50 protein-coding genes (2 of these 50 running past the window's edge) are annotated in these 56640 nt (G+C 62.7%); 27 read left to right on the top strand and 23 right to left on the bottom strand.

Annotated features, from left to right (window positions below; genetic code table 11):
- A protein-coding gene (locus tag ACSQ3L_RS00780; RefSeq protein ID WP_436158201.1) for a phosphotransferase crosses the window boundary here: on the bottom strand, window positions 1–415 show its 5' end (the start). The gene continues 488 nt to the left of window position 1, outside the view; 415 of the gene's 903 nt are visible here — the first part of the coding sequence; the start codon lies at window positions 413–415; its stop codon lies beyond the left edge, outside the window.
- A 102-nt stretch (window positions 416–517) separates the two neighbouring features.
- Here ACSQ3L_RS00780 and ACSQ3L_RS00775 point away from each other — a divergent pair, with 102 nt between their 5' ends.
- Entirely contained in the window at window positions 518–1150 is a 633-nt protein-coding gene (locus ACSQ3L_RS00775; protein WP_436158200.1) for a class I SAM-dependent DNA methyltransferase, read from the top strand.
- A 1-nt stretch (window position 1151) separates the two neighbouring features.
- On the opposite strand, the gene ACSQ3L_RS00770 is transcribed toward ACSQ3L_RS00775, so the two are convergent.
- Both ACSQ3L_RS00770 and ACSQ3L_RS00765 read right to left on the bottom strand, forming a co-directional pair.
- On the bottom strand, window positions 1152–3605 hold the full coding sequence (locus tag ACSQ3L_RS00770) for a GcvT family protein (RefSeq protein ID WP_436158199.1): 2454 nt from the start codon (window positions 3603–3605) through the stop codon (window positions 1152–1154).
- Window positions 3602–4489: a phosphotransferase gene (locus ACSQ3L_RS00765; RefSeq protein ID WP_436158198.1), complete on the bottom strand. Its 888-nt coding sequence runs from the start codon at window positions 4487–4489 to the stop codon at window positions 3602–3604. The genes ACSQ3L_RS00770 and ACSQ3L_RS00765 overlap by 4 nt, the downstream gene beginning before the upstream one ends.
- 403 nt (window positions 4490–4892) lie before the next feature.
- On the opposite strand from ACSQ3L_RS00765, the gene ACSQ3L_RS00760 reads away from it, so the two are divergent.
- The 8 genes from ACSQ3L_RS00760 to ACSQ3L_RS00725 all read left to right on the top strand — a co-directional run bounded on the left by ACSQ3L_RS00760 (window position 4893) and on the right by ACSQ3L_RS00725 (window position 13686).
- Entirely contained in the window at window positions 4893–5669 is a 777-nt protein-coding gene (locus tag ACSQ3L_RS00760) for a DeoR/GlpR family DNA-binding transcription regulator (RefSeq protein ID WP_436158197.1), read from the top strand.
- A gap of 302 nt (window positions 5670–5971) precedes the next feature.
- The gene (locus ACSQ3L_RS00755; RefSeq protein ID WP_436158196.1) at window positions 5972–6628 is read left to right on the top strand and encodes a DedA family protein; all 657 of its coding nucleotides are present in this window, start codon (window positions 5972–5974) and stop codon (window positions 6626–6628) included.
- A gap of 75 nt (window positions 6629–6703) precedes the next feature.
- A complete protein-coding gene (locus ACSQ3L_RS00750) occupies window positions 6704–7615 on the top strand; it encodes a LysR substrate-binding domain-containing protein (protein ID WP_436158195.1) in 912 nt (303 codons plus the stop codon).
- A gap of 220 nt (window positions 7616–7835) precedes the next feature.
- On the top strand, window positions 7836–8990 hold the full coding sequence (locus tag ACSQ3L_RS00745; RefSeq protein WP_436158194.1) for an ABC transporter substrate-binding protein: 1155 nt from the start codon (window positions 7836–7838) through the stop codon (window positions 8988–8990).
- 171 nt (window positions 8991–9161) lie between these two features.
- A complete protein-coding gene (locus ACSQ3L_RS00740; RefSeq protein ID WP_436158193.1) occupies window positions 9162–10160 on the top strand; it encodes an ABC transporter ATP-binding protein in 999 nt (332 codons plus the stop codon).
- Between the two features lie 223 nt (window positions 10161–10383).
- Window positions 10384–11349, top strand: coding sequence for an ABC transporter permease (locus tag ACSQ3L_RS00735; protein WP_436158192.1), 966 nt, complete (start codon window positions 10384–10386; stop codon window positions 11347–11349).
- On the top strand, window positions 11339–12154 hold the full coding sequence (locus ACSQ3L_RS00730) for an ABC transporter permease (protein ID WP_436158191.1): 816 nt from the start codon (window positions 11339–11341) through the stop codon (window positions 12152–12154). Before ACSQ3L_RS00735 ends, ACSQ3L_RS00730 begins: the two co-directional genes overlap by 11 nt.
- A gap of 104 nt (window positions 12155–12258) precedes the next feature.
- Window positions 12259–13686 (top strand): gamma-aminobutyraldehyde dehydrogenase, encoded by a 1428-nt coding sequence (locus tag ACSQ3L_RS00725; protein ID WP_436158190.1) that lies wholly within the window; start codon window positions 12259–12261, stop codon window positions 13684–13686.
- 189 nt (window positions 13687–13875) lie between these two features.
- Here ACSQ3L_RS00725 and ACSQ3L_RS00720 read toward each other — a convergent pair whose 3' ends face one another.
- The 8 genes from ACSQ3L_RS00720 to ACSQ3L_RS00685 form a co-directional block, all read right to left on the bottom strand.
- Window positions 13876–14190, bottom strand: coding sequence for a hypothetical protein (locus ACSQ3L_RS00720; RefSeq protein ID WP_436158189.1), 315 nt, complete (start codon window positions 14188–14190; stop codon window positions 13876–13878).
- A 55-nt stretch (window positions 14191–14245) separates the two neighbouring features.
- Window positions 14246–14461 (bottom strand): hypothetical protein, encoded by a 216-nt coding sequence (locus tag ACSQ3L_RS00715; RefSeq protein WP_436158188.1) that lies wholly within the window; start codon window positions 14459–14461, stop codon window positions 14246–14248.
- 112 nt (window positions 14462–14573) lie between these two features.
- The gene (locus ACSQ3L_RS00710) at window positions 14574–14885 is read right to left on the bottom strand and encodes a formate dehydrogenase subunit delta (protein WP_436158187.1); all 312 of its coding nucleotides are present in this window, start codon (window positions 14883–14885) and stop codon (window positions 14574–14576) included.
- Entirely contained in the window at window positions 14875–15705 is an 831-nt protein-coding gene (gene fdhD / locus ACSQ3L_RS00705; protein WP_436158186.1) for a formate dehydrogenase accessory sulfurtransferase FdhD, read from the bottom strand. The genes ACSQ3L_RS00710 and fdhD overlap by 11 nt, the downstream gene beginning before the upstream one ends.
- Window positions 15706–15887: 182 nt before the next feature.
- Window positions 15888–18800 (bottom strand): formate dehydrogenase subunit alpha, encoded by a 2913-nt coding sequence (gene fdhF, locus ACSQ3L_RS00700; RefSeq protein ID WP_436158185.1) that lies wholly within the window; start codon window positions 18798–18800, stop codon window positions 15888–15890.
- Window positions 18801–18810: 10 nt separating this feature from the next.
- Complete coding sequence (locus ACSQ3L_RS00695) at window positions 18811–20367, bottom strand: formate dehydrogenase beta subunit (protein WP_436158184.1); 1557 nt, start codon at window positions 20365–20367, stop codon at window positions 18811–18813.
- Entirely contained in the window at window positions 20364–20843 is a 480-nt protein-coding gene (locus ACSQ3L_RS00690) for a formate dehydrogenase subunit gamma (protein ID WP_436158183.1), read from the bottom strand. The genes ACSQ3L_RS00695 and ACSQ3L_RS00690 overlap by 4 nt, the downstream gene beginning before the upstream one ends.
- A gap of 182 nt (window positions 20844–21025) precedes the next feature.
- The gene (locus ACSQ3L_RS00685; RefSeq protein ID WP_436158182.1) at window positions 21026–21940 is read right to left on the bottom strand and encodes a LysR family transcriptional regulator; all 915 of its coding nucleotides are present in this window, start codon (window positions 21938–21940) and stop codon (window positions 21026–21028) included.
- Window positions 21941–22193: 253 nt separating this feature from the next.
- Between ACSQ3L_RS00685 and ACSQ3L_RS00680 the strand changes: the two genes are divergently transcribed.
- The 5 genes from ACSQ3L_RS00680 to ACSQ3L_RS00660 all read left to right on the top strand — a co-directional run bounded on the left by ACSQ3L_RS00680 (window position 22194) and on the right by ACSQ3L_RS00660 (window position 27625).
- Window positions 22194–22361, top strand: coding sequence for a hypothetical protein (locus tag ACSQ3L_RS00680; RefSeq protein WP_436158181.1), 168 nt, complete (start codon window positions 22194–22196; stop codon window positions 22359–22361).
- 287 nt (window positions 22362–22648) lie between these two features.
- Entirely contained in the window at window positions 22649–23617 is a 969-nt protein-coding gene (locus ACSQ3L_RS00675; RefSeq protein WP_436163353.1) for a glycosyltransferase family 2 protein, read from the top strand.
- Entirely contained in the window at window positions 23614–25833 is a 2220-nt protein-coding gene (locus tag ACSQ3L_RS00670; protein WP_436158180.1) for a GtrA family protein, read from the top strand. The genes ACSQ3L_RS00675 and ACSQ3L_RS00670 overlap by 4 nt, the downstream gene beginning before the upstream one ends.
- A gap of 142 nt (window positions 25834–25975) precedes the next feature.
- Window positions 25976–26617, top strand: a complete 642-nt coding sequence (locus ACSQ3L_RS00665; protein ID WP_436158179.1) for a DUF47 family protein — start codon at window positions 25976–25978, stop codon at window positions 26615–26617.
- Between the two features lie 3 nt (window positions 26618–26620).
- The gene (locus ACSQ3L_RS00660) at window positions 26621–27625 is read left to right on the top strand and encodes an anion permease (RefSeq protein ID WP_436163352.1); all 1005 of its coding nucleotides are present in this window, start codon (window positions 26621–26623) and stop codon (window positions 27623–27625) included.
- A 10-nt stretch (window positions 27626–27635) separates the two neighbouring features.
- On the opposite strand, the gene ACSQ3L_RS00655 is transcribed toward ACSQ3L_RS00660, so the two are convergent.
- Window positions 27636–28013, bottom strand: coding sequence for a VOC family protein (locus ACSQ3L_RS00655; RefSeq protein WP_436158178.1), 378 nt, complete (start codon window positions 28011–28013; stop codon window positions 27636–27638).
- 249 nt (window positions 28014–28262) lie between these two features.
- On the opposite strand from ACSQ3L_RS00655, the gene ACSQ3L_RS00650 reads away from it, so the two are divergent.
- Window positions 28263–29435 (top strand): Mrp/NBP35 family ATP-binding protein, encoded by a 1173-nt coding sequence (locus tag ACSQ3L_RS00650; protein WP_436158177.1) that lies wholly within the window; start codon window positions 28263–28265, stop codon window positions 29433–29435.
- Between the two features lie 286 nt (window positions 29436–29721).
- On the opposite strand, the gene ACSQ3L_RS00645 is transcribed toward ACSQ3L_RS00650, so the two are convergent.
- A complete protein-coding gene (locus ACSQ3L_RS00645) occupies window positions 29722–30171 on the bottom strand; it encodes an SRPBCC family protein (protein ID WP_436158176.1) in 450 nt (149 codons plus the stop codon).
- Window positions 30172–30317: 146 nt separating this feature from the next.
- Here ACSQ3L_RS00645 and ACSQ3L_RS00640 point away from each other — a divergent pair, with 146 nt between their 5' ends.
- The 4 genes from ACSQ3L_RS00640 (at window position 30318) to ACSQ3L_RS00625 (ending at window position 35117) form a co-directional block, all read left to right on the top strand.
- Complete coding sequence (locus ACSQ3L_RS00640) at window positions 30318–32123, top strand: IlvD/Edd family dehydratase (RefSeq protein WP_436158175.1); 1806 nt, start codon at window positions 30318–30320, stop codon at window positions 32121–32123.
- Between the two features lie 300 nt (window positions 32124–32423).
- Window positions 32424–33242 carry a chromate resistance protein ChrB domain-containing protein gene (locus ACSQ3L_RS00635; protein WP_436158174.1) on the top strand — a complete coding sequence of 273 codons (819 nt, stop codon included), beginning with the start codon at window positions 32424–32426 and terminating at the stop codon, window positions 33240–33242.
- The gene (gene chrA, locus ACSQ3L_RS00630; protein WP_436158173.1) at window positions 33239–34630 is read left to right on the top strand and encodes a chromate efflux transporter; all 1392 of its coding nucleotides are present in this window, start codon (window positions 33239–33241) and stop codon (window positions 34628–34630) included. The genes ACSQ3L_RS00635 and chrA overlap by 4 nt, the downstream gene beginning before the upstream one ends.
- An 88-nt stretch (window positions 34631–34718) precedes the next feature.
- On the top strand, window positions 34719–35117 hold the full coding sequence (locus tag ACSQ3L_RS00625) for a hypothetical protein (RefSeq protein ID WP_436158172.1): 399 nt from the start codon (window positions 34719–34721) through the stop codon (window positions 35115–35117).
- 46 nt (window positions 35118–35163) lie between these two features.
- Here ACSQ3L_RS00625 and ACSQ3L_RS00620 read toward each other — a convergent pair whose 3' ends face one another.
- The 3 genes from ACSQ3L_RS00620 to ACSQ3L_RS00610 all read right to left on the bottom strand — a co-directional run bounded on the left by ACSQ3L_RS00620 (window position 35164) and on the right by ACSQ3L_RS00610 (window position 39782).
- A complete protein-coding gene (locus tag ACSQ3L_RS00620; protein ID WP_436158171.1) occupies window positions 35164–36393 on the bottom strand; it encodes an aromatic ring-hydroxylating oxygenase subunit alpha in 1230 nt (409 codons plus the stop codon).
- Between the two features lie 115 nt (window positions 36394–36508).
- Entirely contained in the window at window positions 36509–38098 is a 1590-nt protein-coding gene (locus ACSQ3L_RS00615) for a trimethylamine methyltransferase family protein (protein ID WP_436158170.1), read from the bottom strand.
- A gap of 190 nt (window positions 38099–38288) precedes the next feature.
- Window positions 38289–39782 (bottom strand): PLP-dependent aminotransferase family protein, encoded by a 1494-nt coding sequence (locus ACSQ3L_RS00610; protein ID WP_436158169.1) that lies wholly within the window; start codon window positions 39780–39782, stop codon window positions 38289–38291.
- Between the two features lie 316 nt (window positions 39783–40098).
- Between ACSQ3L_RS00610 and pgi the strand changes: the two genes are divergently transcribed.
- Entirely contained in the window at window positions 40099–41748 is a 1650-nt protein-coding gene (gene pgi / locus ACSQ3L_RS00605; protein WP_436158168.1) for a glucose-6-phosphate isomerase, read from the top strand.
- A 5-nt stretch (window positions 41749–41753) separates the two neighbouring features.
- Entirely contained in the window at window positions 41754–42476 is a 723-nt protein-coding gene (locus ACSQ3L_RS00600; protein ID WP_436158167.1) for an HAD family hydrolase, read from the top strand.
- Window positions 42477–42955: 479 nt separating this feature from the next.
- On the opposite strand, the gene ACSQ3L_RS00595 is transcribed toward ACSQ3L_RS00600, so the two are convergent.
- Complete coding sequence (locus tag ACSQ3L_RS00595; RefSeq protein ID WP_436158166.1) at window positions 42956–43675, bottom strand: class I SAM-dependent methyltransferase; 720 nt, start codon at window positions 43673–43675, stop codon at window positions 42956–42958.
- Window positions 43672–45666, bottom strand: coding sequence for a long-chain fatty acid--CoA ligase (locus tag ACSQ3L_RS00590; protein WP_436158165.1), 1995 nt, complete (start codon window positions 45664–45666; stop codon window positions 43672–43674). Before ACSQ3L_RS00590 ends, ACSQ3L_RS00595 begins: the two co-directional genes overlap by 4 nt.
- A 455-nt stretch (window positions 45667–46121) precedes the next feature.
- Between ACSQ3L_RS00590 and ACSQ3L_RS00585 the strand changes: the two genes are divergently transcribed.
- The 5 genes from ACSQ3L_RS00585 (at window position 46122) to ACSQ3L_RS00565 (ending at window position 51396) form a co-directional block, all read left to right on the top strand.
- Window positions 46122–47714, top strand: a complete 1593-nt coding sequence (locus ACSQ3L_RS00585) for an ABC transporter substrate-binding protein (protein WP_436158164.1) — start codon at window positions 46122–46124, stop codon at window positions 47712–47714.
- A gap of 50 nt (window positions 47715–47764) precedes the next feature.
- Window positions 47765–48772 (top strand): ABC transporter permease subunit, encoded by a 1008-nt coding sequence (locus tag ACSQ3L_RS00580; RefSeq protein WP_436158163.1) that lies wholly within the window; start codon window positions 47765–47767, stop codon window positions 48770–48772.
- Window positions 48773–48842: 70 nt separating this feature from the next.
- Window positions 48843–49697, top strand: coding sequence for an ABC transporter permease subunit (locus tag ACSQ3L_RS00575; protein WP_244482870.1), 855 nt, complete (start codon window positions 48843–48845; stop codon window positions 49695–49697).
- 2 nt (window positions 49698–49699) lie between these two features.
- Window positions 49700–50569: an ABC transporter ATP-binding protein gene (locus ACSQ3L_RS00570; RefSeq protein WP_436163351.1), complete on the top strand. Its 870-nt coding sequence runs from the start codon at window positions 49700–49702 to the stop codon at window positions 50567–50569.
- Window positions 50566–51396, top strand: coding sequence for a dipeptide ABC transporter ATP-binding protein (locus ACSQ3L_RS00565; RefSeq protein ID WP_436158162.1), 831 nt, complete (start codon window positions 50566–50568; stop codon window positions 51394–51396). The genes ACSQ3L_RS00570 and ACSQ3L_RS00565 overlap by 4 nt, the downstream gene beginning before the upstream one ends.
- A 156-nt stretch (window positions 51397–51552) precedes the next feature.
- Here the strand turns inward: ACSQ3L_RS00565 and ACSQ3L_RS00560 are convergent, their stop codons facing one another.
- The 5 genes from ACSQ3L_RS00560 to ACSQ3L_RS00540 form a co-directional block, all read right to left on the bottom strand.
- Entirely contained in the window at window positions 51553–52827 is a 1275-nt protein-coding gene (locus tag ACSQ3L_RS00560; RefSeq protein WP_436158161.1) for a cysteine desulfurase-like protein, read from the bottom strand.
- A gap of 47 nt (window positions 52828–52874) precedes the next feature.
- Complete coding sequence (locus tag ACSQ3L_RS00555; RefSeq protein ID WP_436158160.1) at window positions 52875–53549, bottom strand: amino acid ABC transporter permease; 675 nt, start codon at window positions 53547–53549, stop codon at window positions 52875–52877.
- A gap of 151 nt (window positions 53550–53700) precedes the next feature.
- Window positions 53701–54498, bottom strand: coding sequence for an ABC transporter substrate-binding protein (locus ACSQ3L_RS00550; protein ID WP_436158159.1), 798 nt, complete (start codon window positions 54496–54498; stop codon window positions 53701–53703).
- A gap of 66 nt (window positions 54499–54564) precedes the next feature.
- Complete coding sequence (locus tag ACSQ3L_RS00545; protein WP_436158158.1) at window positions 54565–54714, bottom strand: hypothetical protein; 150 nt, start codon at window positions 54712–54714, stop codon at window positions 54565–54567.
- A gap of 190 nt (window positions 54715–54904) precedes the next feature.
- On the bottom strand, window positions 54905–55666 hold the full coding sequence (locus tag ACSQ3L_RS00540) for an HpcH/HpaI aldolase family protein (RefSeq protein WP_436158157.1): 762 nt from the start codon (window positions 55664–55666) through the stop codon (window positions 54905–54907).
- A gap of 122 nt (window positions 55667–55788) precedes the next feature.
- Between ACSQ3L_RS00540 and ACSQ3L_RS00535 the strand changes: the two genes are divergently transcribed.
- Window positions 55789–56640: the 5' portion of an LLM class flavin-dependent oxidoreductase gene (locus ACSQ3L_RS00535; RefSeq protein ID WP_436158156.1), read on the top strand. Its footprint extends 240 nt past the window's final position; 852 of the gene's 1092 nt are visible here — the first part of the coding sequence; its start codon is at window positions 55789–55791; the stop codon falls past the right edge of the window.

The following is a 56640-nucleotide window of genomic DNA, read 5'->3' as shown; positions in this document are numbered from 1 at the left end:
CCTTGAGATAGTCGTCGATCATCGCGAACAATTCGAAGCGGAAAGGAAACACCGCGCCTGAATTGTGCAACTTGCGGAAGGCTTCGCCGGCTCGGGCCGGGCTGCCCGGCCGTGTCCGGAATTTTTCCGGCGACATCGTCTCGGCGCCGGCGATGAAGCGCGTCACCATCACCCCGATACCCGGATCGACATGCAGCACCTCGGGACTGACCCCGGCCTTTGCCGCTTCGCGCGCGGCCACCGCTTCGTTGGCGCGGTCGATGTACTCCTCGGTGCCCTTGCCGGGAATGCGCAGGCAGAAGTCGCCGGCCTTGAAGACGAGGTTGGTGAGGCCGCCGAGCCGTTCCAGCGGCCCGGTGTAGCCGGCCAGCATGGGAATGGCGTCCAATGCAGCACGCGCCTCGTCCGTCACCATGCCTGCGCCCCCACGCTGTTATTTGTCACGGCAACGGTTCCACAATTTTCGCGCTTTGGCTATCATCCTTGAAAGGCTCTAGGATTGGCGGACAGGATAAAAGTGGTGGACAGCAAACATCAAGGCGCGCTTGGCGCTGCCTACGCGGCGAAGCGGCCGGAGGAAGTCGCGGCACTCTATGACAGCTGGTCGCAGACCTATGACGCCGACATGTCGGCGGCCGGATATCGCCATCCAACGATCTGCCTTGCGCTGCTGGCCCGCCATCTGCCGCGTGGTGCCGCACCGCTGCTCGATGCCGGGGCGGGCACTGGGCTCATCGGCGAATGGCTTGATATTGCCGGTTATCCGCAAGTCGAGGCGCTCGATATTTCACAAGGCATGCTGGACCAGGCGGCCCGCAAGGGCGTCTATTCGGCGCTGCATTGCCTGGCCCTCGGCGGTCATCTGCCCTTTGCCGATGATGCCTATGCCGGGGTGATCTCGGCCGGCGTCTTCACATCGGGCCATGTCGGCGTCGAGGGATTGGACGAGCTGATCCGCATCTGTCGGCCGGGCGGGGTGATCGTGCTGACGGTCAAGAACACGCTGTGGGATGCCGGTTTTGCCGCGCGCATCGCCGAGCTTGAGGCGCAAGGCGTCGTCATCCGCGTCGAGGAAACGCGCCCTTATGTCTCGATGCCGGGCGAGGCCGACACCGTGCCCAGCCGCGGTCTCGCTTTGCGGGTGATCTGATCTACGCTTTGACTCTGGCGCCTGCCGGGTCGTACATCGGCTCCAGATGGATTTTCGCTGGTGTCCTCTCCATCGCGACCACCAGTTCATAGTCGCCCGAGGCGAGGAGATCGTCGCTCACCCCATCGGCGTTGCGCACATAGCCATAGCCGATATTCTTGCCCAGCGTGTAGCCGTAGCCGCCGCTAGTGAGATAACCGACGGGCTCGCCATTGCGCAGGATCGTCTCGCGGCCGAGCAGAACGATCTCGCAATCATCGACTGTGAAGCCGGCAAAGCGTTTCTTCTGCGCTGTGCCGCTGGTCTTCTCGATCGCGCGCCGTCCGAGGAAATCCGTGTTCTTGCGCAGCTTGACCGCCCAGCCGAGCCCGGCCTCCTGCGGCGTGTCGTTGGGGGTAATGTCGGAGCCCCAGGCGCGATAGCCTTTTTCCAGCCGCAGCGATTCCAGCGCCCGATAGCCGACCGGGCGAATGTCATGCTCCTTGCCCGCCGCCATCAGCGCGTCGAAGACTTCGCCAGTGGCCGCGATCGGCACATGCAGTTCCCAGCCGAGTTCGCCGACATAGGTGACCCGCAGCGCCCGAACCGTGTGGCCGGCGATGGCAATCTCGCGCACATGGCCGAACGGAAAGCCGGCATTCGACACGTCCGCATCCGTCACGCCGGCCAGCACATCGCGCGCGCGCGGCCCCATGAGCGACAGCGTGCCGAAATCCTCGGTGACATCGACAAGCCTGGTATCGAGTCCTTCGCCGACATGGTCGCTGATCCATGAAAAATCATGTGTGCGGAAGCCGGTGCCGGTAACGATGTAGAACTTCTCCTCACCCAGCCGCGCCACGGTGAGATCCGCCTCGATGCCGCCGCGCGTGTTGAGAAGCTGGGTGTAGGTCAGCCGGCCGACCGCCTTGCTGACGTCGTTGGCGCAGATCCAGTCCAGCGCCTTCAGCGCATCCGGCCCGGTCAGCTCGTATTTGGCGAAAGACGATTGATCGAAGATGCCGACATGCTCGCGCACATGCCGGTGTTCGTCGCCGACCGCCGCGAACCAGTTCTGCCGCCCCATCGAATAGATGTCCCGTGGTTCGACCCCCTCGGGCGCGAACCAGTTCGGCCGCTCCCAGCCGAGCTTCGAGCCGAACACGGCGCGCTGCTGTTTCAGCCTCTCGTAGAGCGGCGAGACGATGCGAGGCCGCCCGCTGGCATACTCTTCGTGCGGAAAGCCGATCGTATAGTGCTTGCCGTAGGCCTCCAGCGTGCGGTCGCAGACCCATTGCCGGTCGCTATGCAAATTGGAAAAGCGCCTGATGTCGACCACCCACAGGTCGAGCGGCGCTTCGCCGTCGACCACCCACTGCGCCAGCACCCAGCCGGCGCCGCCGCCCGAGGCGATACCGAAGGCGTTGAAGCCGGCGCCGACGAACATGTTGGCGCATTCGGGCGCCGTGCCGAGGATGAAATTGCCGTCCGGCGTAAAGCTCTCCGGCCCGTTGATCATCTGCTTGACGCCGACGGTTTCGAGCGCCGGCACGCGTGCTATCGCCTGCATCATGTGCTGCTCGAAATGGTCGTAGTCGTCGTCGAACAGCCGGAACTCCCAGTCGTCAGGCACATCGCCCCCGGGAAGATGGGTCGTCCAGGCCTGTGGGTTCGGTTCGTAGCCGCCCATCACCAACCCGCCGACCTCTTCCTTGAAATAGGTGCGCCGGTCCGGGTCGCGGATGGTCGGCGCGTCGGTCGCCAGCCCGTCGACCTTCTCTGTGATGATGTACTGGTGCTTCACCGGCTGCAGCGGCACATTGATACCGGCCATGGCCCCGACCTGCCGCGCCCACTGCCCGGCGCAGTTGACCACCTTGTCGCAAGCGATGTCGCCCTTGCTGGTCTTCACCGCCGTGATGCGGCCGTCCTTCATCTCGAAGCCGGTGACGCGCACATCCTCGAACAGTCTGGCGCCATGCATGCGCGCGCCCTTGGCCAATGACTGCGTGATGTCGGAGGGGCTCGCCTGGCCGTCGGTCGGCAGCCAGGAGGCGCCGACGAGGTCGCCGGTCTCCAGCAGCGGCCACATCGCCTTGACCTCCGCCGGCGACAGCAACTGCATGTCCATGCCGAAGCTTTTCGCCGTCGTCGCCAGCCTTTTGTACTCTGTCCAGCGGTCGGCATTGGTGGCGAGCCTGAGGCAGCCGGTCATCTTCCAGCCGGTGGCAAGGCCGGTCTCGGCCTCCAGCCCCTTGTAGAGGTCGACGGAGTATTTCAGCACGCGGGTGATCGAAGCCGACGAGCGCAGCTGGCCGACAAGGCCGGCGGCATGCCAGGTCGAGCCCGAGGTCAGCTTGCCTTGTTCGAGCAGAACGACATCGGCCTTGTGGTCGCGTGCCAGATGATAGGCCGTCGAACAGCCGATGATGCCGCCGCCGATGACGACGATGGCGGCCTGGCTAGGCAATGTCATGATTTCTGTATCCCGTATTTTGTCCGGTAGTTTTCCAGCGCAGCGTCGAGCCGCGTCAGGTTTTCTTCGGTGTAGGCGACGTAGTCGATGCCGGGCGCGTCGAGATAGAGTTCGGACACCATGCTCCACATCGCCTCGCGCAGCAGCGAGGCGCATTGCATGGCCGCGTGCGAGCGGCGGATCGCATCGTCCGGCTCCTTCATGAAATAGGCGGTCAGGAAGGCGAAGGATTCCTCGTCGCTCATGCCGGCGTTGGAGGCGACGCCGGCAAGGTCGAACATCGCCGTGTTGAAGCCGGCATATTCGAAGTCGATCAGCCACAGCCTGTTGCCGTCGTCGAGAATGTTAGCCGGCAATAGATCATTGTGGCCAAAGACGATAGGCAGCAGTTTCTGCGCGCGCTCCAGCTCGTCGGCCAGCGTCAGCAGGCGCGGCAAGTCGTTGCGCTTGCGGCTGCCGCCCTCTTCAAGCGTGCGCGCATAGTCGCGAATGACATGGAACACCCAGAACATGAAGCCGGCGCCGGAGACGTGACTGGGCATCTCCCGATGGAAGGCGCGCATCAGGGCCGCGACGCGGCCGAGATTGGCGCGCACGTCCTCGGCGAGATAGGTCTTGGCGCCAAGGAACTCCGTCACCAGGATGCCCGGTTCGGCATGGAGGACGGCTGGCGCAAAACCGGCGGCATGCGCCGCCCGCGCGGTCATCACCTCGCGCTCGCGAAAGACATGGTGGAACGGATAGTCCTTGCCGAAGCGCACGACATGCCTTCCGGCGGCGTCCTTGACCACATAGTTGGCGTTGCTGAGACCACCCGGCAGCGGCGCAATCTCGATGCCGCCGGTCCAGCAGGGCAGGGCGCGGATGCGATCCTCGGCGGTCATGGAATCATCCCTGGTTTGCTGGACTTCGACAAGGCGCCATGAATAACGCGATGACAGCGGGGAGAACGCAAAAAATCTCGTCGGTGCGGGATGCCAGGATCGGTATCCCGCACCGCACCGACGAGCCCCTTGGCCAGGTTTTGGATCCCCGGCATCCGCCCCCGCGGATCTGAAAATTCCTTGCACCAGACACGGTCAAAACTGCCTGGTCAGTGAGTTGCGGCTCTGCGCTCCTAATGGCTGCTCCAACCCTGTCACGCTTTGGATTTCACGCCAGGGTTGCCCGGTTGTCAACAAAAAGCTGTGACTTTTTTTGGGTATTTTGCCCGAAAACACGGGTAATTCCTTTAAAAGCGTGTGAATTACCTTAGAATCGGTCAAAGCGTTATCTCCGGGGAGCCAGATGGCCCAGTCTAAACGACACGGCGAGATCCTGCGGCTAGTGCAGGAAGAGGGGACCGTCACCATCGCCAGTCTGGCCGACCGGCTCGGCGTGTCGCTCGAGACCGTGCGCCGCGACGTCAAGCCGCTCACCGGCGATGGTTCCGTCCTCAAGATGCATGGCGCGATCGGCCTGCCGTCGATGATCGGCGAAGCGCCGTTCGAACGGCGCATGCGTGAGAATGCCGACGCCAAGCGCGTCATTGCCCGCATGGTCGCCGCCACCATACGCGACGGTGAATCGATCATGCTCGACACCGGCACGACGACCTCGTTCCTTGCCCGTGAACTGCTCGGCCACCGGCGCCTGACGGTCGTCACCAACTCGTCGGATATCGCCCGCACGCTGGCAACCATCAACGGCAACAAAGTCTATATGGCCGGCGGCGAGCTGCGCAGCGATTCCGGCGCTGCCTTCGGCGCCTCGGCCATCGACTTCGTCAGCCGCTTCTCGGTCAGCCACGCCATCATCTCCACCGGCGCCATCGATGCGGTGATGGGTGTCATGGACTATGATCTGGAAGAGGCCGAGTTTGCCCGCATGGTGCTGTCGCGCGGCCAGCGTTCTCTCGTCATCACCGATCACTCGAAGTTCGGCCGCCTTGGTCTGGTCCAGGTCTGCGGCTTCGACAGTTTCTCCGAACTCGCCACCGACCGCTCGCCGCCGCACGACATCGCCGCCGCTCTTGCCCAGGCTGGTGCACGGCTCAGCATCGCCGGCGAGGAAGCCGGGTTCTGAACCAAACACGAGCGGCCGGGCGCAGGCGCCCGCGAAGGTGCCACCCGTACGATATGTGGCGGATGTCGAATACGCTTCGTCCTCGCCGAGGCGTAATGTCCACGCAATCCATTCGCGGCAAACAGAACCAGTCGGTGCGCGATTCGCCTCGCATGCCGGCGTCAAGGCGTCGGACCCGACATATGCAACAGATTTCGGGTCCGACGCTGACAGCAGCAAGTGCCGCGCCGCCCGATCGAAGCCTTGGATCCAGGATGAGGTTGCCTGCAAATGATGCTTTGCTTTTTCTCAAGGGATGAACCGTGGCGCCGTTCGGGGTTGGCCTCATCATGGCGTTTCGCGTGACAGGCCCGCTGGCGACAATCCTCGGCTTCGGTCTGTTGGGCGTCTTCTGCCTTGCCTTCACCGAAAAGATCCTGCCAATCCCGCCCTCGCACGTGCTGCTGCTGTTCCTCGGCATGACCGCGGTACCGAATGCTACGGCATTGCTGATCCTGCTCCTGGTGACGACGCTTGCCGCCACCTCCGGCTGTCTTGTCTGGTATACGGTGGGCCGGCGGATTGGACCTGATCGTGCCGACAGGCTGATCGAACGTTTCGGCAGATATGTCTGCCTGCGCCACGCGACCTATCACAAGCTCGGCCAGGCCTATCGTCGCCATCACGTCCGGGTGTCGCTGCTGGCGCAGTTCATCCCGACGGTGCGCAATTACCTGCCGATTGCGGCCGGCGCGCTCTGTCTTCCTGCCTTGCCTTTCGCCGCGGCGACACTGGTCGGCGCCACGCTCTGGAACACCGGCTTTCTGGTCACCGGCTATCTGATGCGTGGCAGCGGCCGGGACTCGTTCACGGTGGGTTTGCACATCATTGTCATCGTCGTGGCTCTGGAGGCTGCATTCATGCTTGCGCTGCGCTATGGCCCCGCATGCTGGCGGCGCATCAAGCTGCTGTTCGGCTGAGCGCCGGTTCTGCGGTCATGGGATAAGCTCTGCGGCCGGCTTTCCTTCGCTTCCGCGCCGGTGTTTAGTTCGGCTATGGCCTTCACCATCCGCCAGTTGCAGTTCTTCATCGCCGTGGCCGAGCAAGGCACGGTGTCGGGCGCGGCGCAAAATCTCTCCATTTCGCAATCGTCGGTCACCGAGGCGATCAAGGAACTTGAAAGCGATCTCGGCGTCGAACTGTTCGAACGCCATCCGCGCGGGTTGAACATCACCCATAAGGGCCACCAGTTCCTCCGCCATGCGACGAAAATCCTTGCCGACGTTTCCGATGCACGCCGCTCTTTCTCCGGCGAACAGGCGGTGGTGGGTGGCCGGCTGCAACTCGGCGTCACCTCGCTGGTCGCCGGCTATGTGCTGTCGGATCTGCTTGCCCGTTACCGCCGCGCCTATCCCGGCGTCGAGGTCTCGGCCATCGAGGACAATGGCGACTACCTCGAACATCTCTTGATCGGCGGCAAGCTCGACATTGCCGTCATGGTCACCTCCAATCTGCGCGATCGCACCGCGTTGCAGTCGGAAATCCTCGAAGTCTCGGCCTACCGGCTGTGGCTGCCGCTCGGCCATCCGCTCGTCGGCGCCGACATCATCAGCATTGGCGACATTGCCTCCGAAACGCTGATCATGCTGACCGTCGACGAGATCGAGGAAAACACCGGCAAGCTGCTGACGGCAATCGGCGCCAGGCCGCATGTCGCCTTCCGCACCCGTTCCGTGGAGGCCGTGCGCAGTCTGGTCGCCACCGGCGCCGGCGTGGCGCTGCTGCCCGATCTCGTCTACCGACCCTGGTCACTGGAAGGCGACCGCATCGAGTCGCGCGATATTTCCGGCTCCTTGCCGGTGGTGCAGGTCGGCATGGTCTGGCGGCGCGGCTCCGGCCTGCCGCAGGCGGCGCGCGATTTCATCGGCCTTGCCCAGTCGCAGCGGACGGTCCGTCAGCGTCCTTGAGAAGTCGATAGTCGATCCATCGGAAAAACCGATATCGCCCTTCTGATAAATGAATTTGCGAAACCGGAATTTTCCAAGCACTTTTCGGTTCAGGGACCAAAGCCGCCATCAGAGCGACATCAAGCCCAACGGACGAACTGACAGTTTTCAGTCCGCGCGTGACCCCGGCGAAGGCCGAAACCGGCTTTCGGGGGTCAGGCGCCTAAATGGGAGATCGACAATGAATTCATTCCTGAAGTCATGCACTGCACTGACGGTCGCGCTGACCTTCTCCGGTCAGGCCGTCGCCCAGGTCAAGGAACTGGGCAAGGGCGAAGGCCAGGTCAACATCGTGGCCTGGCCGGGCTACATCGAGCGCGGCGAAACCGACAAGGGCTATGACTGGGTGACCTCCTTCGAGAAGGAGACCGGCTGCAAGGTCAACGTCAAGACCGCCAACACCTCCGACGAGATGGTCTCGCTGATGAATGAGGGCGGCTTCGACCTCGTCACCGCTTCAGGCGATGCCTCGCTGCGCCTCGTCGCCGGCAAGCGCGTGCAGCCGATCAACACCGATCTCATCCCGAGCTGGAAGACGGTCGACGAGCGCCTCAAGGATGCACCGTGGTTCACCGTTGGCGGCGCCCATTACGGCGTTCCCTACCAGTGGGGTCCCAACGTCCTGATGTACAATACAGACGTGTTCAAGGAGGCTCCCAAGAGCTGGAACGTTGTCTTCGAGGAAATGAAGCTGCCGGACGACAAGTCCAACAAGGGCCGCGTCCAGGCCTATGACGGACCGATCCACATTGCCGACGCCGCCAACTATCTGATGTTCCACAAGCCGGAACTCGGCATCAAGGATCCCTACGAACTGAACGAGGACCAGTACAAGGCGGCGCTCGAATTGCTGCGCGTCCAGCGCACGCTGGTTGGCCGCTACTGGCATGACGCCGCCATCCAGGTCGACGATTTCCAGAATGAAGGCGTCGTCGCTTCCGGTTCGTGGCCGTATCAGGTCAACACGCTGGTCGCCGCCAAGAAGCCGGTCGCTTCCACCATTCCGGAGGAGGGCGCCACCGGTTGGGCCGACACCACGATGATGGAAGCCGACTCGGCCAACCCCAACTGCGCCTATATGTGGATGGAACATTCGCTGTCGCCGAAGGTGCAGGGCGATGTCTCGGCATGGTTCGGTTCGCTGCCGGTCGTGCCCGCCGCCTGCAAGGGCAACGAGTTGCTGACCGACGAAGGCTGCAAGACCAACGGCTATGAGAACTTCGACAAGATCAAGTTCTGGAAGACGCCGGTGTCGAAATGCGCCACCCAGAACGACCAGTGCGTGCCCTACTACCGCTGGGTGTCGGACTATATCGGCGTCATCGGCGGACGGTGATTTCCCTTACCTTCCCCCTTGTGAGGAGGGTCGACGCGTAGCGTCGGGGTGGGGGCTGCTCGGCGTTTTTCGAGGCACCCCTACCCCACGGCTTCGCCGCACCTCCCCACAAGGAGGAGGTAGGACGTCGCGCGATATCAACACAGCAAACCGGCAACGGACTGACAGCCCATGACCTCCGCCGTCTCCTTCCAGAAAGCCTCGCGCCATTTCGGCAGCGTGCGCGCTGTCGACGCGGTCGATCTTGACATCGCGCCGGGCGAGTTCTTCGCCATGCTCGGGCCGTCCGGTTCCGGCAAGACGACCTGCCTGCGCCTTATCGCCGGCTTCGAGCAGCCGACATCGGGCTCGATCTCGATCTTCGGCGAACGCGCCGAGGGCGTTCCGCCCTATCGCCGCAACGTCAACACCGTGTTCCAGGACTATGCGCTGTTCCCGCATCTGAACGTGCTCGACAACGTCGCCTATGGGCTGATGGTCAAGGGCGTCGGCAAGGCTCAGCGGCACAAGGCGGCGGAAGAGGCGCTGGCGCTGGTGCGGCTGCCCGGCTATGGCGCCCGCCACCCCGGCCAGCTTTCCGGCGGCCAGCGCCAGCGCGTCGCGCTCGCCCGTGCGCTGGTCAACCAGCCCAAGGTGCTGTTGCTCGACGAGCCGCTCGGCGCGCTCGACCTCAAATTGCGCGAGAACATGCAGGAGGAGCTGAAGTCGCTGCAGAAGGCGCTCGGCATCACCTTCGTCTTCGTCACCCACGATCAAGGCGAAGCGCTGTCGATGGCTGATCGCGTCGCCGTCTTCAACGACGGCAAGATCATGCAGATCGGTACGCCCGAGGATATCTATCAGCGGCCGAAGACCCGCTTCGTCGCCGACTTCGTCGGCTCCTCAAACGTGCTGCCGCCGGATTTCGTCCAGCGCTATTCCGGCCAGCATCGCTGGGGGAGTCTCCGTCCTGAGTCCATCCGCGTCGGTCGCGCGGCCAGCGGCGAAGGCGTTGCCGCTCGCCTCGTCTCGACCAACTATCTCGGCGCTACCACCAAGCTGGCGCTCGACGCCGACGGGCTGCGGCTGCACGCCATCGTGCCGGCCGGCACCGCCTTGCCTGGCGAAGGCGAGGCGGTCGTGCTTACGTTTAATCGCGAGCATCTGCATCTGATGGACGAGCCGGCATGAGTAAGGTTTGCACAAAGCACCCCCCTCTGTCCTGCCGGACATCTCCCCCTCGAGTGGGGAGATTGGCTGTCCTTTCTGGTTTCGCCAATCTCCAACGCGGCAGAATTGGCGCGGCCGAGAAACCGGCGATCTCCCCCCTGGAGGGGGAGATGTCCGGCAGGACAGAGGGGGGCGCCACGGAACGCAGCCTCCCCTATTTGCTCCGCCAACACAGAGCGATCCCATGACATCAGCCGCCCTCAACGCCAATCCCGCCCCCGCCATCCTGCCGGGTAGCGGCGGCTTGCGCGGTGCGCTGTCGGACCTTTTCTGGCGCAAGCCGAAGGTCCTGCTGTTGCTCATGCTGCTGCCGCCGGTTCTGTGGCTGGGCATCGTCTATATCGGCTCGCTGTTTGCGCTTCTGGCGCAGAGTTTTTTCTCCATCGACGAGTTCTCCGGCCTTATCAACCGCGAGTTCACGCTGAAGACCTATGGCGACCTGTTGCAGGCCGCCAATCTCGACATCATCCTGCGCACGGTGACGATGGCGGCTCTGGTCACGCTGGCCTCGGCGGTCATCGCCTTCCCGATCGCCTATTATGCGGCGCGCTATGCGCGCGGCCGCTGGAAGGCGCTGTTCTATCTCGGCATCATGCTGCCGCTATGGTCGAGCTATCTCGTCAAGATCTACGCCTGGAAGCTGATCTTGGCCAAGGAAGGCATCCTCACCTGGCTGCTCGCCAAGCTGCATCTGCTGTGGGTGCTCGATGCCTGGCTGTCGCTGCCGGTCGTCGGCGGTAATTCGCTGTCGGTATCATTCACCGGCACCTTCATCGTCTTCGTCTATGTCTGGCTGCCGTTCATGATCCTCCCCGTTCAGGCGGCACTCGAGCGCGTGCCCGGCAATCTCGTCGAGGCCTCGTCCGATTTGGGGGCTTCGCCCGGCCAGACCTTCCGCAATGTGCTGTTCCCGCTGGCGCTGCCGGGCATCGTCGCCGGTTCGATCTTCACCTTCTCGCTGACGCTCGGCGACTACATCATCCCGCAGATCATCGGCACCTCGCGGCTGTTCATCGGCCAGGCCGTCTATTCGCAGCAAGGCACCGCCGGCAACATCCCGCTCGCCGCCGCCTTCACCGTGGTGCCGATCGTCATCATGGGCTTCTACCTCTGGGGCGCCAAGCGCATGGGGGCCTTCGATGCGCTCTGATGGTTCCCAGTCGGCTCCGCTCGGCCTGAAGATATCAGCCGCCTGCGGCCTGCTGTTCCTGCATTTGCCGATCCTGCTGATCTTCGTTTATGCCTTCACCACCGAGGAGAAGAGCTTTGTCTGGCCGCCGCCCGGCCTGACGACGCAATGGTTCGCCGTTACCTGGAACCGGCCGGACGTCTGGCAGGCGCTGTCGCTGTCGGTCAGGGTTGCCGCCATCTCGACCGCGATTGCGCTCGTTCTCGGCACACTTTGTTCGGCGGCGGTGTCGCGGACAAAATTCTTCGGCCGCGAGACCATCTCGCTGCTGGTCATCCTGCCGATCGCGCTGCCCGGCATCATCACCGGCATCGCGCTGCGCTCGGCCTTTTCGCTGGCCGACATTCCGTTCTCGTTCTGGACGATCGTGCTCGGCCACGCCACCTTCTGCGTCGTTGTCGTCTACAACAATGCCGTCGCCCGCTTTCGCCGCACCTCCGGATCGATGATCGAGGCATCGATGGATCTCGGCGCCGACGGTTTTCAGACCTTTCGCCATGTCGTGCTGCCCAACATCGCCACGGCTTTGCTTGCCGGCGGCATGCTGGCCTTCGCGCTGTCCTTCGACGAGGTCATCGTCACCACCTTCACCGCCGGCCAGCAGCAGACGCTGCCGATCTGGATGCTGGAAGAGCTGATCCGTCCGCGCCAGCGCCCGGTCACCAATGTCGTCGCCATGGTCGTGGTGCTGGTGACGCTGCTGCCCATCCTTGCCGCCTATTACCTCACCCGCGACGGCGACCAGATCGCTGGAAGCGGGAAATGAAAAACAGCGAGTAGGGAGTAGCGAATAGCGAATAGGGAAGATCGACAGTCAAACCCTACTCGCTATTCGCTACTCGCTACTCGCTCCTGTTAAGGGAGAACCCAATGGACACCCAGATGCTGATCGGCTCGAAATTCGAGAAGGGCACCGAAACCGAGGAGCCGATCCTCAATCCAAAGACCGGGGCGACCATCCTCAACCTGCCCGAGGCCAGCCAGGCGCAGATAGAGGCGGCTGTCACTGCCGCCGAACAAGCGTTCGTCTTATGGTCGCGCACCACGCCGGCGCAGCGCTCGGGCTATCTCCTGAAGATCGCCGACCGCATCGAGGCCGCGGCACAAGAGTTCGCCACGCTCGAGGCGCTCAACTGCGGCAAGCCGATCAACGCCGTGCTCAATGACGAGATCCCGGCCATCGTCGACTGCTACCGCTTCTTCGCCGGCGCCGTCCGTTCGATGCCGGGCGTCGTCGCTGGCGAATACATTCCCGGCCACACCTCGATGGTCCGCCGCGACGCCATCGGCATCGTCGCTTCCATCGCACCGTGGAACTACCCGCTGATGATGATGGCCTGGAAGCTGGCGCCGGCCATCGCCGGCGGCAACACCGTCGTCTTCAAGCCGTCGGAGCAGACCCCGCTGACGACGCTGAAGCTGGCGAAAATCCTTGCCGAAATCCTGCCGGAGGGCGTGGTCAATGTCGTGCTCGGCCGCGGCGACAGCGTCGGCAACACGCTGATCAATCATCCCAAAGTCAACATGATCTCGATCACCGGCGATGTCGCCACCGGCAAGAAGGTGCTGCAGGCGGCCGCCAAGTCGGTCAAGCGCACGCATCTCGAACTCGGCGGCAAGGCGCCGGTCATCGTCTTCGACGACGCCGATCTCGGCGCCGTGGTCAGCGGTCTGCGCGCCTTCGGCTATTACAATGCCGGCCAGGACTGCACCGCCGCCTGCCGCATCTATGCCGGCAAGAAGATCTACGACAAGCTCGTCGCTGACCTGTCGTCCGCCGTCTCGACCATCAAGTACAACCGTGCCGACGATACCGAAAACGAGATCGGCCCGCTGATTTCGCGCCGCCAGCGCGACCGCGTGTCGAGCTTCGTCGAGCGCGCCTCGGAACTGAAACACATCGAGATCACCACCGGCGGCAAGCCGGGCGAGGGCTCCGGTTTCTACTACCAGCCGACCGTCGTTGCCGGCGCCCTGCAGGAAGACGAGATCGTGCGCCGCGAAGTGTTCGGGCCGGTCGTCTCCATCACCCGTTTTTCGGAAGTCGACGAGGCGGTGAACTGGGCCAATGACAGCGACTATGGCCTAGCGTCATCCGTTTGGACCAAGGACGTTTCGCGCGCCATGGCGACGGCCGCCCGCCTGCAATATGGCTGCACCTGGATCAACACCCATTTCATGCTGACCAACGAGATGCCGCATGGCGGGCTCAAGCAGTCCGGCTATGGCAAGGACATGTCGCTCTATGCGCTGGAAGACTACACCGCCGTGCGCCATGTGATGATTGCGCATGGCTAGCGCATAGTGCGCCGGCCCTTCTCCCCCTGTGGGAGAAGGTGGATCGGCGCGTAGCGCCGAGCCGGATGAGGGGTGTTCCAGCTTGACGCCAGCTTACCCCTCACCCGGATTGCCAACCGATTTGTGAAGGACAAATCGGGGCAATCCGACCTCTCCCACAAGCGGAGAGGTAAGACCGCTGCGCCGCCGCTACTCGACAATGCGATAGATATTCCACAGGCTGGTGCCCGACACGACATAGGGCTCCATCTCCTTGCCCCATTTGGCGTGCGCGTCGATCTTGCCGATCTTGGCAAACATCGCCTCCAACTGGGCCAGGCTTTCGACCTGATGATGCGACTCGACCGTCGCCTCACGCGCGCCGATCGAACCTGTCATGATCTGGAATTGCAGTTCGTCGATGCCGACCTGCGAGCCGATCTCGCGTTCCCATTTCTTCAACAGGTCGAGTACGGTCTGCTTGTGCCCGAACTTGGCGTCGATCTGCCATCTGGCGCTGAACATCGTCTTCTCCTCCAGGTTTGCGGCCCAAGCCGCGGTTGATTCACCGGCTGTTGATCTACTCGTCCAGGCCTGCACGACGATCTGCCTCGTCGACCAGTGGCGCACGACGGCGGCCATCGCCATGGGATCTGCGCGCGACGGCGAGGCAGTGCAGGTCGAGGTTGGAAATGAAGCCCGGCACGAAGACGAGATCGAACGATCTCTGCCCGACCACCTGAAAGGCGATCCGCACATCGCCTCTACGGGCGTATCGGGTCTCGATCGGCCTCACGAGGTTTTTCCGCCCGGCCTGACGATTTCTCGTCGTCGACCATAGCAGAGCAGCGCCGATCCGGCAGCTTAAACTTTAGCGATAGCGAATATAAGCCGGTACGGCCCGGCGGCTATTCCTGCGAGGCGGCGACGTCGGCAGGGGAGGGCTGGAGCCCGAGTTTGCGGTCGGCCTCAGCCGGCGTGATCGGTCGCCTGATCCTGGCGGAGGCGGCCACCACCAATTCGTTGAAGTTCCCGGTGCCATCGTCCAGCATCTCGAAGAACTGCCGCCGCATCCGCGGCTCCCAAAACTTATTGATATGCTCGGCGACGCCGGCAATGCCTTCCTCGCGCGGCTTGGAATGGAAGAAATCGGCGATCTGGTTTGCCATGCGCACCAGCTTCTCGCTGGTGCTCATGATGTGTTCTTCGTCATGCGACATGCTTGGCAACTCCGCAAACCACCCGGTCGGGGTGGGTGAAAATATCAAAATCGTCGCCGCGAACCAGCGCCACCAGCGTCATGCCAGCCTCTTGCGCCGTGCGGATGGCCAGCGCGGTCGGCGCCGAGACGGCGATGATGCAAGCGGAGCCGATGGCCGCCGTCTTCTGCACCATCTCGACCGACACCCGCGATGTCACCACGACGGCACCGGATGCGCCATCGATGCCGGCTCTGGCCAGCGCGCCGGCCAGCTTGTCGAGCGCATTGTGACGGCCGACATCTTCGCGCGCCATGACGATGCCCTTGCCCTGGATATAGAAACCGGCGGCGTGCACGGCTCCGGTCTCGGTGTGCAGCGGCTGCACTTTCGACAAAAGCTTGACCGAACGGACGATGTCGTCGGCATCAAGTGTAAGCTTTGACGCACCAACCGCATCGACCGAGCGCATCGCTTCCTCGATCGATTCGATGCCGCAGAGCCCGCAGCCGACCGGGCCGGCAAGTCGTCTACGCCGTGCTTCGAAGCGCGTGTTGGCGGTGTCCTTCAACCGGATCTGGATGTCGATGCCGGCGCCATGATCCTCGACCTCGATGGTTTCGATCTCCTCAGGCGAGGCGATGATGCCTTCGGTGAGCGAGAATCCAAGCGCGAAGTCCTCGAAGTCGGCCGGGCTCGCCATCATCACGGCGTGCGTGGTGCCGGCAAAAGAGAACGCCACCGGCGTCTCTTCCGGCACCATGCGGTTGGCCGAGGTCGTACCATTGGCGCGGTGGGCGAGGCGGGAGATTTGAGTGATGGCAGGGCGTTTGCGAGTCACGCGGCGCCCCCCTCTGTCCTGCCGGACATCTCCCCCTCAAGGGGGGAGATTGGCAGTTCCGACGATATCGCCCACCTCGCGACGTTGGTGATTGGCGAAAGCCGAACCAGCATCTGATCTCCCCCCTTGAGGGGGAGATGGCCGGCAGGCCAGAGGGGGGCGCCTCGGCACAACACCAAAGACTACTCCGCCGCTTCCAACTTCGCGATGCGACGGCTCTGCTTGGCCTGCTCGTCGTAGTCGCGCTGCCATTCAGACGGCCCGTTGGAGGCGCCGACCTGCACCGCCGTCACCTTGTATTCCGGACAATTGGTCGCCCAGTCGGAGAAGTCGGTGGTGATGACATTGGCCTGCGTGTCGGGATGATGGAACGTCGTGTAGACCACGCCTGGCGACACCCGGTCGGTGATCATAGCGCGCAGCGTCGTTTCGCCCGAGCGGCTGGTCAGCCGCACCCAGTCGCCGTCGTGCAAGCCCCGGTTCTCGGCATCGTGCGGATGGATCTCCAGCCGGTCCTCCGAGTGCCACATGCTGTTGTCGGTGCGCCTGGTCTGCGCGCCGACATTGTACTGAGACAGGATGCGGCCGGTGGTGAGCAGCAGCGGGAAGCGCGGTCCCGTCCTTTCGTCCGTCGCCACATATTCGGTGCGGATGAACTTGCCCTTGCCGCGCACGAACCCGTCGATATGCATGATCGGGGTGCCGAGCGGCGCCTTCTCGTTGCAGGGCCATTGCACGGATCCGACACGGTCGAGCAATCCGAAGGAGACGCCGGCAAAGCTCGGCGTCGTCATCGCGATCTCGTCCATGATCTGCGAGGGATGCTGATAGTTCCAGTCCAGCCCGATGGCGCGGGCAAGCTCCTGCGTCGCCTCCCAATCGGCATAGCGCGCTTTCGGCTCAAGAACCTTGCGCACCATGTTGATGCGGCGCTCTGCGTTGGTGAAGGTGCCGTCCTTCTCCAGGAAGGTCGAGCCCGGCAGGAAGACATGCGCGTAGTTCGCCGTCTCGTTGAGGAAGAGGTCGTGCACGACGACGCATTCCATCGCGGCAAGGCCGGCGGCGACATGCTTGGTGTCTGGATCGGACTGCAGAATGTCCTCGCCCTGGATGTAGATGCCCTTGAAGCTGCCGTCGACGGCGGCATCCAGCATGTTGGGAATGCGCAAGCCGGGTTCGTCGTCCAGCTTCACGCCCCACAGGCTCTCATAGATGTCGCGCACGGCTTCGCCGGAGATGTGGCGATATCCCGGCAGTTCATGCGGGAAGGAGCCCATGTCGCACGAGCCCTGCACGTTGTTCTGGCCACGCAGCGGGTTCACGCCGACGCCGGGCCGGCCGATATTGCCAGTCGCCATGGCGAGATTGGCGATCGCCATCACCGTGGTCGAACCCTGGCTGTGTTCCGTCACGCCCAGACCGTAGTAGATCGCGCCGTTGCCGCCGGTGGCGTAGAGACGCGCGGCACCCCGGATCAGCTCGGGATCGACGCCGGACAATTTGCCGACGGTTTCGGGGCTGTTTTCCGGCAAGGCGACGAACGATGCCCAATCCTGGAACTCGGTCCAGTCGCAGCGTTCGCGGATGAAGGCTTCGTCGAACAGGCCTTCGGTGACGATCACATGCGCCAGCGCCGTCAGCACGGCAACATTGGTGCCGGGCTTCAGCGGCAGGTGATAATCCGCTTCAACATGTGCCGACTTGACCATCTCGGTTTGGCGCGGATCGAGCACGATCAGCTTTGCGCCCTGGCGCAGCCGCTTCTTCAGCCGCGAGGCGAACACCGGATGGGCGGTAGCCGGATTGGCACCGATAATGACGGCGACGTCGGTGTAGTCGACGGAATCGAAATCCTGCGTGCCGGCCGAGGTGCCATAGGTCTGGCCGAGCCCATAGCCCGTCGGCGAGTGGCAGACGCGCGCGCAGGTATCGACATTGTTGTTGCGAAAACCCTGCCGCACCATTTTCTGGACGAGGTAGGTTTCCTCATTGGTGCAGCGCGACGAGGTGATGCCGCCGATCGCGGTGCGTCCGTATTGATACTGGATACGGCGGAATTCCTTCGCCGTATGGGCGATCGCCTCTTCCCAACTCACCTCGCGCCAGGGATCGCTGACCCTTTCGCGGATCATCGGCGACAGGATGCGGTCCTTATGGGTGGCGTAGCCATAGGCGAAACGGCCCTTCACGCAGGAATGGCCGTGGTTCGCCTTGCCCTCCTTGTAGGGCATCATGCGGATGACTTCGTCGCCCTTCACTTCGGCCTTGAACGAGCAGCCGACGCCGCAATAGGCGCAGGTGGTGACGGCCGAGCGTTCCGGCAGGCCCTTGGCCAGCACCGTCTTCTCGCGCAGCGCATCGGTCGGGCAGGCCTGCACGCAGGCGCCGCAGGACACGCATTCCGAATCGATGAACGCCTCGTGCATGCCTGCCGAAACCCTGGATTCGAAACCGCGTCCCTCGATGGTCAGCGCGAAAGTGCCTTGCACCTCCTCGCAGGCCCGCACGCAGCGCGAGCAGACGATGCATTGCGAGGCATCATAGGTGAAATAGGGGTTGGACTCGTCGCGGGCGATGTAATCGACCGTCAGCGAGCCATGGCCGGGCGCCACGCCACCTTCCGGCTTGACGTGGTTGCGGCCCTGGATGCCGTAGCGGTTCTCGGTCAGGCCGATCGACTTAGCCACCGCATCGAACTCGCTGGCGCCGGTCCCTGCCTTTTCGTTCCAGCCGGTCGGATGGTCGGAGACGTAGAGTTCCATGACGCCGCGGCGAATGGCGTCGAGCCGCTCGGTCTGCGTACGCACGATCATGCCTTCGCCGACAGGTGTCGTGCAGGAGGCCGGCGTGCCGCCGCGTCCTTCGATCTCGACAAGGCAGACACGGCACGAACCGAAGGAGTCCAGCATGTCGGTGGCGCAAAGCTTCGGGATCTCGACCCCGCCTTCCATCGCGGCACGCATGATCGAGGTGCCTTCCGGCACGGTGATGCTGCGGCCATCGACGTTCAGCGTGACCTGCTTCTGCGCCTTCGATTGCGGGGTTCCGTAGTCGATCTCTTCGACGAGGGATGGGAAGTCGGCCTTGATGTTCATCTGCCAGCTCCTATTCGGCAGCCACACGCACGGGCGCGGGCTTGAAGTCGTCGGGGAAATGGGTGATCGAACTCATCACAGGGTAAGGCGTGAAGCCGCCCAGTGCGCAGAGCGAACCGAATTTCATCGTGTTGCAGAGGTCGGTGACCAGAGCGAGGTTCTTTTCCGGCTCGATACCCGCGGCGAGTTTGTCGATGGTCTCGACACCACGCGTCGAACCGATGCGGCAGGGCGTGCACTTGCCGCAGCTTTCGATGGCGCAGAACTCCATGGCGAAGCGCGCCTGTTTCAGCATGTCGGCGGTGTCGTCGAACACCACGATGCCGGCATGGCCGATCAGCCCGTCCTTGGCCGCGAAGGCTTCATAATCGAAAGGCGTGTCGAACAGCCCGCGCGGGAAATAGGCGCCGAGCGGCCCGCCGACCTGCACTGCCTTCACCGGCCGGCCGGTAGCCGTGCCGCCGCCGATCTCGTCGACGATCTCGCCCAGCGTCATGCCGAAAGCGGCCTCGAACAGCCCTGCATATTTGACGTTGCCGGCGATCTGGATCGGGATTGTGCCGCGCGAGCGGCCCATGCCGAAATCCTTGTAGAAGGCCGCACCCTTGTCCATGATCACAGGCACCGAGGCCAGCGAGATGACGTTGTTGATCACCGTCGGCTTGCCGAACAGCCCCTTATGCGCCGGCAGCGGCGGCTTCGCCCGCACCATGCCGCGCTTGCCTTCGAGCGAATCGAGCAGCGCGGTCTCCTCGCCGCAGACATAGGCGCCTGCGCCGACCCGGATCTCCATGTCGAAAGCGTGGGGTGAACCCAGCACGCTGGCGCCAAGAACGCCGGCCCTGCGGGCGATCTCGACGGCCTTGTTCATCACCGCCACCGCATGCGGATATTCCGAGCGGACATAGACAAAACCCTTGGTCGCGCCCGTCGCTATACCGGCGATCGTCATGCCTTCGATCAGCACGAAGGGATCGCCCTCCATGATCATGCGGTCGGCGAAGGTGCCTGAATCGCCCTCGTCGGCGTTGCAGACGATGTATTTGCGGTCGCCTGCGGTATCGAGCACCGTCTTCCACTTGATGCCGGTCGGGAAGCCCGCGCCACCGCGCCCGCGCAGTCCCGATTCGGTCACCTGGGCGACAATGGCGGCAGGCGTCAGTCCCAGCGCGTTCGTCAGTCCATTCAACCCGCCATACTTCTTGTAGGAGTCCAGCGAGAGCGGGTCCGTGACGCCGCAGCGCGCGAAAGTCAGCCGCGTCTGCTTGGCCAGGAAGGGGATTTTGTCCGGCGCGCCCAGCCAGCGCTTGTGATGGCCGCCGGTGAGGAAGCCGCCGTCGAACAGGCTTTTGACGTCGGACGGTTTGACCGGCCCATAGGCGACGCGGCCATTGGCTGTCGCAACTTCGACCATTGGTTCGAGGAAATAGGCGCCGCGCGAACCGTTGCGCACGATCTTGGCCTCGATGCCGCGCTCGGCCAATTCGCTTGCGATTGCCTTGGCGACCTTTTCGGCGCCCAGCGCCAGTGCGCCGGAATCGCCGGGAATGTAGATACGCGGGATCATGAGCGCACCTCGGCAACGATCTCGTCGAGCTTCTCGTCATCGAGCCGCCCGATCACCTGGCCATCGAGCATTGCTGCGGGCGAACAGGCGCACAGGCCCAGACAATAGACCGGCTCCAGCGTCACCGAACCGTCGCGGGTCGTCTCATGAAGGCCGATGCCCAGCAACTGCTTCAGCTTGGCGGCGATGGCGTCCGAACCCATCGACTGGCAGGATTCCGCCTGGCAGAGCTTCAGCACATGCCGGCCTGCCGGTTGGCTGCGGTAATCGTGATAGAAACTGACGACGCCGTGTACCTCGGCCCTGGAAATGTTCAGCGCCTCGGCGATGACCGGCAGCGCATCCTTGGGCACATGGCCGAACTCTTCCTGGATGCCATGAAGGATCGGCAGCAACGGGCCTTCGAGGCCTTTCAGCTCCTGGATGATCGCGGCCGTGCGCGATGTGATCTCGGTACTTGCAGGCTGCATTGTCATGCAGCGCCCTCCCTATCATAATCATAGCGACCCATGCATATCGACCAAAAGCATCAAACTGTTTTGGAACAACGACATGCGTGTGCCGCTTTATCGCTAAGTGCTTAAGAAACCAGAGAAAACCTCTGAAATCAATAAAGCGGTTTCGTTGCACGATAGAAAATTTCTATCGTCCCGTTTGACTAATCCTGTCTAGCGGAACGGTTGGCGTGGAAATCGTCCGCCAGCGCCATCGCCTCGTCCAGCAGCGCCGAAACCAGCGGCGTGTGCGGTTCGCGCGGCGCCGCCACCAGCCCGACCGTGTGGCTGGCGTCCGGCTCGATGATCGGAATGGCCCGGATCGGTTCCGAAAAGCCGAATGTTTCCGCAAGGTTGAGCGGCATGATCGACGACCATTTGCCGGTGCGGATATGCGAAAACAGCACGATCATCGAGTTGGATTCCAGCGTCGGCCGCACCTGCACGCCGGCTTCGGCCAGATGCTGGTCGATGATGCGGCGGTTCTGCATGTCCGGCGTCAGCAGGCAAAGCGGCAAGCTGCTGATTTCCGCCCATGTCACTTTGTCGCGGTCGGAATAGGGGGTTCCCACGGCGGTGATCAGTTGGTAGCGCTCGTCATAGAGCGGCACGCTGGTCACACGTCCCAGCGGTTCGTTGTCGAGATAGGTGATGCCGGCATCGATTTCGAAATTGCCGAGCAGCGACAGCACCTCGATCGAAGTCCGCGATAGCACCGAGAACGTGACGCCCGGATGTTTCTCGCGGAAAGGCGTCGTCAGCCGCGCCACCATGGCCAAAGCGGTCGGAATGGCGGCGATGCGGATGCGGCCGGAAAGTCCGTGGCGTGCCGCCCGCATTTCCTCGCGCATGGTCCTGGTATCGCCGACGATGCGGCGCGCCCACACCAGCACCTGTTTTCCCTCCGGCGTCAGCCCCTGGAAGCGCGAGCCGCGATTTACCAGCATCACGCCGAGTTGGCCTTCCAACTGCTTGATGCCGGCCGACAGCGTCGGCTGGGTGACCCCGCACACCTCCGCTGCCCGGCCGAAATGCTCTTCCCTGGCCAGCGCGATGAAGAATTCCAGCTTGTCGATCATGAAAGAAGGCGGCCTACTGCTATTCGATGCGAATGATTGTCGTTGTTATTGGGATGTTCGTGTCCCGGACGTGATGTAGTTCGGCGGCAGGCAAGCCGCCCGCGAGCGCACTCTCGACGGCGCTGTAGCGAGCGGGTCATCGGTGCTTTCCGGTAAGAGTCCGATCGTGACATGATGCACCTGCGCAATCTCGTGGAGAAGAGCCCCAACATCGATATTCTGCGAAATGATCGGCTTTGCCGTGGGACGACTGATGGAACTGAAGGTTGGCGTGTCGACGGGCGCTGCCTGGCGCAAGGTTCCGGGCATGGAAATTGGCACCTCCGAAGCCGAGCCTTCGCCGGCGCGTCGGCTGACGAAGCATCAAATGAAAAACCCGCCTGTGCGGCGGGTCACTGGCGCAAATAAGCACCATAGGTAAAAAGGTACCATAGCTGACGTCACGGAGTCAAGAAAAAATTCCTATCGTGAAAAGCTGCCCGGCAAAAAAGCTGCCGACACCGCCGAACTGGCTGTCGTCAGGTCTTTGGTTAATCTGAGTTTCGGAGCCCTGGGGACACGATCCTCGAAGTTGCGAAACCGTGAATTCTCGCTATACATCGGGGAACTTCCTGCCTTTTGGTTCGGATTCCATGACATTGTCCATGCTACGGATTGCCCCAGCAATTGTGTCACAAATTACCAGAAGAATAGAGCTTGTCGTCGCCAATGCCTATGAGTGATTTATTTGCGCCCCGCATTGCGGTTATCCTGCCCTGCTACAACGAGGCGGCCACAATCGCGCAGGTGATTGCGGACTTTCGCCTTCATTTGCCGGCAGCAAACATTTTTGTATTTGACAACAACTCATCCGACGACACTGGGCGAATTGCAGCCGCAGCGGGTGCTCAGGTCCTGACCGTGCCCATGCCGGGCAAAGGCAACGTGGTACGGCGCATGTTCGCCGACATCGAAGCCGATGTTTATGTAATGACGGACGGCGATGCCACGTACAGCATTGCCGATGCTCCGCGCATGATCGATCGCTTGCTTTCGGAACGGCTCGACATGGTGGTCGGTATTCGGACCGGTGGACGGCCCGAGGGCGGCGAAGCCTATCGCTTCGGCCACCGTTTCGGCAACCGGATGCTAACCCGCTGTGTGGCGGTACTGTTCGGCAGAACGTTTTCCGATATGCTGTCAGGCTATCGGGTGTTTTCACGCAGATATGTAAAATCTTTTCCGGCTCATTCCACGGGCTTTGAGATCGAAACAGAATTGACGGTCCACGCTCTCGAGCTGCGCATGCCGGTGGCGGAGATGGTCACGGCCTATGGTGCTCGCCCGGCGGGTTCACAAAGCAAGCTTCGGACGTATCGTGATGGAATTCGCATCCTGACAACGATAGTGAGACTGTTTAAGGCGGAAAAGCCGCTTATTTTCTTTTCACTGGGTGCTGTCGCGACAACATTGTTGGCGATCGTCCTGGCCGTCCCGCTATTGGAAACATACGCCGAGACGGGACTGGTGCCCCGGCAGCCTACAGCGCTGCTTTGCGTTGCGCTTGTTCTGTTGGGCGGCATCCTATTCGCATGCGGGCTTGTTCTCGATACCGTCACGCGGGGTCGAACCGAGGTCAAGACGATAGCCTATCTGAGGATCCCCGGAATTGGCGCACTGCGGTCGCCGGTTCCATGATCCATAAGCAGATCGGCTGGTTCGCCGTCGTTGGCGTTGTTGGCTTTGCCGCGGATGCCAGTGTACTATACCTGCTGCTTGCCTTTGGCCTCGGCCCCTTCGCCAGCCGGGCATTTTCGTTCCTGACCGCGGTATTTGTGACTTGGCAACTTAACCGCCGCAAGACTTTTGCGGTACAGCCCGGCGAGCCTTTGTGGCGTGAGGGCCTGCGTTACCTCGCGGCAATGACGTTTGGCGGTACCGCCAACTACGCAGTCTATGGCGCTTTCGTCATGGCAAAGTGGCCGCCGATATTAGGCTTGGTTGCGGGCACCGGTATTGGAACAGTCTTGAATTTTCTGTCGGCTCGATCCTGGGTGTTCCGGGATCGCTCGCAAACCGCACGTCGAGGGTTATTTCGGTCGTGGATCGGCGGTTTAAACCGCGCGCTCAGCCACCCTCGTGCGGCGACGCGTGCGATGTGGCTCGCGCCCCTCCTGGGTGGGATGATCGCGCTGCTGCTGGGGCAAGACAGCAACTGGGATTTGCTCAACTATCACTTCTACAACCCTTACGCGCTGCTGGGCGGGCGGATCGGCTTGGACTTAGCCGCGGCGCAGTTCCAGAGCTACTTCAATCCCCTGCTCGATCTACCATACTACGCGATGGTGACGCACGCGCCAGCGATGGTGGCAGGCTTTGTCATGGGTGCCTTCCACGGTCTCAATTTTGTGCTGCTGCTTTGCATTGTTCGTGTTGTGCTTGGCAGCTCCGGCAAACCTGACGATGCCACCTCAATCCTGCTTTCGCTGGCCGGCTGCATGGGGCCGGCATTCCTGTCGGAATTGGGCAATAGCATGGGCGACAACACGACCGCGGTGTTTGTGCTGTGCGCTCTTGCGCTCATAACCTGGCAGTTGCGACATGTTGTGGAGGCCGGTTGGCGGGGTGTCATATCAGTAGCAGTGGGGGGACTGCTGATGGGGGCCGGCGTTGGACTGAAACTCACCAACGCGGTATTTGCCGTCGCCCTGTGCTTGGCCCTCTTGGCCCTTCCGGCACCATGGCTGCGGCGACCAGTCCTTGCCTTCGCGTTTGGCTTGGGCGTGCTCGGGGGGATTGCGACGACAGCCGGCTATTGGTTCGCGACATTGCTACGGGTCTTTGGAAATCCACTATTCCCGCAATTCAATGCCTGGCTTGGTTCGCCACTGGCTGCGCCAATCGCGATTGCGGACACGCGATGGCTGCCGAAAAGCATTTGGGAAGCGCTGCTGTTCCCCTTTGCAATGGTCACCGACGCCACCCGTGTCGGTGAACTGGCAATACGACCATTTGTCTGGCCGGTTTTGTGGCTTCTGGTGGTTTTGTGGGTCGGTGCCGCCGCCATCCGCAAATCCAGCCTGATGCTGTCGGTTCCTGAACGCCTGGTCGTGTTGTTCGTGAGCTTGGCCTTCGTGATCTGGATGGCGATTTTTAGCATCTACCGTTATGCCGTCTCAATGGAAATGCTTGCGCCACTGGTCGTTTGGATCGTGGTGCACAAGCTCCTCAGCGGCGACATGGCGAAACGGGTCGCTGCTGTAACGCTCGCTCTGGTCGCGACCTACGCAGTGGTTGATACCCGCTCATGGGGCCACCAAGCGTGGGACACCCACGCGTTTCGCGTGGTGGTACCAGACCTCCCGGTATCGGGGACAATATTGTTCATTGCGCAGGAGGAGCCAAACGGCTGGATGGCCCCCTTCTTTCCGCCGGCTATGGCGGCCGTTGGCCTCGGGACGAACTTTCCGGAAGGACCAGCATACGGAGCGCGTGTCCGTGAAATCGTCGAGCGGTCAGGTGGCAAGGCGTGGGCCGTGATGCCAGCCCACACTGACGAGGGGGCAGTGCGTGTAGCGCGGATGAACGACATCCTTGCGCCCTTGACGTTGTCTGTGTCGGGGTGGCCCTGCCGCAAGCTGTCAGCGCTGCTGCAACGCGTAAGCAAGCACTTGCGGGTGGGCGACGCCTCGAACACGGGAAGTTGTCGGCTGGTGGCGTTGCCGCCAGGCGGTATGAGTTTGGCTGAAGCCGATCTCGGGACCATTCAGCGATCGGCTGAGATCGTTACCCGCTATGGTCTCGTGCTCGACGCTACAAGCTGTCGAACCTATGAAGCGTGGGTTGGTGCAAAGCCACGTCCCTATCAGTTGTGCGCAACAAACATGATCCGGCAACCCGGGTCGTCGCAATAGCTTGCACCAAATCATCCATCGCCGCTGCCCGCGCTTCACCGCAAGCGCGATGCACAATTGGCCTGCATCCACATCTTTAAGCCGGCTACCTGTTTCCCGCGACTGAATGCGGCGCTATGTGGATGAAACTGGGAGATCGACCATGCTGGGCTGGTTCCGCAAGCTGCTGCCGCGCGAAGATCGCTTCTTCGACCTGTTCGAACGACATTCCCGCACCGTGGTCGGCGGCGCCGAGGCGCTGGAGCAGCTTCTCCAGGGCAAGGATATCGACCGCTGGTGCCAGAAGATCATCGATCTCGAAGACGAGGCCGACCACATCACCGCGGAAGTCCTGCTGGCGGTGCGGCGCTCCTTCATCACGCCTTTCGATCGCGGCGACATCAAGGACCTGATCCAGTCGATGGATGATGCCATCGACATGATGCACAAGACGGTCAAGACGGTGAAGCTATTCGAAAAGAAGGAATTCGACCCGCTGATGCAGGAAATGGGCGGCGTCATCGTCGCCGCCGCCAAGCTGGTCGCCGAAGCGATCCCGCTGCTCAGCAAGGTCGGAGCGCATACGGTGCGCCTCAATGCCATCGCCGAAGAGGTCATGCGCGTCGAAAGCCGGGCCGACGATCTGCACGAGCAAGGGTTGAAGGATCTCTTCAGGAAACATGGCCGCGGCGATCCGATGGCCTACCTGATCGGCAGCGAGATCTATGGCCAGCTGGAAAAGGTGGTCGACCGCTTCGAGGACGTCGCCAACGAGATCAGCGGCATTGTCATCGAGAATGTATAGGTGATGGAAGCCACCATCGCCTTTCCCGTTCTCGCCGGCCTCGTCGCCGTCGCGCTGTTCTTCGACTTTCTCAACGGTCTGCACGATGCCGCCAACTCCATCGCCACCATCGTCTCGACCCGGGTGCTCAGGCCGCAATATGCGGTGCTATGGGCGGCATTCTTCAATTTCATCGCCTTCATGTTCTTCGGCCTCCACGTCGCCGAGACAGTGGGCAAGGGTATCGTCGACGTCAGCATCGTCACCCCGGCGGTGATCTTTGCAGCCCTTGTCGGCGCCATCGTCTGGAACATCGTCACCTGGATCGCCGGCATCCCGTCGAGCAGCTCGCATGCGCTGATCGGCGGACTGGTCGGCGCCGGTGTCGCAAAGGCAGGCGTGGGCGCCATCGTCTGGACGGGGCTCGGCAAGACGGTCGCCGCGATCGTCGTCTCGCCGGCAACCGGTTTTGTCCTGGCGCTTGTCCTGATCCTCGCCGTTTCCTGGCTTTTCGTGCGCCAGACGCCGTTTGCGGTAGACAGCACGTTTCGCGTCATGCAGTTCTTTTCCGCCTCGCTCTATTCGCTCGGGCACGGCGGCAACGACGCCCAGAAAACCATGGGCATCATCGCCGTGCTGCTCTATTCGCAAGGCATGCTCGGCGGGACTTTCTATGTGCCGCTCTGGGTCGTCCTCACCTGTCAGTCGGCGCTGGCGCTAGGCACATTGTTAGGCGGCTGGCGCATCGTCCACACAATGGGCTCGAAGATCACCCGGCTGAACCCGATGCAGGGTTTCTGCGCCGAGACCGGCGGGGCGGTCACCCTGTTTGCCGCCACCTGGCTCGGTGTTCCCGTGTCGACCACGCACACCATCACCGGCGCCATCATCGGCGTCGGCGCCGCCCGCCGCATCTCGGCCGTGCGCTGGGGCATTGCCGGCAACATCGTCATTGCCTGGATCGTCACCTTGCCGGCCACCGCTTTGATTTCGGCGCTCACCTACCTCGCGGTTGGCCTGGCGAGGTGACGTAAGAAATCTACCTGTCCACAAGGTTCAGAATGTTGCCGTCCGGATCCTTGAACCAGGCGACCTTCATTCCGTAACCGACGTGGAGATCGCCCTCCAGCGTCAAGCCCGGCATCTGATAGTGCTCGAAGGCGACGCCCTTCGACTTCAGCTCCTTGACGACATTGCCGATCTCGTCGCCAACCGTCCAGGTCACCGCTGTCGCCTTGTTGGTTCCGGCAAATTGGGAATGGTAAACGTTGATAGCTGTGTCGCCGCTTTTGTACACGATCAGTTCGCCGCCCTCATCGTGCACCTGCTTCAGGCCAAGCGTCCCCTCATAGAAAGCCTTGGCTTTCGCGAGATCCTTCACCGCGAGATTGGCTGTTGCGTTGCAGTTTGCGAGCATGATGATCTCCTTCCCTGGTTGTCGTGCTCATCATGGTCATGCAGATAGGTCGCACCGGTTGATTGGCGACCGTCAGCTTGCTGGAATGACCGGACACTTGGCTGCGTTTTCCCGCAATGCGTTTGATCGGGCAAATCCAGCAGGCTTTGTCGTTTTTACGGGCACGCCCGGGCAGCTTGTTGCCGCACGGCTTGGTTCTGTTCGGAAACTGCACTATCTCAGGCGCAAGCTGCGTAAGGAAAAACTGCCATGTCCGTCACCAAGGAAATCGTCACCGAGCGGCTGAAGACGGTCAATGGACCTGACTTCACCGGCAACATCGTCGACCTCGGTATGGTTTCGGAGATTTTCATCGCCGACGGCAAGGTTTTCTTCTCGATTACCGTTCCCGCCGCCCGCGCCCAGGAGATGGAGCCGCTGCGTGCCGCCGCCGAGCGTGTCGTCAAGGCGATTCCCGGCGTCGCCGGCGCCGTCGTCGCGCTGACGGCGGAGAAAAAGGGCGGCGGCATGGAGGCGCCGGTTCCCTCGCGCCCCAGGCCCGCGCCGCCGGCTCCGCCCGCTGCCGCGGCGCGTGCCGCTCCGCACGCGCCGGCCTCACACAGCTCGGGAAAGCGCGGCGTGCCCGGCATCGAGGCGATCATCGCGGTCGCCTCCGGCAAAGGCGGCGTCGGCAAATCGACCACCGCCGTCAACATCGCGCTTGGCCTCGCCGCCAACGGTTTGCGCGTCGGCGTGCTCGATGCCGACATCTACGGCCCGTCCATGCCCAGGTTGTTGAACATCCACGGCCGGCCGCAGACCGTCGACGGTAAGATCCTGAAGCCGATGGAGAATTACGGCCTGAAGGTGATGTCGATGGGCTTCCTCGTCGATGAGGAAACGCCGATGATCTGGCGTGGCCCGATGGTGATGTCGGCGCTGACGCAGATGCTGCGCGAGGTCGAATGGGGCCGGCTCGACGTGCTCGTCGTCGACATGCCGCCCGGCACCGGCGACGCGCAGCTGACGATGGCCCAGCAAGTGCCGCTGGCTGGCGCCGTCATCGTTTCGACGCCGCAGGATCTGGCCCTGATCGATGCGCGAAAAGGCCTCAACATGTTCAAGAAGGTCGACGTGCCGTTGCTCGGCATCGTCGAGAACATGAGCTATTTCGTCGCCCCGGACACCGGCAAACGCTACGATATTTTCGGTCATGGCGGCGCGCGCCGCGAAGCCGAGCGTCTCGGCGTCACCTTCCTCGGTGAGGTGCCGCTCGAAATGGGCATTCGCGAAAGCTCGGATGCCGGCACGCCCGTGGTCGTCTCGAAGCCCGACGGCCCCGAAGCAAAAATCTACCGCGACATCGCTTCGAAGGTCTGGGACCGGGTCAATGAAGAGCGTGGTGCGGCTGCTGCCGCCGTGCCGAGTATCGTGTTCGAGTAGCGCGGATATCCCTCCTCCTTGAGGGCAGGGCTATTGCATATGGATTCTTGCGAAGAAGGACCCCCACCCTAACCCTCCCCCCAAGGGGGAGGGAACGCTGCCGCGTGCCTTTAAGTCTTCTTTGACGCCGAAAAGACAGGCGATTCGCCGAGGTCGGCGCCAACGGAAGTCTCCCTCCACCTTGTGGGGAGGGGTTAGGGGTGGGGGTCCGTGCCGCGCAGACATCTCAGGAATTCCATGGAATTCCATATGCGATAGCCCTGCCCCTCAAGGGGGAGGGAAATCCTCAGCCGCCCACCTTCTCGCCAAAACTCGAAAAAAACTGTCCGGCCAGTTTCTTTGAGGTCGATTCGATCAGCCGGCTGCCGAGCTGGGCGATCTTGCCGCCGACATCGGCCTTGGCCGCATATTTCAGCACCGTGGCATCCGGCCCATCTTCGGTCAGCGTCACGTCGGCGCCGCCCTTGGCGAAGCCGGCTATGCCGCCCTTGCCTTCGCCTTGGATGGTGTAGGAATGCGGCGGCTTCAGGTTCTTCAGCGTGACCCCGCCGTTGAACGTCGCCTTGATCGGCCCGATCTTCACCACCACCGTCGCCGCCATTTCGGTCGGCGACTTCATCTCCAGGCTCTGGCAGCCGGGAATCGTCGCCTTCAAGACCTCGGGATCGTTCAGCGCTTCCCACACTTTTTGCAGCGGTGCGGCAATGCGTTCCTCGCCTTCGATCACCAAAGCCATGAAACCCTCCAGGACAAGACTGTTTGAAGCCGTAACGCACGGCTTGGTGCCTGTCTATCACACCAAAGTCCGGTTGCGACCGCACGCCCTCTTGCCTGCTCCCGCGCGTTGCCATATCGATTTGTCTTACAAATACGGAGACCATGATGGCAGGCGCCCCCACCCAGAAGAAAAAATTTCGCTCGCAGGAGTGGTTCGACAATCCCGACAATCCGGGCATGACGGCGCTCTACCTCGAGCGCTACCTGAATTACGGCCTGACGCGCGCCGAACTGATGTCCGGCAAGCCGCTGATCGGCATCGCCCAGACCGGTTCGGATCTGTCGCCGTGCAACCGCCACCATATCGAACTTGCGAAGCGCGTGCGCGAAGGCATCGTCTCGATGGGCGGCATTCCGTTTGAATTCCCTTGCCATCCGATCCAGGAGACGGGCAAGCGCCCGACAGCGGCGCTCGACCGCAACCTTGCCTATCTCAGCCTGGTCGAGGTGCTCTACGGCTATCCGCTCGATGGTGTCGTGCTGACCATCGGTTGCGACAAGACGACGCCAGCCTTGCTGATGGCGGCGGCCACGGTCAACATTCCGGCGATCGCGCTGTCGGTCGGCCCGATGCTCAATGGCTGGCACAAGGGCAAGCGCACCGGCTCGGGCACTATCGTCTGGGAATCGCGCCAGCGGCTTTCGGCCGGCGAGATCGGCTATGACGAGTTCATGGACATCGTTGCTTCGTCGGCGCCGTCCACCGGCTATTGCAACACCATGGGCACCGCCACGACGATGAACTCGCTGGCCGAGGCGCTCGGCATGCAATTGCCGGGCTCGGCCGCCATTCCCGCGCCTTACCGCGAGCGCGGCCAGATTTCCTACGAGACCGGAAAACGCATCGTCGAGATGGTGCATGAGGATCTGAAGCCGTCCGACATCATGACGAGGGAGGCTTTCGAGAATGCCATCGTCGTCAATTCGGCCATTGGCGGCTCGACCAATGCACCGATCCATCTCAATGCCATTGCCCGCCACCTTGGAGTCAAGCTCGACAATGACGACTGGCAGACGGTCGGCCTCAATGTGCCGCTGCTGGTCAATTTGCAACCGACGGGCGAATACCTCGGCGAGGACTACCATCATGCCGGTGGCGTGCCGGCGGTCATTGCCGAACTGATGAAGGGCGGGCTGTTGCCGCATCCCGGCGCGCGAACCGTCAACGGCAAGTCGATCGGTGCGAATAGCGAGGGCGTCGCCAACGAAAACCCCGACGTCATCCGCTCTGTCGCCAAGCCGCTGAAGGCCAATGCCGGTTTCATCAACCTCAGGGGCAATCTGTTCGATTCGGCGATCATGAAGACCAGTGGCATCTCGCCCGAATTCCGCGAGCGCTATTTGTCCAACCCCAAGGATCCCGAGGCTTTCGAAGGCAACGCCATGGTTTTCGACGGGCCGGAGGATTACCACGCCCGCATCGACGACCCGGCGCAAGGCATCGACGAACACACCATCCTGTTCATGCGCGGCGCCGGCCCGGTCGGCTATCCCGGCGGCGCCGAGGTCGTCAACATGCAGCCGCCGGCCTACCTCATCAAGAAGGGCATCCACGCGCTTGCCTGCATCGGTGACGGCCGCCAGTCGGGCACGTCGGGTTCGCCGTCGATCCTCAATGCCTCGCCCGAAGCCGCCATCGGTGGTGGCTTGGCGCTGCTCAAGACCGGCGACCGTGTTCGTATCGACCTGCGCAAGGGCACGGCCGACATCCTCGTCAGCGACGACGAGATCACCCGCCGCCGCGCCGAACTGCAAAACAATGGCGGCTTTCACTACCCGAAGCATCAGACGCCTTGGCAGGAGATCCAGCGCGGCATGGTCGCGCAGTTTTCAGAGGGAATGGTGCTGGAACCGGCGGTGAAATACCAGGATGTAGCGCACACCAGCGGAGTCCCCAGGGACAATCATTGATTATTCCAAGGAATAGTCATCTATTATTCCAAGAGATAATCATCAATTATTCCCTAGGGCAGTCATCAATTATTCCTGCCGACAATCATAGATGTGGAGCGACGGCAGGCGACCTGACGAACTAGGCCGCCTGTCGTTTTTCGTTCAGCGCGGCGCATGCAGTAGCAGGTGGACAAGGCGTCATCCTTGACAAGCGCACCCAACAATTCCACCATGATGGCAAGGGGTGCATCGCGACGACCCCGTGAGGCGTCAGCCCAACGTTCGCGTCCAAGCTTCTCTTTTCAGGAGGTGGACGCCATGCCGTCAACAACCGCTATCACTATATCGCAACTGTCCCGCCTGATTGGTCTGCCGGGCGCACCTGTCATCATCGATGTCCGCATCGATGATGATTTCGACGCCGATCCGCGCCTGTTGCCGGCCTCGTGCCGGCGCGATTTCAAAACCGTTTCGACCTGGGCGGCCGCGTTCGCCGGCAAGTCCGTGGCCGTCGTCTGCCAGAAGGGGCAAAAGCTCTCGCAAGGCGTGGCCGCATGGCTGCGTCATGAGGGGATTTCCGCCGAATCCCTTGAAGGCGGCTTTGAAGCCTGGCGCGATGCTGGGGGGCTTTTGGTCCGCACCGCCAAGATGCCGCCACGCAATGAAAAGGGCGCCACCGTCTGGGTGACGCGATCACGCCCGAAGGTCGACCGCATCGCTTGTCCGTGGCTGATCCGGCGTTTCGTCGACCCCGACGCGGTGTTCCTGTTTGTCGAACCCGCTGAAGTATTGGCTGTTGCCGACCGCTTTCAGGCCGTGCCGTTCGACATCGACAATGTGTTCTGGAGCCATCGCGGCGAACGCTGCACCTTCGACACGATGATCGAGGAGTTCGGGCTGGAATCCGAAGCGCTCGATCGCCTGGCGTTGATCGTGCGCGCGGCCGACACCGCAAGCCTCGACCTGGTGCCCCAGGCGGCCGGCTTTCTGGCGGCCTCGCTTGGTCTGTCGCGTATGTTCCGCGACGATCTGGAACAACTGGAAGCAGGCATGCTGCTCTATGACGCGTTCTTCCGTTGGTGCCGCGACGCCACCGAAGAAACGCACAATTGGCCGGCTGCGGGTAAACCGACATGAGCGCTCTCGTCCCGGCGGATACAGCGGAAAACGCTCCGGTACCCGCTGCGCCGACCTTCACCGAGGCCGTAAAGGTCTGGGCGAAAATCGGGCTGCTCAGCTTCGGCGGGCCGGCCGGGCAGATCGCCTTGATGCACAAGGAACTGGTCGAGGAGCGGCGCTGGATCGGCGAGCAGCGTTTCTTGCATGCGCTGAACTACTGCATGCTGCTGCCTGGCCCGGAAGCCCAGCAACTCGCCATCTATATCGGTTGGCTGCTGCACAGGACGGTCGGTGGCCTTGTCGCCGGCGCCCTGTTCGTCGTGCCGGGCGCGCTGGTCATGCTCGCCTTGAGCAGTCTCTACGTGCTCTATGGCGACATGCCGCTCGTCGCGGCGCTGTTTTTCGGGGTCAAGGCGGCGGTGCTTGCCATCGTCGTCGAGGCGGTGATCCGGATCGGACGGCGCGCTCTGAAAAACCCAGTCATGGTGTCGATCGCGGTGGCGGCGTTCGTCGCCATCTATGCGCTGAATGTGCCGTTCCCGCTCATCGTCCTGCTCGCCGGCCTGACCGGGTGGCTGGGAGACCGCTTTGCACCTGGCCTGTTTTCCGGCTCCGCAAATGGCAAGGGCGATGTTCCCGACGTCAAGGGAGCGGTCGACCTGATGTTCGAACGCGGTGAGCTGGCCCATGTCAGACCGACCAGATGGCACGCACCGAGCACCGTCGCGATCTGGCTGCCGATCTGGCTCGGACCCGTCCTTTTGATCTGGTGGTTCACCGGCTCCGCAAGCGTGTGGACCGAGATAGGGCGGTTCTTCAGTCTGATGGCTGTCGTCACCTTCGGTGGCGCCTACGCAGTGCTTGCCTATGTCGCGCAGGCAGCCGTCCAGTCCTTCGGCTGGCTGGCGCCTGGCGAAATGGTCGATGGTCTCGGCCTTGCCGAAACGACGCCAGGTCCGCTCATCCTGGTGCTGCAGTTTGTCGGCTTCATCGCCGCATTCCGCCACGCCGGGTCGCCGGACCCATTGCTTGCCGGATCTCTGGGGGCGTTGCTCACCCTGTGGGTGACGTTCACCCCCTGCTTCTTCTGGATATTTCTCGGCGCGCCTTACATCGAGGCCTTGCGCGGCAACAAGGCATTGTCGGCCGCACTGGGTGCGATTACCGCCGCTGTTGTCGGCGTCATCATGAATCTGGCTCTCTGGTTTGCCCTGCACGTTATTTTCCGCGAGGTGCACGCGATGGGCCTCGGCATGAATGTGCCGGTGTTTTCGTCGATCGACTGGCGCGCAGCGCTGCTCTCCTGTGCCACGATGATCGCCGTCCTGAGGTTGAAAATCGGCATGTTGCCGACGCTTGCCGGATCCGCCCTTGCCGGGGTCTTGCTGTTGGCGGCAAGTGGCTGATGCCTGCAAAGACTTGAAGCTTTGGATGCCGCCGCCTTTGTATTCCGCCGGTGAACCACCTAATTGGTTGGGAACGGATTGGACCATTATGGCAGGACGGCGCTCTTCCCTAGGTTTCCTTGGAATGTTCGGCCGCTCGGGTGACCTCAGGCAGCTCGACGCCGCGTTGCGTGGTGCGGACCTTCATCCCGCCCTTGTGCCGGAAGGGGTAAAACTCACCATCGTCAATCTGATGAAGGATCACTGGCCCGACGAGCCGCCGCCGGGTACCTATGCGTCGGTGGCACAATTGTGCAGCTATTGCATAGCGGGTCCCGAAACCTTCGAGCGAGCCAATGGCCAGGAGCGGACGCTGGATGCCGAGCGCCGCATCGAGGCGGCACTTGAGGCCGGCGACAGCTTCGACGCGCAGATCGTGCTGATGACGCTGCATGCCAAGCTCATCAACGCCGAAGTCGTCGACCGATACGGGCTCAGCGCGGAATGACGCGAGAGGCAAGATCTGCCTGATTCTCCCGCGGCAGCCGAGCCCATCAAGCCCGGCTGATCTCCTCGAGATACCAGCCGATGTAACGCAGCTCGTTGTATTCCATCGGCGCGATCGGGCCGGGCACGAAATAGTGCGAGCGCACGCCACGCGCGGTGTGCTCGATGATCTTCTTGTCCTCTTCGGTGGTGACCTTCCACAGCCAGGTCAGCTTCTCCAGATCGTAGTCCTGGCCTTCGACCGCGTCGCCGCGCACCAGCCAGATCAGTTCCATCTCGCAGGTCCCGGCCGTTTTCGGGATGAAGCGGTAGATCATGCCGTGGTCGGGATAGCAGACGAGGAAGGTCGTGCCGGCGAGGTGGATGGAGGTGACGCCACCGTCATAGTCGGTGAAGCGGCCCATCAGCGGGGCCACCGGCGAGCCGTCCTGGCTGCCGCTCGAAACGCCATCATAGAGCGCGTAGCGGAAGGTGTGGATCGCCTCCTGTCCGGCGGCCGAATTCTGCCAGCGGTTGGCGCTGCCGATCTCGACGCCGAGCGCGCAGGTGCGTTGCTCCATCGCGGCATTGAGCTGCTCGATCATCTCGGCCGGCTTTTCCAGCGCATGCGTCTGCGAATATTCCGGATGCGCCGGCCCGCAATGGTAGCATTCGACATAGTTCTCGACGGCGAGCTTCCAGTTGGCGTCGAGCGGATAGGACTGGCGATACGCCACCTTGGCGTCGCCCCAGCCATACTGGCCGCAGCTCGTGCGCAGCGACTGTTCGATCGGATCGAAATCGAGCGGCGTCTCGGCGAAGGAAATGAAGACCAGCCCGGAGGCGACGCGGACATGAAGCTTCTTCAGCCCGTGCGCCGAGCGGTCGAAATCCTTCGGCATCAGGCGTGCGGCACGCAAGGATCCGTCATTGGAATAGGCCCATGCGTGGTAGGGGCACACAAACATCTTCGCGTTGCCCTTCGCCTTGGTGCAGACCTCAGCGCCGCGGTGGCGGCAGACATTGAGCATGGCATGCACGGCGCCATCCATACCGCGCGTCAGGATGACCGCCTCGTCACCCAGCTTGAACAGCTCGAAATCGCCGGGATTCGCAATGACGCTGGCATGCGCCAGGCAATGCCAGTGGCGGCGAAAGACACGTTCCATGTCCCGCTCGAAGATCGCCGGGTCATGATAGAAGGCACGGACCAAGCCGTGGCCTGGCCGATGAGATGCCACCAGCCGATCGATCGCGTCGCCGTCGGTGTGGGCTTGCTGGATAGGATGCACACTCATTTGTCGTTCTGCCCGATGGTTGGTCCTGGAGCAATTCCAGGAAAAGTGCGAAGCGGTTTTCCGTCCGGAATTGGCTCTGAGTGATGGCTGTATGGCTGCACGAACTCGTCTCCGGTCAGCCGCCCATGTGCATGCGCGGCAGGTGGATCAGGCTGCCGAAGCGGGCACGCAATCTGTCGTCGACCTGTTTTGGCACGTGGCGCGGAAATCGTTCGGCAAGAATGCGTTTCTTCTCGGTGATCGCACGCAGCAATATATCAGGCCTACCTTTCTCGTTCCATTCCTTCGGCGATGAACGATCGCCGAAGGCGGGGTAGAAATGCTCGGTCTGCGTCTGCTTGAGCGTTTGTTCGTTGTCGAGGTAGTGGCCCGGACCCTTGAGGCAGACCTCGGCGATGCTGTCGATCGACAGCGCTTCGTCAGTCACTTCGATGCCACGTGCACAGCCCAGGCAATGACCGAGCATGTCGTTGTCGATGATCAGGCTCTCCAGGCAGAAGCCGAGCAGCGAGGCATGCATGCCGGCCGCCTCGTAGACAAGGTTGAGGCCGGAGAGGCTGGCCATCACATTGGTGATGCCTTTTTCGTAGCCGGACTGAATGTCGGGCAGTTTCGAATCCGTCATGCCGGCGGCCGAGCCGCCGGGCAGGTCGTAGAATTGCGCCATCTGAGCGCAGGCCGCCGTTGCCACCGACTGCTCGGCCGACCCGCCGGCCATGGCGCCGGTGCGCAGGTCCGACATGAATGGCCAGGCGCCGAAGATCGCCGGATGGCCCGGCTTGAGCGCGTTGACATAGACCAGGCCGGCCAGCACTTCGGCCACCGCTTGCACGACGGCGCCGGCCATCGCCGCGGGCGCCGTCGTGCCGGACTGGCCGGTCGAGAGCAGCAGGATCGGGATGCCGCCTTCAACGCAGGCCTCGAGCACGCCGCAGGCATCCTCGGCGAACTTCATCGGCGGCACGACGAACGAGTTGGAGTTGGAAACAAATGGCCGGGCGCGGAAATTCTCCTCGCCGCCGGCAATGGCATAGAGCATTTCGAGCGCCGGCTTCACGTTCTCACGCACGGTGAACGATGTTCCTACGTGCTTCGATGTCCCCATCACACAGGCATAGAGCGTGTTGAAATCCATATCGAGCGGGTCGGCGATGTCACGCGCCACCATTGGTCGCTGGAAGAAATGGATGTTGTCCAGCCCATCGACGATGCGGGCGGCATCATAAATGTCCTGCAGCTTGGATTCGCGGTACTCGCGCTTCTCCAGATCCACCAGGTGCACGGCGATACCTGCCGTGCCGTAGTGCACGCGCTTGCCCTGGACCACCATGTCGTGCCTGGCGTCCTGGCCATGAAGTGTGAAATGTCGTGCCGCCCGCTTGATGGTGTCGAGCACGAGCGCGCGCGGAAAGCGCACACGGCCATCGTCGCCATGGACCGCCCCCGCCTTGGTCAGCACCTTTATGCAGGAGGGGATGGCATTGGCGAAGCCCACCGTCTCCAGGAGCGTCAGCACGCCCTCATGGATGCGCTCGCAGTCGTCCCCGCGCAGCGGCCCATAGCTGCCGCCCTCGATGGTCTTGTGCTGTGGCCCGGTATCCTCCGTCAGAGGAGCTGATCGCATGGCATGTCCTGTTTCGCGAAGACCGGAGCGCTGTGGATGACGACTGGCCGGCGTGTCCTGCTGTTCGACAGCCACTGGCATGGAAGCACTCCACTTCGTCGGCAGGAAACTCGTGGCGGTTGGTCCACCATCGGCCTGCTTCTTCCCCTGACGCCGACTATGCTGCCGGCACTGGCCCATCCTATGAGCCAGCTGGCCCAGTTGCATGTGCCAGGACTAAAGTAACCGGGGCCGCTGAGAGCGGCTCCGGTCACGAGATATGGACGATGGATCAGGCTGCCGCGGGCCTGCGTCCGGCGGCGGTGGCCAGTTCGCGGATGCCTGGCTCGATGTGCTGCAGTGCGATCGACGAGATGCCCAACCGCATGAAACGCGAAGGCTTTTCAGTGCGATCGAAGAAACGGTCGCCCGGCTCGATGATGACGCTGCGCGAGGCTGCCGCCTCGGCCAGCCCGCGCGAATCGGTGCCGCGCGGCCCTTCGAGCCACAGCGAGGTGCCGCCGGCCGAATCGGTCGAGCGCCATTCCGGCAGGAAAGCGGAAATCGCATGGACCAGCCGCTTGCGCCGCTCGTCGAAGGCTGAAGACAGCCGCCGCACTAGCGCCTCGTGGTGGCCGAGCGACAGGAACAGTGCGACGGCGCGCTGGTTGTTGGCCGGCGGATGACGCAGCATGAAGCGGCGCAGCGCCCTGAGCTCGGAGATCAGGCCGGCGGACGCGACGATGTAGCCAAGCCGCAGGCCAGGAGCCAGCGTCTTCGACATCGAGCCGACATAGACGACACGGCCGGAACGATCGAGGCTCTTCAGCGCCTGCTGCGGTGCCTCGTCGAGAAGCTGGCTGTCATAGCCGTCCTCGATGATGATCTGGTTGTGACGGTTGGCCTGCGCCAGAAGGTCCTGCCGCCGTTCCGCCGACAGCGGCACCATGGTCGGGCAATGATGGCTGGGCGTAACGAAGACGAAGCCGGAATCATTGGGAATAGAAGCGGTTACGATGCCGGACTGGTCGACCGGAACCGGCTGTATCTCGGCGCCTGCAAGGCGGAAGATCGAGCGGGCGTCGGGATAGCCGGGGTCTTCCATCGCCACCTTCGAGCCCTTGGACATCAGCAGCGTCGCCAGCATGTAGAGCGCGTTCTGCGCGCCCAGCGTGACGATGATCTCGTCCGGATTGGCGAAGATGCCGCGCCGGGGCAGGAGCCGCGCCTGGATCTGCTCGATCAGCAGCGGATCGTCGCGGTCGACCATGTCGGACGCCCAGTTGCGGATCTCGAGCACGGCAAGCGCCATGCGGTTGCACTCGCGCCATTCGGCGGTTGGGAACAGCGCCGGGTCGAACTGGCCGTAGACGAAGGGGTAGGACGACTTGATCCAGTTCTCGTGCTTGGCCGGCGGCGGCATATCACTGGCGGCGATCTTGCGGCGTGCCTTCCAGTCGATCTCGTTGGCCTGGTCGGGCGCCTTCTGGTGCGGCTTGGCCGGCGTCGCCAGCACATCGGGATTGACGAAATGGCCACGCCGCTCGCGCGCCACCAGGAAACCCTGGTCGACGAGCTGCTGGAACGCCAGCACCACGGTTCCGCGCGCCACGCCGAGTTTTTCGGCCAGTATCCGGCACGAAGGAAGCGGCATCGAAGCGGCGATCTGGCGGTCGAGAATGGCGGCTACGATGGCCTGGCGGATCTGCGCCTGCAGGGTCTGGCCGGATTCAGCCGAAATCCGGAACAGGCCGGACCATATCGCCGTGTCGTTTCGCTGTGGCATGGGAGATTTCCTCGATGGCCAGCCTTTTTCGCTTGGCTGGACCAGCCGAACGTAACCGTGGCACAAGGGGTTGCGCCAATCAATTTTTCTGATCGTTGGGATTTATGCCAGTGATCCTTCACGCCGTTTTGATGCTGCACTGCGGCATCCCAGGGTGACGTGGCATGTCATCCCGGCGATGACTCCATGCGTCGTCGCTGCGTGGCGTCTGCGTCATCGCTGCACATTGAAACGGGCGGAGTTCGACCCGATAGATTGTCGCGACGACACGCGCCGGAAACATCCGGTCCGTAATGATGGCTCTAGGTCTCGGAGTTTGGCAGTGGATCAATCGTCCTTTCAAAAACAGCTCGCCGCGTTGCGCGATCATCGCGCCGCCGCACCCGCCAGCATGCGCCAGGCCTTCGCCGCCGATCCCAAGCGGTTCGTGACATTCTCCGCCACGGACGGCGACCTTCTGCTCGACTGGTCGAAATGCGCCGTCGACGCGACCACCATGGATCTGCTGGAGGAGCTCGCCAAGGCGGCCGATCTCGAAGGCCGCCGCGCCGCGATGTTCGCCGGCAAGAAGATCAACCTCACCGAGGACCGTGCCGTGCTGCACACGGCGCTGCGCAACCTGACCGGCAAGGGCGTCACCGTCGATGGCCAGGACGTCAAAGCGGACGTCATCGCCGTGCTCGACGCCATGGGCGCCTTTGCCGATGCCGTGCGCTCGGGCAAGGCGGCCGGCGCCACCGGCAAGAAGATCACCGACATCGTCAACATCGGCATCGGCGGCTCCGATCTCGGCCCGGCCATGGCCACGCTGGCGCTGGCGCCCTATCATGATGGGCCGCGCGCGCATTACGTCTCCAACATCGACGGCGCCCATATCCACGACACGCTGAAGGGCCTGTCCGCCGAAACCACGCTTTTCATCATCGCCTCCAAGACCTTCACCACCGTCGAGACGATGACCAATGCGCAGACGGCGCGCGACTGGGTGCAGAAGGCGCTCGGCAAGGAAGCGGTCGGCAAGCATTTCGCCGCCGTCTCCACCGCCCTCGACCTGGTGGCCAGGTTCGGCATTGCGCCCGATCGCGTCTTCGGCTTCTGGGACTGGGTCGGCGGCCGCTATTCGCTCTGGGGCGCGATCGGCCTGCCGGTGATGATCGCTGTCGGGCCGCGGAATTTTCGCGCCTTCCTTGATGGCGCGCACGAGATGGACGAGCATTTCCGCACCGCGCCGGTACAGGAGAACCTGCCGGCGCTGCTGGGGCTGGTCGGCTGGTGGCATCGCGTCATCTGCGGTTACCCGGCGCGCGCCGTCATCCCCTACGACCAGCGCCTGTCCAGGCTGCCTGCCTACCTGCAGCAGCTCGACATGGAATCGAACGGCAAGAGTGTCACCCTCGAAGGCACTCAGGTGACGACGCCGACCGGACCGCTGGTCTGGGGCGAGCCGGGCACCAACGGCCAGCATGCCTTCTTCCAACTGCTGCACCAGGGTACCGATTTCATCCCGGTCGAATTCCTTGCCGCGGCCGTCGGCCATGAGCCCGATCTCAAGCATCAGCATGATCTGCTGCTTGCCAACTGCCTGGCGCAGTCGGAAGCGCTGATGAAGGGCCGCACGCTGGAGGAGGCGCGAGCCCAGATGCTGGCCAAGGGCATGAAGCCGGCCGAGGTCGACAAGATAGCCCCGCATCGCGTCTTCTCCGGCAACCGGCCCTCGCTGACCATCCTCTACCGCAAACTCGACCCGCGCACCTTCGGCCGGCTGATCGCGCTTTACGAGCATCGCGTGTTCGTCGAGGGCACGCTGTTCAACATCAACTCCTTCGACCAGTGGGGCGTCGAACTCGGCAAGGAACTGGCCACCGGCCTTTTGCCTGTCGTGGAAGGCAAGGAAAGTGCCGCGAAGCGGGACGCATCGACCGCTGGCCTTGTGGGATTCATCCACCATTTGCGTGGCTCGGAGTGAAAAGTTTGGCAGACATCAAGGGAATATTGTTCGACAAGGACGGAACGCTTGTCGACTTCAACGCCACCTGGCTCGGCGTTGCCGACTTCATGGCCATGGATGCGTCAGAGGGCGACCGCTGGAAAGCCGACAGGCTGCTGGCCGCCGCCGGCTTCGATTTCGCCAACAAACGCTTCAAGCCTGACTCGATCTTTGCGTCCGGCACCAATCTCGACGTCGTCGAATTGTGGTTTCCGCGCCTGTCCAACGAGGACCAGATGCTTGCCGTTGCCCGCTTCAACGAGATCACCTCGGTGCAGGGCTCGGCGATGGCCGTGGCGCTGCCGGGCATCGTCGACACGCTGACGGCACTGCACAAGAAATCCTACCGGCTTGGCGTCGCCACAAATGACTCGACCAGCGGCGCGGAAAAGACGCTGGTCACGCTCGGCGTCGCCCAATTGTTCGACGCTGCCTATGGCTACGACGCGGTGGCCAATCCGAAGCCGGCGCCCGACACCATCCTGGCCTTCAGCGATCTCACCGGCCTCAGGCCGGCGGAGATCGCCATGGTCGGCGACAACAGGCACGACCTCGAAATGGCGCGTGCCGGCGGCTGCGGGCTGGCGGTTGGCGTGCTCTCCGGCACCGGCACCCGCGAATCTCTGGCCGGGATTGCCGACATTGTCCTGGACTCCGTTGCCGACCTGCCGGATTTTTTGTCGGCGCGGGTCAAGGAGACGATCTGAGGGCCAAGCGGGGCGAAACTCAAATTAGCTTGGGCTTTACCGCCAATGGTCTAGATGGTGGAAAGCGGACGTTAACCGATGTTCTACCGAAGGACGATATGTCAATGCAGTAGGTCCTAAGACGGATCACTCTGCACCATACATGATCGGATCACGATGAATGACTGAGCTACTAGGGTCGAAGGGTTTTCTCACCAATATCCTTGGAATTGGGGCATTTATACTGGGATCATTGTTTATAATCCTGGTTTGGTATGTTGTGGTGAAAGACCTCCCAATTATGGACAGACAGGGACGGTATATGAATTTTTTCTTTCAAAATCGAAAGAAAGAATGGAAGGCGATGCTGGCCCTTTGGCTGGTCGCTGCCATCCTGTTGGTTGGCGCGACCATAGCGTCTAAATTGTAGGTTCGATAACCGCAACGGTCGAACCCGGTCATTGAGAATGATTGGGTTTTGATTTCAACGCTAGTGATCTTCAGCCCTCGAAGTGAAAGACACCGCTCGCCTCCAGCGCGCTGTTTTTCGCCTGGCCGAAATCCGGCACCTTGTATTCGGCGAGCAAGCGCAGCCTTGATCGTGGCAGATAGGCGCGGCCGGGGTCGCCGACCAGGATCTCGACGCCGGCATTCAGGCAGCGTTCGAAAAAAGGCATGACGCGGTCGGCGACGCCTTGGCTGTAGAAGACATCGCCGGCAAGCACGAGGTCGACCGTGGGTGGCGAACCCCTGGTGATATCGTCTGCGATCACGGTGATGGCGACGCCATTGGCCGCCGCGTTGAGAGTGATAGCGGCAAGGCCGTTGCGATCGGTCTCGGCGGCGATGACTTCGCGCGCGCCAGCCATGGCCGCGGCAATGCCAACAAGGCCGGAGCCGGCACCGAGGTCGAGCACGCGGCGACCGGCCACCGTTCGCGGGTGATCCAGAATGTGGCGCGCAAGCACCGCGCCGCCAGCCCAGACATAGGCCCAGTAGGGCGGCTGCGGCTCAGGTCCATCATCGTCCGTCTCGTCATCGACGTCGGCGCTTTGGTGCGGATCGACAAGCCGCCTCAGGCCACTGGCCGGATGCGGCGTATAGAGGCGGATCTCGGGGAGCGACGGCACCGGGGCGAGGCGCATGTTCGCCCTGATGAACTCCGTCGGATCAGGACGGCAAGGCGCGTCCACGGCCTGCGGGCCGTCGGCTGCAATCATTCGCGCAGCGCTCGCCGCAGGATCTTGCCGACCGGTGTCTTCGGCAGCTCGGTGCGGAATTCGATGTATCTGGGCCGCTTGTAGCCGGTCAGGTTCTCGCGGCAAAAGGCGGTCAGTGCCTCGGCGGTCAGCGCCGGATCCTTCTTGACCACGAACAGTTTCGGCACCTCGCCCGAATGCTCGTCCGGCACGCCGATCGCCGCCACTTCGAGCACGCCCGGATGCATCGCCACGACTTCCTCGAGCTCGTTCGGATAGACGTTGAAGCCCGAGACCAGGATCATGTCCTTCTTGCGGTCGACGATCTTGGTGTAGCCGCGTTCGTCCATGAAGCCCATGTCGCCGGATTTGAAGTAGCCGTCCTTGGTCATCACCTTGGCGGTCTCATCCGGCCGGTTCCAGTATCCCGCCATCACTTGCGGTCCCCGGATGCAGACCTCGCCGACCTCGCCGAGCGGCAAATTGTTGCCGTCGTCGTCGCGGATGGCGATCTCCGTCGAGGGCAGCGGCAGGCCGATGGTACCGGTGAAGTCGCCGGCGGTGAACTTGTTGGCGGTGGCCACCGGCGAGGTTTCCGAGAGGCCGTAACCTTCGGTGACCGAACAGCCGGTCAGCGCCTTCCAGCGTTCGGCGACGCCCTTCTGCACCGCCATGCCGCCGCCAAGCGTCAGCACCAGCGGCTTGAAGTCGAGCTTGCGGAAGTCCTCATTGTTGAGCAGCGCGTTGAACAGCGTGTTGAGGCCGGGAAAGATGTGCACCGGATATTTCTGCAGTTCCTTGACGAAGCCGGGAATGTCGCGCGGGTTGGGAATGAGCACATTGCGGGCGCCTTGCTGCATGCCCATCAGCGCGTTCACCGTCAGCGCGAAGATATGATAGAGCGGCAGCGCGCAGACGAAGTTGGGGTGCGCCGGTTTCGGCTTGATCGTATAGGCATCCTCCATCCACTGCGCGTTCTGCGCGACATTGGCGAGCACGTTTCTGTGCAGCAGCGTGGCACCTTTCGACACGCCCGTGGTGCCGCCCGTATATTGCAGGAAGGCGACATCGTCGGCTGCCACCTTGGCCGGCTTGAAGCCCATGCCGGCGCCGGCCTTCATGGCGGCATTGAACTTGACATGGCCGGGCAGCGACCATGCCGGCACCATCTTCTTCACGCGGCGCACGACGAAATTGACGATCGTGCCCTTCAGGCCGCCGAGCATATCGCCCATCGCGGCGACCACCACATGCTTGACCGCGGTCCTGGCGATCACCGCCTGCAAGGTGTTGGCGAAGTTCTCCAGGATGACGATGGCTTGGGCACCGGAATCCTTCAGCTGATGTTCGAGCTCGCGCGGCGTGTAGAGCGGATTGATGTTCACCACGACATAACCGGCGCGCAGCACGGCCATCATCGCCACCGGATATTGCAGCACGTTCGGCATCATCAGTGCGACGCGCGCGCCTTTCTGCAGGCCCTTCGATTGCAGGTAGGCGCCGAAGGCCGCCGACAGCCGCTCGACATCGGTGTAGCTGATGGACTTGTCCATGCAGGTGAAGGCCGGCTGCGCGGAAAATTGCTTGCAGGCGGCAACCAGGAAATCGCCGATCGAGCTGTAGGGCAGGGGACCGATTTCGGCCGGCACGTTTTTCGGGTAGCTCTTGAGCCACGGCTTTTCCGGCAGACCGGCGGCCAGCGCCGTGAGTGTTTTTGGCAATCGCTTGGCGGTGGCCTCGGCTGGCTTTGCTGCCGGCGGGGTCTTCGCCGCCACTGCCTTCGCCACACGCTTGGCAGCGGGCTTTGCCGCAGGCGTTGTTTTTCCGGCGGCAGTCTTGGCTGGGGCTTCGGCCGCCGGCTTTGTGCTTGCCTTTGTTGGGACGGTGGCTGCCTTCGGCTTGGCAGCAGTGGCTTTGGCAGCTGGCGCTTTCGGCTTGGCCGCACCGGCTGCCTTTGGAGCCGCCTTGGCTCCAGCTTTCCCCTGTGCCGTCGTCCTTGATGCTTTTGCCACCCATTCCTCCCTGGACAATTCTTGTTCGTCCGCGCCGTGCTCGCCCCTGAATTGACAGAGACGTCCTCCGCTGCCGTCGCTATACCACCTATGTATTGCCTCCATCGGCGACCGTGCAAGTCTTGCCCTTGCGGCAAGGCGGCGAAAGATTTGCCGCCGAAAATCTTTCCTGCCGCCGACACTGCCAGCCGGTGTCCCGCCGCACCCTCGGCCGCGCGGAAGCGTGCGCGGCATCGATTTCGCCGGATCGGCGATCAATAAAAAAATGCAGTCGTTAACAATCCCGTGAATGGAAAAAACTGCTAATTTTTTCTGCCATTTAGCAAAATCGCGGATTTTTTTCCTGCTTCCCGAGGGGTAAGCAAACGGGGTGTTCCAAAGCCGGAAAAACGGTGCTTATATGCGCGCTTCGCGAGCCTGATAGAGGGGCTTGGAAGAACATCAGGGAGTGCTCAATGAAGAAGAAACTGACTTTTGCAGCCGCGTTGCTGGCTGCAAGCGTCCTGGGCGGCGTGGCCAACGCTAAAACTCTGGTCTATTGCGCGGAAGCTTCGCCGGAAGGTTTTGATCCGGCCCCGTATACCGCCGGCCAGACGTTCGACGCGTCGTCGCGCACCGTCTTCAACCGCCTTGTCGAATTCGATCACGGCAAGACAACGACCTCGCCGGGCCTCGCCGAAAGCTGGACGATCTCCGACGATGGCAAGGAATACGTCTTCAAGCTGCGCAAGGGCGTCAAGTTCGCCGCCACCGACTATTTCACCCCGACGCGCGACTTCAACGCCGACGACGTGGTGTTCTCGTTCGAACGTCAGGTCGACAAGAACGGCCCGTGGTTCCAATACATTCCGGGCATTGCCTACCAGTATTACAATGACCAGTTCGGCGAAAACATCACCAAGGTCGAGAAGGTCGATGACCTGACCGTGAAGTTCACCCTCAAGGAGCCGGCAATCACCTTCATTCCGACGCTGGGCATGGACTTCGCCTCGGTCGTCTCCAAGGAATATGCCGACAAGCTGCAGGCCGACAAGACGCCGGAACTGTTCAACCAGAAGCCGGTCGGCACTGGCCCGTTCATCTTCGTCGACTACCAGACCGATGCGGCCATCCGCTACAAGGCCAACCCGGACTATTGGGGCGGCAAGCAGAAGATCGACGACCTGGTCTTCGCCATCACCACCGATCCGGCGGTGCGCGCGCAGAAGCTCAAGGCCGGCGAATGCAACATCATGTCGTATCCGGCACCGGCCGACATCGCCGGCCTGCAGGCTGAAGCCAGCCTGAAGGTCGACGAGCAGGAAGGCCTCAACGTCGGCGCGCTGATGTACAACACCCAGCAGAAGCCGTTCGACGACGTGCGCGTCCGCAAGGCGCTCAACATGGCCATCAACAAGAAGGCCATCATCGACGCCGTCTTCCAGGGTGCCGGCCAGGTGGCGGTCAATCCGATCCCGCCGACCATGTGGTCCTACAACAAGGAAGTGAAGGACGATCCGTACGATCCGGATGCGGCCAAGAAGCTGCTCGAGGAAGCCGGCGTCAAGGACCTCAAGATGAACGTCTGGGCCATGCCGGTGTCGCGCCCGTATATGCCGAACGCGCGCCGCACCGCCGAGCTGATCCAGGCGGACTTCGCCAAGGTCGGCGTCACCGTCGAGATCGTCAGCTACGATTGGGGTGAATATCTCAAGCGCGCTTCCGCGGTCGATCACGACGGCGCCGTCATCGTCGGCTGGACCGGCGACAATGGCGATCCGGACAACTTCCTCGGCGTGCTCCTGAGCTGCGCTTCCGTCGGTTCGAACAACCGCGCGGAATGGTGCAACAAGGACTTCGATGCGCTCATCAACAAGGCCAAGACCGTTTCGGATCAGGCCGAGCGCACCAAGCTCTATGAACAGGCACAGGTCATCTTCAAGGAACAGGCACCCTGGGCGACGCTCGCTCACTCCAAGGTGTTCATGCCGATGCAGAAGACCGTCACCGGCTTTGCGATGGATCCGCTCGGTATCCATCGCTTCGACGGCGTCGATATCGCCGAATAAGGTTGCGAAACGGGGGCGCCACCATGTGGTGACGCCCCCACTCGCCCGCCATGCTGCGTTATATCCTCGGCAAGCTCGCCCTCATCATCCCGACCTTTATCGGGATAACCATCCTCGCCTTTGGCTTCGTGCGCATCCTGCCCGGTGATCCGGTGCTGGTGCTTGCGGGCGAACGCGGCCTGTCGCCCGAACGTCACACGGCGCTGATGCACCAGTTCGGTTTCGACCTGCCGATCTGGCAACAATATTTGACCTATCTGACCAACATCCTCAGCGGCGATTTCGGCACCTCGTTTTCCACCAAGACGCCGGTGCTCAAGGATTTCCTGGTGCGCTTCCCGGCAACGGTCGAACTCGCCATCTTCGCCATGATCTTTGCCGTCCTCCTGGGTGTCGCCGCCGGCATCTTCGCCGCCATCCGCCGCGGATCCTGGTTCGACCAGCTGACCATGGGCACGGCGCTCGCAGGCTATTCCATGCCGATCTTCTGGTGGGGTCTGCTGCTGATCATCGTGTTCTCCGGCACGCTGCACTGGACGCCGGTATCCGGCCGCATCGACCTTCTCTATTTCTTCAAGCCGGTGACCGGCTTCATGACCATCGATTCGCTGATCTCGGGGCAGAAGGGCGCCTTCCGTTCGGCGCTGTCGCACCTCATTTTGCCCACCATCGTGCTCGGCACCATCCCGCTCGCCGTCATCGCCCGGCAGACGCGCTCGGCTATGCTCGAAGTGCTCGGCGAAGACTATGTGCGCACCGCGCGCGCCAAGGGGCTGGCGCCGCGCCGCGTCATCGGCCTGCATGCCTTCCGCAACGCACTGATCCCGGTCGTCACCACCATCGGCCTGCAGGTTGGTACGCTGCTCACCGGCGCCATCCTGACCGAGAGCATCTTCTCCTGGCCCGGCATCGGCAAATGGATGATCGACGCTATTTCCAAGCGCGACTATTTCACCGTGCAGGGCGGGTTGCTTTTGATCGCGTTGATCGTCATGTCGGTGAACCTCATCGTCGACGTGCTCTACGCCGTCATCAACCCACGCATCCGGGCCAACTGACATGAGCAATGAAGGCCCCGCCACCATCGAAGCCGCAACCGTCGTCAAGCAGCAGGACGCAAGGCTGCAGATGTTCGGCGAGTTCTGGCACTACTTCTCCGTCAACAAGGGCGCGGTGATCGGGCTCTTCGTCTTTGCGCTGCTGATCCTGATCGCCATCTTCGCGCCGCTGCTGGCACCGCATTCGCCGGACGATCAGTTCCGAGATTTCTTCCTGACGCCGCCGGCTTGGCAAGAGGGCGGCAACGCGCAGTTCCTGCTCGGCACCGATGCCGTCGGTCGTGACATGCTTTCGCGACTGATCTACGGCTCGCGCTTCTCGCTCGCCATCGGCTTCGTCGTCGTCACCACGGCGCTGATCTCCGGCGTCATCCTCGGCCTGCTCGCCGGCTACTGCCGCGGCTGGGTCGACACGCTGATCATGCGCATCATGGACATCATCCTGGCCTTCCCGTCACTGCTCTTGGCCCTGGTGCTGGTCGCGGTGCTTGGGCCTGGCCTCGTCAACGCCATGATCGCCATTGCCTTCGTGCTGCAGCCGCATTTCGCCCGGCTCACCCGCGCCGCCGTGATGGCCGAGAAGACCCGCGAATATGTCGTCTCGGCCAAGGTCGCCGGCGCCAGCCATCTCAGGCTGATGCTGGTCACCATCTTGCCCAACTGCATCGCGCCGCTGATCGTGCAGGCGACGCTGTCCTTCTCCAACGCCATTCTCGAGGCGGCCGCCCTCGGTTTCCTCGGCATGGGCGCGCAGCCGCCGACGCCCGAATGGGGCACCATGCTGGCCGAAGCGCGCGAGTTCATCCTGCGCGCCTGGTGGGTGGTGACCTTCCCGGGTCTCGCCATCCTGATCACCGTCTTCGCCATCAACCTGATCGGCGACGGCCTGCGCGACGCGCTCGACCCCAAGCTGAAGAGGTCGTGAGCATGCCTCTGCTCGAGATCAAGAACCTCACCGTTTCCTTCGACACCGCGGCCGGACCGTTCATGGCAGTGCAAGGCATCGATCTGTCGATAGAGCCACGCGAAGTGCTGGCGATCGTCGGCGAGTCCGGCTCCGGCAAGTCGGTGGCGATGCTGGCGGTGATGGGGCTGTTGCCCAACACGGCAACCGTCAAGGCCGACCGCATGGCTTTCGACGGCGTCGATCTGTTGAAGCTCAGCCCGTCCGAACGCCGCAAGATCGTCGGCAAGGACATCTCCATGATTTTCCAGGAGCCGATAGCCAGCCTCAACCCGTGCTTCACTGTCGGCTTCCAGATCGAGGAGGTGCTGCGCTTCCACATGGGCATGGATCGTGCCCAGCGCCGGGCGCGTGCCATCGAATTGATGAAGCTGGTCGGCATCGCCGATCCGGAAGAACGCTTGAGTTCGTTTCCGCACCAGATGTCGGGCGGCCAGTGCCAACGCGTCATGATCGCCATCGCCATCGCCTGCAATCCGAAACTGCTGATCGCCGACGAGCCGACCACGGCGCTCGACGTTACCATCCAGAAGCAGATCCTCGATCTTTTGGTCTCGCTGCAGGCCAAATACGGCATGGGCCTGATCATGATCACCCACAATATGGGCGTGGTGGCCGAAACCGCCGACCGCGTCATCGTCCAGTACAAGGGCCGCAAGATGGAAGAGGCCGACGTGCTGTCGCTGTTTGAATCGCCGAAAAGCAATTACACGCGCGCGCTGCTGTCGGCTTTGCCGGAGAACGCCGTCGGCGACAGGCTGCCGACCGTTTCCGACATGCTGTTCGAGCCGGCGCCCTCTGTAGCAGGAACCGCTGCGGGAGCCGCCTCATGAGCACGACCGTTCTCGAAGGCAAGAACATCGTCCGCGACTATCACATCGGTGGTGGCCTGTTCACCGGGCCGCGCACCGTGCATGCGGTGAAGGGCGTCTCGTTCACCGTGGACAAGGGCAAGACGCTGGCCATCGTCGGCGAAAGCGGCTGCGGCAAGTCCACGCTCGCCCGCATCATCACGCTGATCGATCCGGCGACATCGGGCGACCTGTTCATCGACGGCAACAAGGTCGACATCGCCAGGAACGCGCTGTCGAAAGAGATGCGCCGGAAGGTGCAGATCGTCTTCCAGAATCCCTACGGATCGCTCAACCCGCGCCAGAAGATCGGCGACGTGCTGGGCGAACCGCTTTTGATCAACACCGACAAGCCGGCCGCCGAGCGGCGCGACCTGGCGATGAAGATGCTGAAGAAGGTCGGGCTCGGCCACGAACATTACAACCGCTATCCGCACATGTTCTCCGGCGGCCAGCGCCAGCGCATCGCCATTGCCCGCGCGCTGATGCTCAATCCGAGCCTGCTGGTGCTGGACGAGCCGGTCTCCGCGCTAGACCTGTCGGTGCAGGCACAGGTGCTCAACCTGCTCGCCGACCTGCAGGACGAGTTCCAGCTGACCTACGTCTTCATCAGCCACGATTTGTCCGTGGTGCGCTACATCGCCGACGATGTGATGGTGATGTATTTCGGCGAAGCGGTCGAATACGGCTCGCGCGACGAGGTCTTCGCCGACCCCAAGCACAGCTACACCAGGACGCTGTTCGCCGCGACGCCGCGCGCCGACGTCGCCTCGATCAAGGCGAGGCTGGCGAAGAAGAAGGCCGCCTGACCGGGCGCGTCGATATTCAGGTGAGGCCGGTCTGCGAATGGCGGCTTCCTGCGCTTCCGGTGCTCACGTACGAAAAGTACGCTCCGCTCCGGTTCTCGGAAGCCACCATTCTCGACTCAGCCTGACCTGAATCTCAACACACCCGGGCCAAGCCGATCACGACAACTTCGCGATAATCGCGCGCAGCGCTTCGCCGAAGCGCTGGATTTCCTCGACCGTGTTGTAGTGGACCAGCGAGGCGCGGATGGCGCCGCTGTCCATCGACAGGTTGAGGCGCTTCATCAGCCGCGGCGCGTACATGTGGCCGTCGCGGATGCCGATCTGCATCTCGGCCATTTCCTCGACGATCCGCTGCGGCGACAATTTGCCGATGTTGAAGCAGAAGGTCGGCACGCGTTCATGGATGCGCGCCTCGTCGGCAACGCCGTAGATGGTTGCCCCGCAATCCTTCAGCACGGCCAGCATCTCGCGGGCCAGCACTAGCTCGTAGTCGCGGATGGCGCCCATGCCGGCAACGATGTTGTCGCGCCGGGAGCGGTTGTTGGACGGCGCCAGATTGCGGCCGATCAGTTCCAGATACTGCACGGCGGCATCCATGCCGGAAACGTTCTCGTAGATGAAGGTGCCGGCCTCGACCTTGTAGGGCGGTTCATCGGGGATGAAATCCTCGCGAAAGGTCGGCAGCCGCTTCAGCGTTTCGAAGCGGCCCCACAGGAAGCCCATATGCGGCGAGAAATTCTTGTAGCCGGAGCAGACGAGATAGTCGCAGTCCCAGGCCTGCACGTCGATCAGGCCGTGCGGCCCGTAATGCACGCAGTCGAGGAACACTTCGGCGCCGGCCGCGTGCGCGATCTCGGCCACCGAAGCGACATCGACGATCGAGCCGATCGAATGCGCGGTGACTGTACAGGCGACGAGACGGGTGCGGTCGGAAACCAGCGGGCGCAGATCGTCGACATGCAGATTGCCGTCCTCGCGCATCCGCCACCACTGAAACTTGGCGCCGGCCTGCTCCAGCGCCAGCCAGGTCGCGATGTTGGCGTCGTGGTCCATGTCGGTGATGACGATCTCGTCACGTTCCCCAAGCATCTGGCCGATACCGAGGCTGACCAGGCGGATGAACGAGGTGGCGTTCATGCCGAAGCAGATTTCCGCCGGGCTATAGGCGTTGATGAGCAGGGCGACGCTTGTCCGCGCATCGGCAACCGACTGGTCGACGGTGACGCTGCGGCCATAGCGGCCGCCGCGCTGCACATTGTGCGAAACCAGATGGTTGGTCACCGCGTCGAGCACGCTCTGCGGGATCTGCGCGCCGGCGGCGTTGTCCAAAAAGATGAAATCGCCGGCCCGCCGCAAGGCGGGAAACATGGCGCGGATGGTGTCGACGGGAAACGCGCTGGCGTTCGCATTGTCGGTCTGGTGCTTGTTCACGGGTAGGCTCCTGCGGAGTGCTTGGGCGGGTGGGATGAGTGGCGAGGTCAGCGCTTCTTTTCGGTCTTGAAGCGCTCCTCGAGCAGGCTGACGAGGCGGACCATCGGCCAGAGGAAGATGAGATAGACGAGTGCTGCGCCGATCAGCGGCGATGGATTGGCGTAGAGCGACTGCGCGTTGGTCGCTTCCTTCAAGAGTTCCGGCAGCGCCACGGTAGAGGCGAGCGAGGTGTCCTTGAACATCGAGACGCAGTTGCTGGTCATCGGCGGGATGACGACGCGGATCGCCTGCGGCAGCACCACCTTGCGCAAGGTCAAGAGGAACGGCAGTCCAAGCGCCTGCGACGCCTCGAACTGGCCGCGCGGAATGCTTTCGATGCCGGAGCGGAACACTTCGGCCGAATAGGCCGACATGATGAAGGCGAAGGCCGTCACCGCCGACGCCCAGGACGACAGGCGTATGCCGAGGAAGGGCAGCGCATAGTAGATCAGGATCAGCACGACCAGCACCGGCAGGGCGCGGAACATGTCGGTATAGCCGACCGCCAGCCACCGCAGCGGCTTCGGCGCATAGAGCCGCACAAGGCTGATCGCCAGGCCGATGGGGATGCCGATGCCGATGCTCAGAATACCGAGCAGCAGCGTGTTCAGGAAGCCGCGCAGCAGCGCCGGCAGGCTGGACATGATGACATCGGGGTTGAAGAAGGTGTCGATCAGCGACATGGGAGCGTTCCCGAACCCCAGAGCAAAGAATGCTCGCGTTAAAATCAATTGACCTCGCCGTCAGCGAGGCAGTCTTCGCGGCGACCGGTGCCGGTCCATGAAATGAATCGTGCCGGCCTAAAAAGCCGGCACGATTTCAATGCGTTGCCGCTCAGGCTTTCGGCAGCGGCATTTCCTTCATGGTCGAAGAGTCGGCGGGCGCGTCGCTGCCGAACCACTTCTTGTGGATGGCGGCCAGCGTACCGTCCTTCTTCATCGCGGTCAGCGCGTCGTTCAGCTTGCCGAGCAGCGGGTGGTCCTTGGTCAGCATCAGACCGTATTGTTCGCCGGTCTTGATGCGCTCCTTGACGACCAGGTCCTTCATCTTGGTGAAGGAATACTCCATGCCCGGAATGTCGCTGACGGCGGCATCGACGCGGCCGGCGCTGAGGTCGAGCAGCAGGTTCTGCTGCGTGTCGTAGCCCTTCACGTCGCTGAAGCCGTCAGCTTCCTGATGCCCCTTGACCCAGGTTTCGCCGGTCGAGCCGGAAAGCACGCCGACGATCTTGCCCTTGAGGTCGGCCTCGGCCTTGATCGGGCTGTCGGCTTTGGTGGCGATGCCCATGTCGGAATCATAATAGGGCTGCGTGAACGACTGCGATTTCAGCCGCTCCGCCGTGATGGTGATCGACGAGATGGCGACATCGATGCGCTTCGACGTCGTGGCGGCAAACAGCGCCTGGAAGCCGAGATCGGCGATGTCGGTGGTCATGCCGATGCGCTTGGCGGCTTCGTTGACGATGTCGACCTCGAAACCCTCGAAAGTGCCGCTCTCGTTCTTGTATTCGAAGGGCGGGTTGGTCGGGTAGGCGCCGACATTCAGAACGTCGGCGGCATAGGCCGTGGCGGGGCCGGCGGCGATGCCGATGGCGGCGGCGAGAAGAAGCAATTTGCGACGCGTGAAGCTCATTTGTGTTCCCTCTGTTGTTGATCGGGCGGGTTGCTCCCGCACGGTTTTTGCCGCCCAGGCGGGGCGTCAATTCATGGTAGCGATCGTACGGTCGAGCGCGGTCGCCCGCACGGCAAGGTTGGCGATGTTTTCGGTGTGCAGGTCGTGGATCTGGGCGCGCACGCCGTCGAAGACATAACGCGCGCTGGACGAATGACTGGGGCAGTATGACGACAAGGACTGAAACCCCTCCCACCCGGAACACCACGATGGATTGGCCGGCAAGCCCCTCCGGCACGTCAGTCGCCATCGATTTTGGAATGCTTATCCAAAGTGCGGCGCTTTTCAAGGCGAAAGTTTTAAGCTTAAAAAGTTTGGCCGTCCTGTTGCCCCAGCGATACGCCTTTTTCGCCTAGCTGCGCTCGTCTCATGCCAGTTCGTCGCGCGCGGCGGCACAATTGGCCGCGACGCCAGCGCCGAGAAACATCGTGTCGCTCGCCAGGACGAAGAAACTCGCGCCGGTGGCCGCCCATCGGCTGACATTTTGTGGGCTGGCGCAAAATATGCCGGCGGCCTTGTTGTGTGCGATCGTCACGCCGATGATTGTCTGGATTGCATCCGTGAGCTTGTCCGCGCCGTTCGGCCCGATCGCGTCGATCGACACCGAAAGATCGCCGGGGCCGACGAAGATCACATCCACGCCGTCGACAGCCGCGATCGCCTCGATGTTGGCAAGCCCTTCCGATGTCTCGACCTGGATCGCGACGACGATCCTGTCATTGGCGCCGGCCAGATATTCGGGAATGCGATAGCCATAGCCGGCGGCCCGGCCGGGTCCGACGCCACGCTCGCCCCTTGGCGGATAGCGCGAGGCCTTCACTGCGGATTCGGCCTGGGCGGCGGTCGAGACGCGCGGCACCAGCACGCCTTGCGCGCCGCTGTCCAATGCTGCCTGGATAGCCTCCGGCGCATGGCCGGGAACGCGCACCATGGCCGGCACGCGATGCACGTCGGCCGCGCGCACCATGCTCTCGATCATGTCGCGTGAGATCTGCGCATGCTCCCAGTCGATGCAGAGGAAATCGAGGCCGGATTGCGCCATCACCTCGATCGCGACGGGATGGGGAATGGCGGCAAAGGAACCGACGAGGTTGGTCTTGCCGATGCATTTCTGCCGGAACTCGCTCATGCCCATCCCCTCTTTGTCTCTGCCCAAATCCATATCCGCAAACCATCGCAAGGCGAAGCTATTTCATGCTTGAAATATTTCTGCGGAGCCGTAGCGTGCGATCTTCGCCGGGAGGTCGCCACATGAACAAATCACACCCCTTGCACGGCCCGAACAGGCTGAAGCTTGGCGTCTTTTCGACCAATGCCGATGGTGGGCTTGCCATCACCGACGTGCCGGAACGCTGGACGGCAAGCTGGCAGGACAATCTGACCGCAGCGCAGATCGCCGACCGCGCCGGCCTGGAGTTCATGCTGCCGATCGCGCGCTGGCGCGGTTTTGGCGGCCGCAACAAGGTGCGCGAATGGTCGTTCGAGACCTTCACCTGGGCGGCCGCTCTCGCCATGGCCACCGAACGGATCGGCCTGTTCATGACCGTGCATGTGCCGCTGGTGCATCCGCTCTATGCCGCCAAGGCGCTGGCGACGGTCGACCATATCAGCCAGGGTCGCGCGGGCTTGAACATCGTCTGCGGCTGGAACCCGAAGGAATTCGGCATGTTTGGCACGCCTTTGGTCGAGAAGGGCTACGACCAGGCGGCCGAATGGATCGAGATCCTCGAAAAGCTTTACGCCTCGGCCGAGCCGCTCGACTACGAGGGCACCTATTACCGCCTCAAGGAAGCCGTCAGCCGGCCGGCCAGTCTGCAAGTTCCGCGCCCGGTGACCATGAACGCCGCGTTCGGCGGGCCGGGTCGCGATTTCGCCGCCGCCCGATGCGATTATCTGTTCACGACCTTTTCCGAGATGAGCGATGCCGGCAAGCATGTCGCCGATATCAGCGAGCGGGCCGACAAGGCAGGCCGCGATGTCGGTGTCTACACCGTGGCGCATGTCGTTTGCCGCCCGACCATGGAAGAGGCGCAGGCCTATTACACGCGCTATGCGGTCGATATGGCCGACCACGATGCGGTCGATGCCCATATGGCGGGCAAG

Source organism: Mesorhizobium sp. LjRoot246, from assembly GCF_964254115.1.
Lineage (GTDB): Bacteria > Pseudomonadota > Alphaproteobacteria > Rhizobiales > Rhizobiaceae > Mesorhizobium.
Note: the sequence above shows the minus strand (reverse complement) of the source record. Positions and strands in the feature narration are given on the sequence as shown.

What these genes read in the sequence shown, in the direction of transcription:
- ACSQ3L_RS00585 (WP_436158164.1), top strand. Translation starts at nt 46,122, where the DNA reads ATGAAGAAGAAACTGACTTTTGCAGCCGCGTTGCTGGCTGCAAGCGTC.
- ACSQ3L_RS00695 (WP_436158184.1), bottom strand. Translation starts at nt 20,367, where the DNA reads ATGATCCCGCGTATCTACATTCCCGGCGATTCCGGCGCACTGGCGCTG.
- ACSQ3L_RS00660 (WP_436163352.1), top strand. Translation starts at nt 26,621, where the DNA reads ATGGAAGCCACCATCGCCTTTCCCGTTCTCGCCGGCCTCGTCGCCGTC.
- ACSQ3L_RS00570 (WP_436163351.1), top strand. Translation starts at nt 49,700, where the DNA reads ATGCCTCTGCTCGAGATCAAGAACCTCACCGTTTCCTTCGACACCGCG.
- ACSQ3L_RS00665 (WP_436158179.1), top strand. Translation starts at nt 25,976, where the DNA reads ATGCTGGGCTGGTTCCGCAAGCTGCTGCCGCGCGAAGATCGCTTCTTC.
- ACSQ3L_RS00685 (WP_436158182.1), bottom strand. Translation starts at nt 21,940, where the DNA reads ATGATCGACAAGCTGGAATTCTTCATCGCGCTGGCCAGGGAAGAGCAT.
- ACSQ3L_RS00565 (WP_436158162.1), top strand. Translation starts at nt 50,566, where the DNA reads ATGAGCACGACCGTTCTCGAAGGCAAGAACATCGTCCGCGACTATCAC.
- ACSQ3L_RS00635 (WP_436158174.1), top strand. Translation starts at nt 32,424, where the DNA reads ATGCCGTCAACAACCGCTATCACTATATCGCAACTGTCCCGCCTGATT.
- ACSQ3L_RS00735 (WP_436158192.1), top strand. Translation starts at nt 10,384, where the DNA reads ATGACATCAGCCGCCCTCAACGCCAATCCCGCCCCCGCCATCCTGCCG.
- ACSQ3L_RS00655 (WP_436158178.1), bottom strand. Translation starts at nt 28,013, where the DNA reads ATGCTCGCAAACTGCAACGCAACAGCCAATCTCGCGGTGAAGGATCTC.
- ACSQ3L_RS00675 (WP_436163353.1), top strand. Translation starts at nt 22,649, where the DNA reads ATGCCTATGAGTGATTTATTTGCGCCCCGCATTGCGGTTATCCTGCCC.
- ACSQ3L_RS00550 (WP_436158159.1), bottom strand. Translation starts at nt 54,498, where the DNA reads ATGAGCTTCACGCGTCGCAAATTGCTTCTTCTCGCCGCCGCCATCGGC.
- ACSQ3L_RS00645 (WP_436158176.1), bottom strand. Translation starts at nt 30,171, where the DNA reads ATGGCTTTGGTGATCGAAGGCGAGGAACGCATTGCCGCACCGCTGCAA.
- ACSQ3L_RS00745 (WP_436158194.1), top strand. Translation starts at nt 7,836, where the DNA reads ATGAATTCATTCCTGAAGTCATGCACTGCACTGACGGTCGCGCTGACC.
- ACSQ3L_RS00595 (WP_436158166.1), bottom strand. Translation starts at nt 43,675, where the DNA reads ATGATTGCAGCCGACGGCCCGCAGGCCGTGGACGCGCCTTGCCGTCCT.
- ACSQ3L_RS00575 (WP_244482870.1), top strand. Translation starts at nt 48,843, where the DNA reads ATGTTCGGCGAGTTCTGGCACTACTTCTCCGTCAACAAGGGCGCGGTG.
- ACSQ3L_RS00730 (WP_436158191.1), top strand. Translation starts at nt 11,339, where the DNA reads ATGCGCTCTGATGGTTCCCAGTCGGCTCCGCTCGGCCTGAAGATATCA.
- ACSQ3L_RS00725 (WP_436158190.1), top strand. Translation starts at nt 12,259, where the DNA reads ATGGACACCCAGATGCTGATCGGCTCGAAATTCGAGAAGGGCACCGAA.
- ACSQ3L_RS00610 (WP_436158169.1), bottom strand. Translation starts at nt 39,782, where the DNA reads ATGCCACAGCGAAACGACACGGCGATATGGTCCGGCCTGTTCCGGATT.
- fdhF (WP_436158185.1), bottom strand. Translation starts at nt 18,800, where the DNA reads ATGAACATCAAGGCCGACTTCCCATCCCTCGTCGAAGAGATCGACTAC.
- ACSQ3L_RS00690 (WP_436158183.1), bottom strand. Translation starts at nt 20,843, where the DNA reads ATGACAATGCAGCCTGCAAGTACCGAGATCACATCGCGCACGGCCGCG.
- ACSQ3L_RS00765 (WP_436158198.1), bottom strand. Translation starts at nt 4,489, where the DNA reads ATGACCGCCGAGGATCGCATCCGCGCCCTGCCCTGCTGGACCGGCGGC.
- ACSQ3L_RS00760 (WP_436158197.1), top strand. Translation starts at nt 4,893, where the DNA reads ATGGCCCAGTCTAAACGACACGGCGAGATCCTGCGGCTAGTGCAGGAA.
- ACSQ3L_RS00710 (WP_436158187.1), bottom strand. Translation starts at nt 14,885, where the DNA reads ATGTCGCATGACGAAGAACACATCATGAGCACCAGCGAGAAGCTGGTG.
- ACSQ3L_RS00615 (WP_436158170.1), bottom strand. Translation starts at nt 38,098, where the DNA reads ATGCCAGTGGCTGTCGAACAGCAGGACACGCCGGCCAGTCGTCATCCA.
- chrA (WP_436158173.1), top strand. Translation starts at nt 33,239, where the DNA reads ATGAGCGCTCTCGTCCCGGCGGATACAGCGGAAAACGCTCCGGTACCC.
- ACSQ3L_RS00620 (WP_436158171.1), bottom strand. Translation starts at nt 36,393, where the DNA reads ATGAGTGTGCATCCTATCCAGCAAGCCCACACCGACGGCGACGCGATC.
- ACSQ3L_RS00720 (WP_436158189.1), bottom strand. Translation starts at nt 14,190, where the DNA reads ATGTTCAGCGCCAGATGGCAGATCGACGCCAAGTTCGGGCACAAGCAG.
- ACSQ3L_RS00650 (WP_436158177.1), top strand. Translation starts at nt 28,263, where the DNA reads ATGTCCGTCACCAAGGAAATCGTCACCGAGCGGCTGAAGACGGTCAAT.
- ACSQ3L_RS00680 (WP_436158181.1), top strand. Translation starts at nt 22,194, where the DNA reads ATGGAACTGAAGGTTGGCGTGTCGACGGGCGCTGCCTGGCGCAAGGTT.
- ACSQ3L_RS00580 (WP_436158163.1), top strand. Translation starts at nt 47,765, where the DNA reads ATGCTGCGTTATATCCTCGGCAAGCTCGCCCTCATCATCCCGACCTTT.
- ACSQ3L_RS00670 (WP_436158180.1), top strand. Translation starts at nt 23,614, where the DNA reads ATGATCCATAAGCAGATCGGCTGGTTCGCCGTCGTTGGCGTTGTTGGC.
- ACSQ3L_RS00625 (WP_436158172.1), top strand. Translation starts at nt 34,719, where the DNA reads ATGGCAGGACGGCGCTCTTCCCTAGGTTTCCTTGGAATGTTCGGCCGC.
- ACSQ3L_RS00740 (WP_436158193.1), top strand. Translation starts at nt 9,162, where the DNA reads ATGACCTCCGCCGTCTCCTTCCAGAAAGCCTCGCGCCATTTCGGCAGC.
- ACSQ3L_RS00540 (WP_436158157.1), bottom strand. Translation starts at nt 55,666, where the DNA reads ATGAGCGAGTTCCGGCAGAAATGCATCGGCAAGACCAACCTCGTCGGT.
- ACSQ3L_RS00770 (WP_436158199.1), bottom strand. Translation starts at nt 3,605, where the DNA reads ATGACATTGCCTAGCCAGGCCGCCATCGTCGTCATCGGCGGCGGCATC.
- ACSQ3L_RS00750 (WP_436158195.1), top strand. Translation starts at nt 6,704, where the DNA reads ATGGCCTTCACCATCCGCCAGTTGCAGTTCTTCATCGCCGTGGCCGAG.
- ACSQ3L_RS00640 (WP_436158175.1), top strand. Translation starts at nt 30,318, where the DNA reads ATGGCAGGCGCCCCCACCCAGAAGAAAAAATTTCGCTCGCAGGAGTGG.
- ACSQ3L_RS00555 (WP_436158160.1), bottom strand. Translation starts at nt 53,549, where the DNA reads ATGTCGCTGATCGACACCTTCTTCAACCCCGATGTCATCATGTCCAGC.